Origin of the sequence: Modestobacter caceresii (assembly GCF_000761485.1) — a bacterium.
Lineage (GTDB): Bacteria > Actinomycetota > Actinomycetes > Mycobacteriales > Geodermatophilaceae > Modestobacter > Modestobacter caceresii.
In genome coordinates, this window is the sequence record NZ_JPMX01000014.1 from 1 (window position 1) to 57,671 (window position 57,671).

Genomic DNA, 57,671 nt, shown 5'->3' on the forward strand with positions numbered 1-57,671 from the left:
GGTCGGCCTGGGCCTGCTCCAGCTGGACGACGTCGTCCCGCTGCCCCGGGTCGAGGGCATCCCGCTGCCGACGCTGCTGCTGGCCGGGGGGCTGCTCGCCGGGTTGCTGCTGGCGCTGCTGGCCCGGCCACTGGTGCACGTCGGCGCCCGGAGACGGGCCGGACAGGTGCGGCGGCGGTTGCTGGACCGGGTCGGTGAGGTGGCCGACGCGGAGGTGGCCGAGCCGCTCACCGAGGCCCGCGAGGACCACACCCGGTTCTGTGCGGCGGTGACCCGCGCTGGCAGCTAGTCGAGGGCGGCGGCGGGGGCCCGGTGCGCGGGCTCCCCGACCGGGGTGGCCGGCCGGCGCGCGTGCAGGGCCAGGCCGCCCACCGCCAGCAGGGCCAGCACGATGACGGCCACGCCGTACACCTGTGCCGTCCGCTCCAGGCCGACGTGCCCGGCCGCCACCCCCGCGGCGATCGCCGGCACGCTGAAGGCCAGGTAGCTGGCGGTGAAGACCGCCGACAGCAGGGCGGCCCGCTGCCCGGGGGCGACGCCCTGGGTGACGGTCGCCATCGCACCCAGGAAGGCGGTGCCGAAACCGAAGCCGGAGACCACCGCGGCGACGAAGAACAGCGTGAGCGACCCGGTGGTCAGCGCGGTCACGGTGCCGGCCACCCCGACGGCGAAGACCAGGGCGCCGACGACCATCGACCGGGCCGGCGCGACCGTGCGCATCGACAGCGAGCCGACCAGGCCGGTGCCGTTGAGCGCGAGGATGACCAGGCTGCCGACGACGTGGTCCTGCACGTCGAAGACGCCGGCCACCAGCGACGGGCCGAGCGAGGCGTAGAGCCCGCCCAACGCCCAGGTGGCGACCAGGCAGGGCAGGACGACGACGAACGCCCGGCGCTGCGAGGCGGGCACCTGGACGCTGGGCCGCAGCGACCGCGCCGCACCGGGCAGCCGGGGGGAGGACTCCGGCAGGAACACCCACACCCCGGCGGCCGCGGCCACGCACAGCACGGTGAGGACACCGAAGACCCAGCTGGTCGGTGCGGGCAGGAACTCGACCGCCAGCCCGGCGCTCACCGCGCCGACGGAGAGCCCCACCGCGGGGGACGCCGAGTTGACCAGGGCCCCCAGCGGCCGGTCCGGGCGCTGCAGGTCCAGCAGCGCCGCACCGAACGCGCCGGTCAGCGCCCCGGTGGCCAGCCCCTGGACGATGCGGGCCAGCAGCAGCCACTCCACCCCGTCGGCGGTCAGGAACAGCACCATCGAGACGGCCTCGAGCAGCAGCGCGACGGCGAGCACCGGGCGGCGACCCACGTGGTCCGACAGCGCCCCGACCACCAGCAGCGACAGCAGCAGGGCGAAGGCGTAGACGCCGAAGACGACGGTGATCAGGCCGGAGCCGAACCCGAACTCCTCCGCGTAGACCCGGTACAGCGGCGAGGGCACCCCGGAGGCGGCGAGCATCAGGGTCAGCAGCACCGCCACCGTCCAGAAGGCGGCAGGCCGGCTGAGCTCACGACGGGGCACGAACCGATGCAAGCCGCAACGAGCCCGCACTGTTCCCGCTGGCGGCTCCGCCCGGAGGCTCGTCCCGAGCTCCCGAGCTCCCGAGCTCGCGAGGGATGAGAGGGGCGGGGTCCTTCAGCAGCCGGGGTAGCGGCGGGAGGTGAAGACCTGACCGGACGGCGTCACCCGGGTCTGGGTGGAGCCGATCATCACCAGACACCGCATGTCGACGGACTCGGGGTCGAACTCGCCGAGGGTGGTCACGGTGACCGACTCCTCCGCGCCGCCGACGTCCCGGCCGATGACGACCACGGTCTCCGGCTTCTTGACCTCCAGCAGCGCCTGGTGCGCCTCGCCCAGCTGGTGTGGCCGGGCCTTGGAGCGCGGGTTGTAGAGCGCGATCACCAGGTCGGCGGCGGCCGCGTGCCGCAGCCGGTCCAGCACGACGTCCCAGGGCTTGAGGACGTCGGACAGCGAGATGACCGCGAAGTCGTGCCCGAGCGGTGCACCCACCCGCGAGGCCACCGCCTGCGCCGCGGTGAGCCCGGGCAGCACCCGCACCTGCACGTCGGGGAAGTCCTCGGCCGCCACCTCGAGCACCGCCGCGGCCATCGCGAACACGCCGGGGTCGCCGCTGGAGACGACGGCCACGCGCCGTCCGGACCGGGCCAGCTCCAGGGCGTGCGCGGCGCGCTCGGCCTCCACCCGGTTGTCGCTGGGGTGCCGGGTCTGCCGCGGGTTGGCCGGCACCCGGTCCAGGTAGGGGCCGTAGCCGACCAGGTCGTCGGCGCGGGCCAGCGCCTCGGCGGCCTCCGGCGTCGTCCAGCTGCGCTGCCCGGGGCCGAGGCCGACCACCACCACCTCGCCGGTGCGCACCTCGGCCTCACTGGCCTGTTCCGGTCCCGGGACCGGCCCGGTCAGCTCGCTGGGCAGCAGTGCGAGGGAGAAGTAGGGGACGGTGTCGGGGTCCACGTCCGCCAGCGGCATGGTGCGCTGCTGGGCGGTCGTCGCCCGCTCCACGTAGAAGGCGCGGTCGAGCACCCCGGCGGCCTCGAAGGCGTCGCGGACGTTGCGGAACGTGCGGCCGAGCTTCATCACCGCGGCCGAGTCGGTGGTCGACAGCCACTCGGCGAGCTCGTCGGACGGCAGCGTGCCGGGCAGCACGGTGAGCACCTCGTCCCGCTCCACCAGCGGCCGGCCGAGCACCGCGGCCGCGCCGCTGACGCTGGTGACCCCGGGGACCACCTCGGTCGGGTACCGGTGCGCCAGCCGCTTGTGCATGTGCATGTACGAGCCGTAGAAGAACGGGTCGCCCTCGGCGAGGACGACGACGTCCCGGCCGGCGTCCAGGTGCGCGGCCAGCCGGGCGGCGGCGGCCTCGTAGAACTCGTCGATCGCGCCCTGGTAGCCGCCGGGGTGCGCGGTGGTCTCGGTGGTGACCGGATAGACCAGCAGCTCCTCGACCTGCCCCTCGCGCAGGTACGGCGCGGCCAGGGCCCGGGCAACCGAGCGGCCGTGCTGGGCGGCGTGGAAGGCGACGACGTCCGCGGCGCCGATCAGCCGGGCGGCCTTCACCGTCACCAGCTCCGGGTCGCCCGGCCCCAACCCGACCCCGTACAGCCGCCCGGTCACCGGTGTCCCCCGTCCACCAAAATGGCCATTGTGGTGGTCATCCGGCGCGTCTCGCGGCCCGTCATTCGGCGGTGCTCGCGATCGCGTTGACGGCGGCGGCGGTGATGGCGCTGCCACCGCGCCGGCCGCGGACGGCGAGGAACTCCAGGTCCGAGGCGGCCAGCGCCTCCTTGGACTCGACCGCACCGATGAAGCCCACCGGGATGCCGATGACCGCAGCCGGGCGCGGGGCCCCGTCGCGGACCATCTCCAGCAGGTGGAACAGCGCGGTGGGGGCGTTGCCGATCGCGACGACGGCGCCGTCCAGCCGGTCCCCCCACAGGTGCATCGCCGCCGCGGTGCGGGTGGTGCCCATCTCCCGCGCCAGGTCGGGGGTGCGCGGGTCGTTGAGGGTGCAGACGACCTCGTTGAACGCCGGCAGCCGCTTCCGGGTCACGCCGGAGGCGACCATCTGGGCGTCGCACAGCACCGGGGCGCCGGACTCCAGCGCCTTGCGGCCGGCCAGGACGACGTCGGGGGAGAAGGCCACGTCGGCCACCAGGTCGACCTGCCCGCAGGCGTGGATCATCCGGACGGCGACCTGGGCGACGTCCTCGGGCAGGCCCGACAGGTCGGCCTCGGCGCGGATGGTGGCGAAGGACTGCCGGTAGATCTCGGCGCCGTCGTGCTCGTAGGAGTACATCAGTCCTCATCGATCCAGAGTTCGTAGCCGGACGGCGTCGCGACGACGTCGACGACCCCACCCTGCGGTCGGCCGCAGCGGCGCTCGCAGCCGGCCCAGTGCTGTCGGGCGCCGCCGGCGGGCAGCGTCCGGGTGGAGACGGCGGTGAGCGCGTCGGCGCGGACGTCGGCCAGCGACTTGGCGCAGCCCGGGCGGCCGGCGCAGGTGGTCACCTGCAGCCAGGGGCTCGCCTCGTCGAACACCATGCCGGTGCGGAACAGGTCGACAGCGGCGTCGTCCACGGCGTCCTCGGCCAGGTCGGGCACGACGACGCTGCGCCACGGCGTCAGCTGCACCTCGTCGGCGAGCCGGGCGAGGAGGTCGGCCTGGTCGGCGGTCAGCCGGCCCAGCGGGACGACGCCGATCAGCGCCGTCCGGCCGTCGACCTGCGTCGCGGCCCCGACCGGCCCCACCACCGCCGCCCCCGGCACCTCTACCCGACCACCAAGATGGCCATTCTGGTGGTCGGGGAGGGCCAGGCGGGTGGCGACGCGGGTGGGGCCGTCGGCGAGCTCGGTCAGGCGCCAGGCGGTCGAGCCCTGGGCCGAGCGCTCGGCGAGGAAGGCTCGGGTGGCGTCGAGGGCGAGCGGCACCGCGTCGGCCGGGGAGCAGCGCAGGCCGGAGTCGACGCCGCCGAGGAGCAGGGCCACGGTGGCGGCGGAGAGGGCCAGCAGGCCGACGTCCCCACCGAGACCGGCGACGTCGCCCCGGCCGTCGTCCAGGGTCAGCAGGAAGCGGCCGGGCAGCTCGGCCAGCACGGGGTCGGCGCAGAGACCGGCGTCGAAGGCGCCGACCCACGGCCGGACGTCGACGTGCCCGCCCTCGGTCCGCCCGGACAGCGTGCTGGCCAGGACGTTGCGCACCCGCTCGTGCGTGGCGCTGGGCAGCAGCCCGGCCGTGGCCAGCCGCTCGCCCAGCTCGACCTCCGCGCCGGACGGCAGGCCGCGAAGCTGCAGGTTGCCCCGGCTGGTCAGCTCCAGGTGCCCGTCGCCGAGCTCCCGGGCCGCGGCCGCCAGCGCCTGCAGTTGCGCCGCGCTGATCGCCCCGCCCGGCACCCGGACCCGGGCCAGCCCGCCGTCCGCTGCGGCGTGGGTCTGCAGGGCGCCGGGGCAGGCGTCGACGCGGTCGCGCGGAGGGGAGACGGAGGCACCGGACGAAGACATGGCGCTCGCGAGGCTACTTCCCGACGGCCCCGGTGCACCGGGGCCGTCGGGCCGGTCCTGCCGGATCAGGTCAGCGACGTCCGGTCGGAGGACATCCAGACCCGCCGCCGGTCGGCCCGGGTGCGCACCTTCGCCATCGCGTCGACCCGCCGCTGCTGCTCGGCGGTGGCGCGGTGCTCGACCACGGCCAGCTCGGCCTGTCGCATGTCCCGCTCGGCCGCCTCCTCCGCCGGGGTCTGCGGCAGCTGCGGGTCGAGGTCCTCGGGCGAGACCTCCGGGCCGGTGTCCTCCCGGTAGGGACTGTCGGCCGGCAGGTTCCCACTGATCCGGCCGTAGGCGCCGAGCGTCAGCAGCACGAGGCCGGCGCAGATGGAGAAGATGACGTTGGCCATCGAGAACGCCAGCAGGTTCAGGTCGCCCTCCAGTACCGCCAGGTTCGCCAGCGCGGAGATCAGGAACAGCGCGCCGATCACCAGCATCACGTTCGACACCGGGCGGGGGCCGAGGAACGCGGTGACCACCAGCACGAGCGCGGTGACCACCGAGATCGTGGAGAGCAGGCCGTTGGAGGACAGGCCGGCCACCTCGCCACCGTCGGTGGAGAAGTAGGCCAGCCCGTCGGCGAAGCCGAGCAGGCCGAAGGTGAGCAGGACCAGGGCCACGACCACCGCGCCGACGCGCTGCACGGTGTAGACCACCGACCCACCACCCTCGTCGGTCTGGTTCGCGTCGTCCGACCCGTTCGGCCGACGGTCTCGCAGGTTCTCGCGCACGCCCATGGTTTGCCTCCGTCGTGTGGATGACCAGACGTCGGTGCTTCGTCGTCCGCTGCCCGGGTGGATGCGCCGCGTGCACGACACGCCGGGAAGAGCCGTGGGGACGGCGCTGTTACGGGCCGGTGGAAGGAGCGTCATGACCCAGCCGTACGAGATCGACCTGCACTCGGAGTACCTGCGCGCGGACCTGTTCCTGGCGATGGGCCAGCCCACGGAGGCCGCCCGCGTCCTGGAGGCGGTGCTCGCCGCCGAGCCGGACAACCAGGCGGCGCTGGAGCTGCTGGCCCGGAGCTACTTCGGCTCGGCCCAGCTCAGCCGCGCCGAGGAGACGCTGAGCCGGCTGGTGGAGCGGGCCCCGGCCAACGGCTGGGCCCGCCGCGCGCTCGCCCGCACCCTGGAGCGGCAGAGCCGGGGCGCGGACGCCGCCGTCCACCACCGGGTGGCCGACGCACTCGGCGCCGCCTGACGGCCCCGTCCCGAGGCTCGCCCCCAGCTCGCGCGGGGTGAGCCTCGGGAGGGGCTCCTCCGTCAGGCCGGCGTCAGGTCGGTCGAGTGCAGCACCGCTCCGGCGACGTCGCGCAGCTGGACCGTCATGACCCCGCTGTGCCCGTCGATCCGGACGTGGCCGAGGAACTGGAGGCCGGCGCTCGGCGGCTGGTTCGGGCTGTCCGCCGCGCGGGACCAGACCACCTGGGGGCCGAAGGTGCCGTCGAGGTCGTTCGGTCCGAACGTGCCGGCGTGCAGCGGGCCGCTGACGAACTCCCAGAACGGGTCGAAGTCGGAGAACGAGGCCTTCTCCGGGTCGTAGAAGTGGGCCGCGGTGTAGTGGACGTCGGCGGTCAGCCACACCACGTTGCGGACCCTGCGGCGCTTCAGCTCCGACAGCAACCACGCCACCTCGAGCTCCCGTCCGGCGGGCGAGCCGGGAGCGTGGTTGGCGATGGCCTCCTGCGCGACCTCGCCGTCGGGCACCACCACGCCCAGCGGCATGTCGGAGGCCACCACCTTCCACAGCGCGCAGGAGGCAGCCAGCTGGTCGGCGAGCCGGGTGAGCTGGTCGGTACCGAAGATCCGGGTCTCCGGCCCCTCCGTCGCCAGGTTGGCGGTGTTGGGCCCGCGGAACGAACGCAGGTCGAGCGCGAAGACGTCGACCAGCGGGCCGTAGGGGAGGACCCGGTCGATCCGGCTGCCGGAGAGCGGCATGTACTCGCCGAACGCCTGGCGGGCGCGGGCGGCGAGGGTGTCGACGTCCTTGACCGTGTACCTGGCGTCGCTGCCCGTCGTCCCCAGGACCTCGCCGGGGTACCAGTTGTTGGTCACCTCGTGGTCGTCCCACTGGACGAACTGCGGGACCTGGGCGGCGAACCGGCGCACGTTGTCGTCGATCAGGTTGTAGCGGTACTGACCGCGGTACTCGTCCAGGGTCTCGGCGACCTTGCTCTTCGCCGGGGTGACCACGTTGCGCCACACCGTGCCGTCGGGGAGCTCGACCCGCTCCTCCAGCGGCCCGTCGGCGTACACGCTGTCGCCGGAGTGGATGAAGAAGTCCGGGTCCAGGAGGCGGACGGACTCGAAACCGGTCATGCCCCCGAGGTCGGGGTTGATCCCCCAGCCCTGCCCCGCGACGTCGCCGGACCACGAGAAGCTGACGTCCCGGCGGTCGGCCGGGGCGGTGCGCAGCGTGCCCAGCAGGGGCTCGCAGGCGCGGCCGTGCTCCCCGACGAACCGGACGCGGTAGAACAGCTCGGTGCCGGCCGGCAGGCCACTGAGCGCCACCTTGCCGGTGAAGTCGGTGTCCGGGCCGACGTCGACCCGCCAGCGGCCGCGCCGGCCGCGGAAGTCCTCGGTCCCGGCGACCTCGACCAGCATCCGAGCCGGCCGGTCGGTCTTCGACCAGATGATCCCGGACGTCGCGGTGACGTCGCCGCTCTGCACGCCCCACGACGTGGCGGGACGGTCGAACCGCTGAGCCGGCGCGGCGAACGCCCGCGGTGCCGGACCGAGCAGTGCGCCGGCGCCGGCAGCTCCGCCGACGGCGGCGGCCTGCATCAGCTGCCGTCGGGAGAGCGGTCGTGCCGGTGGCGAAGCGGGCGAGGTGTGTGGCTGATCGGACATCGGTGGCCCCCCTGGGTTCCGCGCTGGTGGTGGAACCCTGGGCCGTCGAGGAGGCGGCCGGACCACGGGTCGGCGACCGGCGGGCGAGGACCGCGTGAACCGGCCGTGGACGGCCACGCGCTGTCCATGGAGGCTCCCGGCCTCGTCGTCCGGCGGGTGCTCGAGTTGCAGACCACCCGCCGGAGCGACGGGTCAGCGGTCCTCGACCGAGGGCGGCGGGTTCGGGGTGGTGCCGTCGACGCCCGTGGTGGCAGCGGTGCTGCCGCCCGTCGGGGAGGGCGTGATGCCCCGCTCGGCGACCGGCAGGAGCGCCCCGTGGGCCAGCCGCTCGCGGTAGCCGAACAGCTCCCGCTTCACCACCCGGCTCAGGATGTAGAGCCCGATGATGTTCGGCAGCGACATCAGGAAGATCATGCTGTCGGAGAAGCCGATCACCGCGTCGAGGGTCGAGGAGGCCCCGATGACGACGAAGATGCAGAAGATCAGCTTCCAGGTCCGGTCCACGAACATCGACTCGCCGAACAGGTAGGTCGACGCCTTCAGCCCGTAGTAGCTCCAGGCGAGCATCGTCGAGTAGGCGAACAGGATCACCGCGACCGCCAGCACGACCGGGAACCAGCCCGCGACCGTCTCGAAGGCGGCCGACGTGGTCTCCACACCCGGGGCGCTGGTCTCGTCCGCCCAGGTGCCGGTGATCACGATGGCCAGCGCGGTCATCGTGCAGATGACGACGGTGTCGACGAAGGGCTCGAGGACCGCGACGTGCCCCTCGGTCGCCGGCTCGTTCGTCTTCACCGCGGAGTGGGCGATCGCGGCCGACCCCAGCCCGGCCTCGTTGCTGAACGCCGCCCGCCGGAAGCCCTGGATGAGCACGCCGACGACGCCGCCGAACCCGGCCTCGGGGCTGAACGCCGTCCGGAGGATCTCCCACAGGGCGCTGGGGATCTGGGTGAAGTTCGAGAACAGGACGGCGAGGCAGGCCAGCACGTAGAAGACGGCCATGAACGGGACGAGCTTGTCGGTGACCCGGGCGATGCTCCGGATCCCGCCGATGATCACCGCCCCGACCAGGAGCGCGAGCACCAGGCCGAAGACGGCGCCGGCGGCCCCGAACCCGAGCCAGCCGTCCGCGCCGCCCGTCACCGACTGGGCCTGGGCGAAGGCCTGGTTGGCCTGGAACATGTTCCCGCCACCGACGGCGCCGCCCAGGGTGAAGATGCAGAACAGGACCGCGAGGACCTTGCCCAGCGTGCCCTTGCCCTTCTCCTTCAGCCCCTGGCTCAGGTAGTACATGGGGCCACCGGAGACCCGGCCGTCGTCGTAGACCCTGCGGTACTTGACGCCGAGGGTGCACTCCACGCCCTTGGTGCACATGCCGACGAGGCCGGCGATGATCATCCAGAAGGTCGCCCCCGGCCCGCCGAGGGAGATGGCCACCGCGACCCCGGCGATGTTGCCCAAGCCCACCGTCCCGGAGACGGCGGTCGCCAGCGCCTGGAAGTGGGTCACCTCACCGGCGTCCTCGGGGTCGTCGTACTTGCCCTTGATCAGCTGGATCGCATGGCCGAAGGCCCGGAACTGGAAGCCCTTCAGGTAGATGGTGAAGAAGATCCCGGCGACGACCAGCCAGACGACGATCAGCGGCAGCTCGACGCCCTCGTCGATGAAGTCCAGCGGGACGGCGGCGAAGACGACGCCGGTGATGAACTCCGAGATCGGCGCGAAGACGTTGTCGACCTGCTCGTCGAACGTGGCGGCCAGCACCTCACGGGCAGGGACGTCGGAGAGGGCGAGCTGGGTCATCACGGCACCACCAGGACGGGGACGGGGGAGAGCTGGATGAGGCTGCTCGGGGTGGACCCGAACAGCAGCGTGCGGACCCGGCTCTGCCCGATCCGACCGACGGTGATCCACGCTGCGTCGTGCTCACGGGCCAGGGAGACCAGCGTCTCGGCGGGGTGCCCGTGCCGGACGACGCCGTCGATCTGCAGGTCACCGGCGGCGGACAGCCGCGCGAGCGCCGGGTCGAGCACCCGCTCGCGGGCCGACCTCGCCTCGCGTTCCTTGTCGATCGTGCGGCGCTCGTTCTCCTCCGCCGTGGAGAACGAGTAGGGCGACCAGGGGACGACGCAGGCCAGCACCAGGCGCAGGTCGTGTCTGCGCGCCGCGTCGGCAGCGGCGTCGGCCGCTCGCCCGCTCGCCTCGCTCCCGTCGAGCCCAACGATGATCGATGCGGACATCGGGTGACCCCCAGCCGTCGCGGACGTTGCGGGAAAGTTAGTGCCAAGCAGCGGCCCACCGCCAGACGAGCCCGGACCTCGTCGTCCGAGCTGTGGTGTCCTGGTGACCGTGCGGCCGGCGTCCTCGACCGGCCGGCCGCACCGAATGCCCGCCCCGACTCGAGCACCGCTCGGCCAGGAGACCTCCCCATGAACCGCCGCACCGTCCGCCGCACGCTGCTCGCCCTCCCGCTGTCGCTCGCCCTGTCCCTGCCGCTCGCCGCCTGCGCGAGCGGCGAGCCAGCCGGGTCGGCCGGGTCAGCGGTCGAGGAGGTGGCGGCCGAGGTCTCCACCGACCTCGGCGTGCGCCCCGAGGTGCCGGCGTCGGACGCGCCGGCGCCCACCGAGCTCGTCGTCGAGGACGTCGTCGTCGGGGACGGCGCCGAGGCCACCGAGGGCGCCGCCGCGCAGGTCAAGTACGTCGGCGGCTTCTACGAGTCCGGCGAGGAGTTCGACGCCTCCTGGGACCGGGGCGAGGACGAGACCCTGCCGGTCACCCTGGGGGCCGGCCAGGTCATCCCCGGCTTCGAGCAGGGCATCGAGGGCATGCAGGTCGGTGGCCGCCGGGTCGTCACCATCCCCAGCGAGCTCGGCTACGGCGACCAGGCCAGAGGGCCGATCCCCGCCGGGTCGACCCTGGTCTTCGTCCTCGACCTCGTCTCGGTGGACTGACCCGGGCCCCGGTGGTCGCCGATCGCGACCACCGTCCCGGCCCGGGGCGGTGGTGGGCCCGCGGGCTGCTCGCCGGCTACCTGGCCCTCGGCGCCCTCGTGACGTTGTGGCCCACCCGGTGGGCGGGTTCTCCGGCCCGATCGCCCGGGCCGTGCTGCAGGCCACCGGCCTCTCCTGGTCGGTGGTCTTCCCGCTGGTCGAGCGGGGCAGCAACGTGCTGCTGTTCGTCCCGCTGGCGCTGCTGTTGTGCTGGTCGCTGCCCCGATGGCCCCGGTGGGCGGTCTGGCTGACGTGCGTGGCCGGTTCGGTGGGCATCGAGCTCGTCCAGGCGCTGTTCCTGCCGGCGCGCTACCCGTCCCTGGTGGACATCGGCACCAACAGCACCGGCGCCGCGATCGGCGTCGGGCTGCACTGGCTGCTCACCCGCCGCCGCTGAGCCCCGGCCGTCAGGACGTCGGCTGGTGCCCGGGTGCGACCGCGGCCAGCATCGCCTCGAGGACCTCCCGGCGCAGGAACGCCAGCCGCGCGCGCTTGGTCGGCAGCTCCACCTCGGGACCGAGCTCGAAGCCCGTCCGGCGCAGCCGCTCCAGGGCGCCCTCGTTCGCCGCGTCGGGCTCGACGACGACGCGCCGCACGGTCGGGTCCGCGAGCGCGACCGCCCCGAGGGCGGCGGCGAGCCGGAGGGTGAACCCCGGCTCCGGGGTCGTGGCGGGGGCCAGCAGCACGTGGATGCCGAGGTCGCCGGGCTCCACGTCGTACACCTCGCCCACCGGGTCGGCGGCCGGCTGGTAGGTCTGCAGCAGCCCCACCGGACGGCCCGCCACGGACACCAGCCAGGCGTGGTGGGTGTCCAGCGAGTCCACGTAGGCGTAGATGTCGCGCACCTGCTCCTCGGTGTGGTCGGTCATCCCCCAGAACCGGGCGCGCTCCTCCCGCACCCACGAGTGCACCAGCGGGGCGTCGCGGTCGGGGTCGAGCCGGCGCACCTCGAGGGTGCGGCCGTCCCCGAAGGGGTGGGTGCCCTCGGCGAGGCGGGCATCGGTCACGGGATTTCCTCAGGTCGGGCGGATGGGACGGGGATCAGGGAGCCACGGGCCCAGAGCGGGGTCTGGTCCTCGGCGTGCGGGCCGGGCACACCGTCGGCGCCCAGCGGGACCACCCAGCGGCTGGCGTCGCGGTCGGCGAGGTCCCAGACGTAGCGGGCCACCGGTCCGCGCAGGCACAGGTCGGTGAGCCCGGGCAGGCTCGCGGTCGCCAGGACGCAGTTGGTGTCGCCGTGCAGCGGCAGCCCGTCGGCGGGCCGGACGACGGTCTCCTCCCAGCCGGTGCCGTCGAGGGAGTGCACGGTCCGCAGCCGGTGCGTCGACCCCCAGGCCGGCGCAGGTGTGGTCGCGGCGTCGGCGAGGGCGTCGTGGACCAGCGCGTCGACGTCGACGCCGTGCCGGGGGAGGACGTCGAGCAGCCGCTCCAGCGCCGTCCCGACCCGCTCCACGGGGGACAGCCACGGCGCCAGCACCTCCGGGACGCCGGCCGGGTGGTGCAGCGGTGCCAACAGCGGGAGGTCCAGGACGCGCCGCACCAGGGCGCTCCGCCAGGCGGCGAAGGCCCCGGCGCCGCGGCTGTCGGCGGCCATCCGGCGGTCCCAGGACAACAGCTCCGCGTGCAGCCGGGCGGCGGGGGTGCCGGTCGCGGGTGCTGCGCTCCGGCGGAGGACGTCGAGCAGCCCGGTGGCGGGGGAGGCCGTGTCGACCAGCAGCTCGGCGAGGTCCCCGGCCCGCAGGCCGGTGCGGTCGCCGACGAGGGCCCGCAGCCGGGCGGCGCGGTTCGGTGGGGCGAAGACCGTGCCGTACGGGACGACGTCCGGGCGCGCGTCGTTGGCGGTCACCGCGACGCCGTCCCAGGGCGCGCCGTCGGTGACCCGCAGCCCGGCGGGGGGAGGGCAGGAGCCGCGCCAGGCGTGCGCGTGGTCCCAGGCCGGGACCGGGTGCCAGCGGTTGCCGGCCGCCCGGTCGGGCACGCGGCCGGCGACCAGCTGGCGCACGTCGCCGGTGGTGTCGGCGACCAGCACGCTGTTCACCGGCTCGACCCAGGAGGCGAGGGCGGCCTCGACGTCCCGGGCCGTGCGCGCCTGCAGCAGCCGCGGCAGCGCCTCGAACCCGAGCGCGGTGTCCACCCGGCTGGGCGCGCGCAGGCTCAGCGCCTCGGGCTCCGCACCGCCGGACCAGGACGGCACGACGACCGGTCCGCGGGCGGTCTCCACGGTCTCCACGGTCACCGGCTCGCCGTCGCGGACGGCCAGCCGGACCGTCGCGGTGTCGGCCGGCTCCCAGCCGTCCGGCCCGAGGGCCAGCAGCCGGTCACCGTCGCGGCGCAGCCGTTCCCGGTAGAGGTCCTGGTGGACGGCCATCGCGTTCGTCACCGCCCAGGCCGCCGAGCCGGTGTGGCCGAAGTGGGCGACGCCGGGGACGCCGGGGAAGGCGAGCCCGACCACGTCGAGGGCCCCGGGCCCGTCCACCACCAGGTGCACCTGCTGGTAGACGCCGGGGCGCTCCAGCACCCGGTGCGGGTCGCCGGCGACCAGGGGGAGTCCGGACGCCGTCCGGGACCCGGTCACCGCGACCGCGTTGCTGCCGTCGGGTGGGCCCAGCCCGAGCGCGGTGGCGAGGTCGGGCCCGAGCCGCGACCCGAAGGACCGCAGCAGGTGCCCACGCCAGACCGTCGTCCCCAGGGACCCGAACAGGACGTGGTGGACCAGGAAGACCCCCAGCGGGGTCCACGGCTGCCAGCCGCCGTGCCCGCCCCGGGGCAGGCCGAGCGCCTGCAGCTCCGGTGACCGCGCGGCGCCCTCGGCCAGGCCGTCGCGCACGCCCGCCACGTAGGCGGCGACCCACCGCCGGGTCGCCGGGTCCAGCGCGTCGTGGCAGCGGCGGGCGGTGTCGTCCAGTCGGGCGCGGGCGGCGAAGGTGTCCCAGGACAGCCCGGCCGCGCCGACGTGCGCGGCCAGCGTCGCCTCGCTGCGCCAGCGCTCGACCTCCAGCTGCCACGCGCGGTCGACGGCGGTGACCCGGCCCTGCGCCCAGGCGAGGTCGTCGATCGACCCGGCCCGCACCGTCGGCACGCCCCACGGGTCACGGGTCACCCCGGCCGGGGCGGTCACCGGGGCGGGGCCGGTGCGTGCCGAGCCGGTGCGTGCGGGGCGACCGGGTTGGCCAGCGTGCCGGCGTACTGCAGGGAGGACGCCTGGTCGGCCAGGTCGACCATCTGGAGCGTGTTCCGCAGCTGCAGCCGGTTCAGGCAGGAGTGCTGGAACTCCGGGGTGAAGAGGTCGAAGCGCCGGTGCAGGTCGGGGTGGGCGTCCCGGTGCGCCAGCAGGCAGTCGGCGACGCAGCGCCAGACCTCGTCGGCGGGTAGCAGCCCGTCGGCGTCCAGCACGCCGGCGAGGTAGCGCAGGAACCCGTCGAAGACGTCGGTGAAGACCGACAGCAGGCGCACGTCGTCGTCGTACGCGACCCGCACCCGCTCGACGCCGGATGGCAGCGGCCGGTCACCGAAGACGGCGACCTCCTCCCCGACGTCCTTCATCAGGACCCGGGTCGGCACCGAGTCGCGCAGCACGAGGATGACGTTCTCCCCGTGCGGCATGAAGGCGAGGTCCTGGGCGAGCAGGCAGTGCACGACGGGGCGGAGGTAGGCGTCGAGGTAGCGCCGCAGCCAGGTGCGCGGGTCCAGCCCCGAGTCGGCGACGAGACCGCCCACCAGCGAGCGGCCCTCGGTGTCCCGGTGCAGCAGCGCGGCCATGGTCATCGCCCGCTCGTCCGGCGCCAGCCGCGGCACCGGGCTCTCCCGCCACAGCGCCGCGACCATCCGCTGGTACGGCGAGCGCAGCCCGCGGGCGGCCATCCGGTGGTAGGCGTCGCCGGTGTAGCCGACCGACGCGAGCTCGCGCAGCACCCCGAACCCGCTGGCCACCAGCTCGGGGTCACCGGTGACGACCTCGGCGACCCAGTCGTTGATCGCCGGGGTCGCCCGCATGTAGGCCGGTGAGAGCCCGCGCAGGAAGCCCATGTTCTGGATCGCCAGCGCCGTCTTGACGTAGTGCCGGTCGGGGCGGTCGAGGTCGAAGAACGTCCGGATCGACTGCTGGGCCTGGTAGCGGTCCTCGCTGTGCCCCACCGGCACGAGGTCGCGCCGGCCGACGTCGGCGGCGAAGGTGACCGCCAGCCGGTGGTCCCACTGCCAGGGGTGCATCGGCAGGTAGCTGAAGTCGTCCGGGTCCAGCCCCAGCGACCGCAGCCGGTCGGCGAACCGCGCGAGCAGCTCCTCGCCGAGCTGCCCGGCGTAGAGCTGCTGCTCGTCGACGCCCTCCCCGCAGACGAGGTGGGTGTGCTCCCGGCGCGCCGCCAGCCAGACCAGCCGGATCGGGGCTCCGGCCTCGGGGGCGTAGGCGGCGGCGTCGGCCAGCCCGAAGCCGATGCGCCCGTTGTTGGCCACGAACGCCGGGTGCCCCTCGGTCATCGACCGCTCGACGGTCTGCAGGTCGGCGCGGGCCAGCTCCCGGGCGTCGGTGCGGCGGTGGTGCAGCTTCCACGCCGCACCGGCGAGGGTCGCGCTGACCTCCTCCAGGTAGGTGCCCAGCAGCTGGTCGGGGATGCCGAGGTCGTGCTGCAGCTCGTCGACCAGCGCCAGCGCGTCCAGCGGTGCGTCGACGCCATCTACGGTGCGGGACACCGACGCCGGGTCCACGTCCCAGTGCTCCAGCGGCAGCACCCGCGCGGCGAACCGGTACCGGACGTCCGCGGCGGTGCGCAGCGACCACCAGGTCCGGCCCAGGCCGTCGGCCGGCCCGCCGTCCGCCTCGGGGGTGACGAGTCGCTCGTGGCCGAACTCCGACAGCGCCTTGGTGACGACGTGCCGGTGCGCCCGGGCCATCGCCACCGGCTCGAGGTGCTCGGCGCCGAGCGGGACGGCGTCCGCCGACAGCTCGTCCCGCTCGGTCGTGGACGCGGTCATGCCAGCACCCGGCCCAGCTCGCTCGCCGCGAAGGACGCCGGGGTGCAGGTGCTCAGTGCCGCGGTCTTGTGCCCCAGGTCGACCAGGCCGTGCTCGACGAAGCCCGCCGCCCGGTTCTTCGCCCGGATCGCCGCGTTGCGCGCGTCCGGCTCGACGACCACCCGGCGCGCGCCCGGGCGGTCCAGGGCGAAGCGCACGACCGCCGCCATCACGGCCGAGGTCAGCCCGCGGACGGGTGGGGCCCCCTCGGCCGGCGGTGCGACGAGGACGTGCATCCCGACGTCGCCGGGCTCGGCCGCCCAGACGCCGACCAGCTCCCGGTGGCGGGGGTCGTAGGTCTCGGCGAGGAACGCCGGGGTCCCGTCGACCCGGCCCAGCCACGCGTCGTGGTGCGGGTCGGCGGTGATCGCGGCGTAGGCGGTCCGCACCGCTGCCGGCTCGGCGCCCTGCATGAGCCAGTAGACCGAGCGCGGGTGGGTGACCCAGGAGTGCAGCAGGTCCAGGTCGCGGTCGACGTCCAGCGGTTCCAGGGTCAGCACCCCGACGGTCGTGCGGACCGACCAGGGGGGCGCGGCGGGGGCGGCGCTCATCGCAGGGCCCCGGTCGCCGTCAGCCCCGCCTCGTCGGGCAGCGCGTCGGCGTCCTCGGCGTCCTCGAGCTCGACCCCGAACTCCTGGTAGGCGATGTGCTGCTCGACCGGGTAGACCTCCCGGCCGCACATCGCGTTGAGGATCACCGAGTTCCGGTAGGGGCCCATGCCGAGGTCGGGCGCGGTGAGGCTGTGGGTGTGCTCCTCGGCGTTCTGCACGAAGACCTCCCGGCCGGTGGTGTCCACCGCGTAGTCCAGCGCCACGTCGTACCGGCCGTGCGCGTCCCACCGGATCCGGTCGCGGATCGGGTCCAGGAACGCCGGCACCCGGGACCGGTAGCCGGTGGCGAGGACGAGCCCCCGCGTCGACCGGCTGACCGTGCGCCCCTGCTCGGCGTGGTGCAGCCGCAGCTCGTAGCGCCGCTGCTCGGCGTCCCAGTGGGCGCCGACCACCTCGACGCCGGTGTGCAGCGACGAGGGCACCGCGCCGCGTCGTCCGGTGCGGTAGAGGGTGTCGTAGATGGCGTCCACGAGGGTGCCGCTGATGCCCTTGTAGAGGTGGCGCTGCTCGCGGGCGAGGGCGTCGCGGCGCCCCATCGGCAGGGCGTGGTGGTACCGGGCGTACTCCGGCGAGGTCATCTCCAGGGTCAGCTTCGTGTACTCCATGGGGAAGAACCGGGGGGAGCGGGTGAGCCAGTCGACGCGGTACCCGAGCCGGTCGGCGTCGGTGAGCAGGTCGAGGTACACCTCCGCGGCGCTCTGCCCGCTGCCCACGACCGTCACGTGCCCGAGGGTCTGCAGCTCCTCCTTGTGCTCCAGGTAGGCCGAGGAGTGCCAGGCCGGGCCGGGGAGCTCCCGCACCGGCTCGGGGACCCACGGCGCCGTCCCGACGCCGAGGACCAGCCGCCGGCCCAGGTGCACCTCCGGCTCACCCGAGCGGACGTCGCGGGCGTGCACCCGGTAGACCCCGGCGGCGGCGTCGTGCTCGACCCGCTCGACGCGCCGGCCCCATCGCAGCCCGGGCACCCGCTCGGCGACCCAGCGGCAGTAGGCGTCGTACTCCGCGCGCAGCGGGTGGAAGTCCTCGCGGATGTAGAAGGGGTAGAGCCGGCCGGTCGCCTTGAGGTGCGCCAGGAAGGAGTACGGCGACGTCGGGTCGGCCATGGTCACCAGGTCGGCGAGGAACGGGACCTGGAGGGTGGTGCCCTCGATCATCATCCCGGGGTGCCAGGAGAACTCCTCGTGCTCGTCGAGGAAGACGCCGGACAGGTCGGGCACCGGGGCGGTGAGCGCGGCCAGGCCGAGGTTGAACGGCCCGATGCCGACGGCGACGAAGTCGTGCACGGGGTCGGTGCTCATGCCGGGGCCTGCCCGCCGGCCAGCACCAGCGCCGCCGCGGGGGTCACCGCGGACTCCGCGACCAGGTCCTCGCCGGCCGCCCGGACCAGGTCGACCACCGCGCGGACGTCCGCCCGGGTGGTCGCCGGGTTCAGCAGGGTCAGCTTCAGCCACGGGCGCCCGTCGACGACGGTGCGGGCGACGACCGCCTCCCCCTCGTCGAACAACCGCTCGCGGATGCCGGCGACGAGCAGGTCGGCGGCGGCCGGGTCGAGCGGGCCGTCGGGGCCGATGGGCCGGTGCCGGAACAGGACGGTGCTCAGCGACGGTGCGCTGTGCACCTCGATGTCCGGGGCGGCGCAGAGGTCCTCGTGGACCTGCACGGCGAGGTCCAGGCAGGTGTCGAAGGCCTCGCCGATCGCGTCGGCCCCCATGGCGCGCAGCGTCACCCACAGCTTGAGCGCGTCGAAGCGCCGGGTGGTCTGCAGGCTCCGGTCGACCTGGTTCGGCGCGCGCTCACCGCGCGGGTTGAGGTACGCCGCGTGGTGGGTGACGTGCCGCAGCGTCGCGCCGTCGCGGACCAGCACCGCCGAGGACGCCACCGGCTGGAAGAAGGTCTTGTGGAAGTCCACGGTCACCGAGTCGGCGCGTTCGATGCCGTCGAGCAGGTGCCGGCGGCGGCGGGACGCCAGCAGCCCGCCGCCGTACGCGGCGTCGACGTGCAGCCACGCGCCGACCTCCGTGCAGACGTCGGCCACCGCGGGGAGCGGGTCGATCCGGCCGAGGTCGGTGGTGCCGGCGGTGACGGACACCGCCATGACGACGTCGCCGGCGTCCCGGACCCGGGCGGCGACCTGACGCAGCGCGGCGGGGTCCATCCGGTGCCGCTCGTCGGTCGGCACCGTGAGCACCGCGTCGGTGCCGAGCCCGAGCAGGCGTGCGGCCTTGCCGACGCTGAAGTGGGCCTGGTCGGTGGCCAGCACCCGCAGCCGCGCACCCGGGGGCAGCACGCCGCCCGGCAGCGCGGCGAGCGCCTCGTCCCGGGCCAGCAGCAGCGCGTGCAGGTTGGACTGGGTGCCGCCGCTGGTGAACACGCCGTCCGCAGCGGGGCCCAGGCCGGCACGGCCGGCGGCCCAGGCGACGAGCCGGCGCTCCATCAGGGTGGCCGTCGTCGACTGGTCGTAGGTGTCGACCGAGGTGTTGACCGCGGAGGCGAGCAGGTCCGCCGCCAGGGCCGGGATCGCGACCGGGCAGTTGAGGTGGGCCACGTAGCCGGGCTCGTGGAACCACACCGCGTGCTCGAGGTAGATCCGGGAGGTCTCCTTGAGGGCGGAGAACGTGTCGCCGAGCGGGGCCTCGAGGTCGACCCCGGCCACGAGCTCCTCGAGGTCCTGCTGCGGCACGCCCGAGCGGGGGCGGCGGACCACCCGCACGCGGTCGGTGAGCGCGCCGAGCGCCGCGGTGACGACCGCGGCGTAGTGGTCGACCGTCTCGCCCGAGAACAGGTGTGCGGTCGGCGTGTGCTCCGTCACGAACGAGCCCTTCCGTAGGTTAGCCTCCCCTAAACACGGCGGACGGTACACGGGGCTCGGACCCGGTGCGCGGGGGTCCTGCCGGGGGTGACGGCGAGAGGGACGAGCGATGCAGCACGGCTGGGAGGGCGTGGTCCTCAAGGCGCTGCGCGGTAAGGACTTCGTCCTCACCGTGCGCGGGAGCGAGCAGGTCGGCGAGCAGTACCAGCGGGTCCGGGTCTCCGACGGCGGGCTGCTCGCCGCCTGCCCGCCGCATCCGGCGATGTGGGTCCGGCTGTGGTTCGAACACGAGGGGCGCGCCCACCAGCGGGCGTACACGCTCGTCGATCCGGACCCGGCGGCGGGCACCTTCGACCTCGAGTTCGCCCTGCACGACGGTCCGGCCGCGCACTGGTCCGTCGCGGTGCAGCCCGGCGGCACCATCGAGGCGACGGTGCAGGGCACACGCGAGGCCGAGCCACCCCCGGCGACCCGGGTGGTGCACCTCGTCGGTGACCCGGCGTCCCTGCCGGCGGTGAACTCGCTGCTCGACGCCCACCCGACGACGCCCGCGCGGGTCTGGCTGGAGGCCGGGCACCCGGCCGACCGCGACCTCCCCGTGCGCGCCCGGGCCGGGCACGAGGTGGTGTGGGTCGACCGCGACGGCGCCGCCCCCGGGCAGGCGCTGCAGGCCGCCGTGACGGGCGCCTGGGCGGGGGACGCGGCAGCCGACCCGGCGCAGGACTGGTTCTGGGTGGCCTGCGAGGCCGCCGCCGCCCGGGCGCTGACCAAGCACCTGCGCCGTGACCTCGGCGTGGCCAAAGACCGCGTGTCCTCCCTCGCCTACTGGCGCGCGACGTGACCGCGCCGTCCGCACCCGCCGTCGCCGAGACGTCCCCGGTGGCGGTGGGCCGGCCGCCGTGGGCCCTGCTCACCACCCTCTGGGTCACCCAGTACGTCGGCATCGGCTTCCTCACCGTCGGGCTGGTCGCGATCCTGCGGGCCGACGGCGTCTCCCTCGCCGACCTCTCGCTCGTCTCGCTGCTGGGCCTCGCCTGGCCGCTCAAGCTGCTCTGGGCGCCGCTGCTGGACCGGTACGGGTCCCGGCGGCTCGGGCACCACCGCTCCTGGCTGCTCGCCCTGCAGAGCGCGATGGTCCTGGCGCTGCTGGCGCTGCTGCCCTTCGACGACCCGGGCGCCTCGCTCGGCCCGCTCGTGGTCGTCTGCGCCGTCTACGTGCTGCTGTCGGCGACCCAGGACGTGGCCGCCGACGCCCTCGCCGTCCGGCTGCTGCGTCCGGAGGACCGCGGCCTCGGCAACGGGGTCCAGGTGGGTGCCAGCTACGTCGGCACCGTGCTCGGCGGTGGACTCTGCGTCCTGGTGTACGACCGCGCCGGGTGGACCGCGGCCGTGCTGCTGCTCGCCGCCCTCACCCTGGTCGCGCTCGTGGTCGTGCTCCGGTTCCGTGAGCCGGAGCGCGACCCCCGGGTGCCCGGGAGCGCGGCGTGGGGTGCGTTGATCGGGGTGTTCCGCCGTCCCGGCGTGCCGGTCTGGGCGCTGGGCGTCGTGCCGCTCGTCTACGGCGGCGCGGCCGGGGTGTACGCCCTGCCCAGCGCGGCGCTGGTGGACGCCGGGTGGTCCCTCACCCGCATCGGCGTGGTCACCGGCGTCGTCGTCAGCGTGCCCGCGGCGCTGGCCGGCCCGCTCGCGGGGTGGCTGGTCCGCCGCTGGGGCCGGGCCGCGGTGCTCGTCGGCGGTGGCGTCGCCCTGGCGCTGTCGACGGCCGGGCTGGTCCCGCTGCTCCTCGGGTCGGCGCCGCTCACCGGCACGGTGGTGGCGCTCAGCGGCTTCCTCGTCGCGTACACCGCGCTGAACGTGGTGGTCTACACGGTGAGCATGGACCTCTCCCGCCCGGCCACGGCGGGCACCGACTTCACCACGCTCACCACGGTCCCGCTGCTCGCCTCCTTCCTCACCGCCTCCGCCGCGCTCGCCACGGCGGCGCTCGTCGGGTACGTCGCCTCGGCGGCCCTGTGGTGCGGCGTCACCCTGGTCGGGGTGGTGCTCGGCGTGCGGTGGTTGCGAGCCGCGCCGCTCCGGTGACCACGGTCCCGGCCGACCGGACGGCGGTGGACCCGCCCCGGCGGCTGCCGCTGCTCGCGGTCGAGGCGGCGACCCTGCTCTCCGGCACGGCCAACGGGGTCACCGCCGTCGTCCTGCCGTGGCTCGTCCTGGAGCGCGGCGGCGGCGCGGCGGGCGCCGGCCTCGTCGCCGCGGGGACGGCGCTGCCGCTGGTGCTCACCGCGGTGCTCGCCGGCGTCGTCGTCGACCGGGTCGGCCGGCGGCGGGTGTCGGTGGTCTCCGACGTGGTCTCCGCGGCCGCGGTCGCCGCGATCCCGCTGCTGGAGCTGGCGACGGGCGGGCTGGGGCTGGGTGCGGTGGTCGCGCTGGCCGCCCTCGGGGCCCTGCTCGACCCGGCCGGCGTGACCGCGCGCGAGGCGATGCTCCCCGAGGCCGCCGCGGCCGCCCGACTCCCGCTCTCCCGGGTCAACGGCGTCCACGAGGCGGTGTGGGGGTCGGCGTTCTTCATCGGGCCGGCGGTCGGCGGCGTGCTGATCGGGCTGGTCGGCGCGGTCCCGGCGCTGTGGGCCACGGCGGTCGCCTTCGCGCTGTCGGTCCTCGTCGTGGCCTTCGTCCGGGTCCCCGGCGGCGGGCAGCCGGAGCCCCGCACGGAGTCCTCCGGCAGCGCGGTCCGGCGCGTCCTCACCGACACCGCCGAGGGGATCGGCGTGCTCCGCCGCGACCGCCTCGTGCGGTGCGCCGCCCTGGTCGCCGTCCTGGTCTCGGCGACCTACCTGCCGATCTCGGCGGTGCTGCTGCCGGTGCTGTTCGAGGAGCAGGGCGCCCCCGGCCGGCTCGGCCTGCTGCTCCTGGTGATGAGCGGCGGCTGGGTGCTCGGGAGCCTGCTGCAGGGTGCGCTGGGCCACCGGCTGCCCCGCAGCGTCGTGCTCCGGGTCGCCACCGTGGGGGCGTCGGTCGCGCTCGTGCCGTTCGTGGCCCTGCCGCCCTACCCGGTCCTGCTCGGCTGCGGCGCGCTCGCCGGGCTGCTGTTCGGCCCGATCAACCCGCTGGTCAACCTGGCCTTCCAGCGCCGGGTGCCCACGCACCTGCGCGGGCGGGTGCTCGGGATCGTCGCCTCCGGCGCGTACGCCGCGGGGCCGGCCGGCTACCTGGCGGCCGGCGTGCTCGTCGACACCACCGGGCTGCGCGCGGCCTTCGCCGTCTTCGTCGGCGCCGTCGTCTTCGCCGGCCTCTCCGTGCTGGTGATGCGCCCGCTCCGGGAGCTCGACGACCTGTCGGACGGGGAGGGGCCTCCGCCGGGTCTGCCGGCCGCGGCCGGGCCGGTGCTGCCCGAGCCCCGGGCATCGGCAGCCCGGTAGCGTCTCCGGCACATCACGGCAGTGCGCGAGGAAGCCGGTGCGAACCCGGCGCGGTCCCGCCACTGTGAGCCCCGGCGTCGTCGAGATGCGGGGGCGAGCCAGACACTCCGGCTGCCGTGCTCGACGACCCGGGGCGCGGACCCCGAGGGAGGCACCGACGTGAGCTCACGCACCTTCACCCTGCTCTCCACCTCCGACACCGACCTGCTGGCGGCCCGAGCCAGCGACTCGTCGTGGCGGCTGGGCAACCCCTACCGCGCCGGCGACCTCGCCGAGTTCGCCGCCGGCACCGATCTCGTCGTGGTCCGCATCCTGGGGTCCCGCCGGAAGTACGAGGACATGGTCGCGCCCCTGTTGGGCCTGGGCGTCCCGGTGGTCGTGCTGGGTGGTGAGCAGCTGCCCGACGCCGAGCTGATGGAACTCTCGACCGTCCCGATGGGCGTGGCCACCGAGGCGCACGCCTACCTGGCCCAGGGCGGCCCGGACAACATGGTGCAGCTGCACCGCTTCCTGGCCGACACGGTGCTGCTGGACGGCGAGGGCTTCGACGCCCCGGCCGTCGCCCCGGACTGGGGCCTGCTGGACCGCCCGACCAGCTCGACCGGCCCGCGGATCGCCGTCCTCTACTACCGGGCGCACCACCTGGCCGGGAACACCGCGTTCGTGCACACGCTGTGCGAGGCGATCGAGACCGCCGGCGGCGTGCCGGTGCCGGTCTACACCGCGTCCCTGCGGTCGGTGGACCCGGAGATGCTCGACGTGCTGCGCACGGTCGACGCGATGGTCGTCACGGTCCTGGCGGCCGGCGGCTCGAAGCCCGCCACCGCCTCCGCCGGTGGGGACGACGGCGCCTGGGACGTCGGCGAGCTGGCCCGCCTCGACGTGCCGGTGATCCAGGGCCTGGTGCTCGGCACCCCGCGGGCGACCTGGGCGGCCAACGACGACGGGCTCTCCCCGCTGGACGTCGGCAACCAGGTCGCCATCCCGGAGTTCGACGGCCGGATCATCAGCGTGCCGTTCTCCTTCAAGGAGGCCGACGAGGAGGGCCTGACCTCCTACGTGCCCGACCCCGAGCGGGCCGCCCGGGTGGCCGGCACCGCCGTCGCGCACGCCCGGCTGCGGCACACCGCCCCGGCCGACCGCAAGATCGTGGTGATGCTGTCGGCGTACCCGACCAAGCACGCCCGGATCGGCAACGCGGTCGGCCTGGACACCCCCGCCTCGGTGGTCCGGCTGCTGGCCGCGATGGCCGGGCAGGGCTACGACATCGGCCCGTTCGACGGCGAGGGCGCCCTGCCCGGCGTCGCCGACCTGGACGGCGACCGGCTGGTGCACGCCCTCATCGAGGCCGGCGGCCAGGACCCGGACTGGCTGACCGCGGAGCAGCTGTCCGGCAACCCGGTGCGCATCCCGGCCGCAGAGTACCGCCGGTTCTTCGACACCCTCCCCGCCGAGCTGACCGACCGGATGGTGGAGCACTGGGGGCCGCCGCCCGGTGAGCTCTTCGTGGACCCGACCGACGACTGCATCGTCTTCGCCGCGCTGCGCGCCGGCAACGTCGTGGTGATGGTCCAGCCGCCGCGCGGCTTCGGGGAGAACCCGATCGCGATCTACCACGACCCCGACCTGCCGCCGTCGCACCACTACCTGGCCGCCTACCACTGGCTGCGCTCGTCCTTCGGCGCGCACGCGGTCGTGCACGTGGGCAAGCACGGCAACCTGGAGTGGATGCCCGGCAAGACCGTCGGGCTGTCGGCGTCCTGCGCGCCGGACGCAGCGCTGGGCGACCTGCCGATGGTCTACCCGTTCCTGGTCAACGACCCGGGCGAGGGCTCGCAGGCCAAGCGGCGCGCGCACGCGGTGCTGGTCGACCACATGGTGCCGCCGATGGCCCGCGCCGAGACCTACGGCGACATCGCCCGGCTGGAGCAACTGCTCGACGAGCACGCCAACATCGCCGCGATGGACCCGCCCAAGCTGCCCGCCGTCCGGCAGCAGATCTGGACGCTGATCCAGGCCGCCAAGCTCGACCACGACCTCGGCCTGGACGACCGGCCGCACGACGCCGAGTTCGACGAGATGATCCTGCACGTCGACGGCTGGCTGTGTGCCATCAAGGACAGCCAGATCCGCGACGGGCTGCACGTCTTCGGCTCCCCGCCGGAGGGCGACGCCCGCGTGGGCCTGGTGCTGGCGATCCTGCGGGCCCGGCAGATCTGGGGCGGCTCGGTCGCCATGCCCGGCCTGCGCGAGGCACTCGGCCTGGTGGAGGACGGCTCGGCCGGGCTGCACGAGACCGATGAGGTCGAGGCCCGGGCGCTCGCCCTGGTCACCGCGATGGAGGCGGCCGGCTGGACCGCCGACGCCGTCGAGCCCACCGTCGCCGAGGTGCTGGGCGGGCCGCACGCCGAGGTCAGCCGGGTGCTCGACTTCGCGGTCGCCGAGGTCGTGCCGCGGCTGGCGAAGACCACCGACGAGATCGACATGGCCCTGCACGCCCTGGACGGCGGCTACGTGCCGGCCGGCCCGTCGGGCTCGCCGCTGCGCGGCCTGGTCAACGTGCTGCCGACCGGTCGCAACTTCTACTCCGTCGACCCGCGCGCGGTGCCCTCCCGGCTCGCCTGGGAGACCGGGCAGGGCCTGGCCGAGTCGCTGGTCGAGCGCTACGTCACCGAGACCGGGGCGCACCCGCGTTCGGTGGGGCTCTCCGTGTGGGGCACCTCGGCGATGCGCACCTCCGGCGACGACGTCGCGCAGGTGCTGGCGCTGCTCGGCGTCCGGCCGGTCTGGGACGAGGCCTCGCGCCGGGTGACGAAGCTGGAGCCGATCCCGCTCGGTGAGCTGGGCCGGCCGCGGATCGACGTCACGGTGCGCATCTCCGGGTTCTTCCGGGACGCCTTCCCGCACGTGGTGACGATGCTCGACGACGCGGTCACCCTGGCCGCGGGGCTGGACGAGACGCCGGAGCAGAACTTCGTCCGCGCCCACGTGGACGCCGACGTCGCCGAGCACGGGGACCGCCGGCGCGCCACCACCCGGGTCTTCGGCTCCAAGCCCGGTGCCTACGGGGCCGGGCTGCTGTCGCTGATCGACAGCCGGGACTGGCGCACCGACGCGGACCTGGCCGAGGTCTACGCGGTGTGGGGCGGCTACGCCTACGGCCGGGACCTCGACGGTGTGCAGGCCCGCCCGGACATGGAGACCGCCTACCGGCGGATCGCGGTGGCGGCGAAGAACATCGACACCCGCGAGCACGACATCGCCGACTCCGACGACTACTTCCAGTACCACGGCGGGATGGTCGCCACGGTGCGCGCGCTGACCGGCAGCTCACCGAAGGCCTACATCGGCGACTCGACCCGCCCCGAGCACGTGCGCACCCGTTCGCTGGTCGAGGAGACCTCGCGGGTGTTCCGGGCCCGGGTGGTGAACCCCAAGTGGCTGGCCGCCATGCGCCGGCACGGCTACAAGGGCGCGTTCGAGATGGCCGCCACGGTCGACTACCTGTTCGGCTACGACGCCACCACCGGTGTGGTCGCGGACTGGATGTACGAGAAGCTGGCGCAGAGCTACGTCCTCGACCCGGAGAACCGGGCGTTCATGGAGCAGTCGAACCCCTGGGCGCTGCACGGGATCGCCGAGCGGCTGCTGGAGGCGGTCGACCGGAAGATGTGGGCCGACCCCGACCCGGCGCTGCTGGCCGAGCTGCAGCAGGCCTACCTGGACACCGAGGGCGACCTCGAGGGCGGCGACACCCCGGCCCAGCAACCGGTCTGAGCGCCGGTCCCTGGGTCCCCACACGATCAGGTCACCTGGTCGTGTGGGGACCTACCCGGTGGTCTGCGGCGGGGTAGGTCCCCACAGCGCGAGGTAGGACGCCGGGCAGCGCAGCGATGACTCTGTCGGCGTCCGGCGGTCTACTGCTGCATGGCGACGACTCTGCTGGCGATCGGCACGCGCAAGGGGCTCTGGCTCGCGACGAGTGAGGACCGGCGCAGCTGGTCGCTCTCCGCACCACACTTCCTGATGACCGAGGTGCCGAGCATCGGCATCGACACCCGCGACGGGCGCACCCGGCTGATGGTCGGGGTGCGGTCGGAGCACTTCGGTCCGACGGTCCTGCACTCCGACGACCTGGGCGCGAGCTGGGACGAGCCGGCCGGTGGGGCGATCCGGTTCCCGGCCGACACCGGGGCCGCCGTCGAGCGGATCTGGCAGCTGCGCCCGGACTCCGCCGACCGGCCCGGGGTCGTCTGGGCCGGCTGCGAGCCGATCTCGGTCTGGCGCTCGGACGACGGCGGGGAGTCCTTCGAGCTGTGCCGCGGGCTGTGGGACCACCCGCATCGCAGCGAGTGGGGCGCGGGCTACGGCGGTGCGGCGGCGCACTCCGTCGTCCCCGGGCCCGAGGGCACGGTGCACGTGGCGATGAGCACCGGCGGCGTCTACCGGACGCGGGACGGCGGGGGCTCCTGGCAGCCGCGCAACTCCGGCATCTCGGCGTACTTCATGCCCGGTCCGGCACCGGAGTTCGGGCAGTGCGTGCACAAGATCGCTCGGGACGCCGCGGACCCACGGAGGCTGTACGCGCAGAACCACCACGGCGTGTACCGGTCCGACGACGACGGCGACTCGTGGACGTCGATCGCCGACGGGCTGCCCTCCGACTTCGGCTTCGCGATGCTCGCCGACCCGCGCCGGGGCGGGCGGATCTGGGTGGTCCCGCTGGTCGCCGACGGTGAGCGGATCCCGCCGGACGGCGAGCTGGCCGTGCACCGCAGCGACGACGCCGGCTCCACCTGGCGCCGGCTCGACACCGGGCTGCCCACGCACGAGTACAACGCGGTGCTGCGGGACGCCGCCTGCGTGGACGCCGGTGACCCGGTGGGCGTCTACGTCGGCACCCGCGGCGGCGAGGTGTACGCCAGCGCCGACGAGGGGGAGTCGTTCAGCACGGTCACCTCCCACCTGCCCGACGTGCTGTGCGTGCGGGCGGCGGTGCTGCCGTGACCGTCCGGGTGCTGCTGCCGAGGCTGCTGGCCGACTGCACCGGCGGCCGGACGTCGATGTCGCTGGACCTGCCCGAGCCGGCGACGGTCCGCGCCCTGCTCGACGCGCTGGCCACCGAGCACCCGGTGTTCGACCGGCGGGTGCGCGACGAGACCGGGGCGCTGCGCCGGCACGTCAACGTCTACGTCGACGGCGAGGAGGTCCGGCGGCTCTCCGGTCTGGTCACCCCGGTGCCGGCCGGCGCGGAGGTGATGGTCGTGCAGTCCGTGGCTGGTGGCTGACCGCGACGACGCGCCGCGATCCGGCTGGCCAGCAGGTTACGAGTTGATGACGGCGGTCACACCTCTTCCATGAGCATCCTCGGCAGGTTGATGGGCACGGCAGGGAACACCGCGTCACGGAGCGCGCGTGGTGGACGTTCGGCCACCCGGGGCACCGCCGGTCGGCGCCGGACCGGGACGGCCGGAGGTGGGATGGGGCGTGGCCGGGCCGCCTCGCCCGCCGCCTCCGGCGGCCTGAGCCGGGTCCTCGGCTCACTCACCCGTCGCCGGTGACCGCGCTCAGCTGAGCAGGCCGGCGGCGGCGAGCAGGGTGACCGCCGCCGTCACCTCACCCATGGCGCCCATGACGTCGCCGTTCACGCCACCCAGCCGGGCGCGGGCCCGGGAGAACAGCGCCTCGGACGACGCCAGCCCGACCGCGACGGCGGCGACCAGCCCGAGTGCGGCGGCGACTCCCTCGGCGCCGGCGAGCAGCGCGCCGACGGCCGCTGCCGTGGCGGTGCTCAGGGCGGCACCGGCCAGCCAGCCCCGGGACACCGTGCCGGCGACCGCCTGGCCCAACGACGAGCCCGCCGCGATCGGCACACCGGGCAGGCCGGTGCGGGCCATCGCCACCCGGGCGGTGACCGTCGCGATCGGGAGTGCGAGCCAGCCGCCGTCCAGGGTGAGCAGGTGGGCCAGGCCGGCGACCTGCAGCAACAGGGTCAGCACCAACGTGACCACGCCGAAGGGGCCGACGTCCCCGGCGCGCATCACCGCCAGCGCCTTCTCCCGGCCGCGCAGCGGGCCCAGCCCGTCGGCGGTGTCGGCCAGCCCGTCCAGGTGCAGCCCGCGGGTGAGCCCGGCCAGGACGGCGACGCCGAGCACCGCGCCGACCAGTGGGCTGGCCGCACGACCGGCGGCCCAGGCGATTGCGGCCGCCACGCCCCCCAGCACCAGGCCGACCAGCGGCGCCCAGGGCAGCACCCCGCGGGCCGAGGCGGCGGCCGGCACCCGCAGGCTGGTCAGCAGCGCGAAGGACTCCGCCGGCCCGGTCCAGGGGCGGCGGGTCGCGGGCTGGTCCGGTGAGTTCATCGCAACCGCTGGGGAAGCCCGGCGACCACGAACCACACCTCGTCGGCGGTCGAGGCGAGCCGCTGGTTGACCGTGCCCAGCGTGTCCCGGAAGAGCCGACCGGCCCGGGTCTCCGGCACCACGCCGAGCCCCACCTCGTCGCTGACCGCCACCACGTGCGCCGGCGTCATCACCCAGTTGTCGACCAGCGCATCGCAGCGCTGGTCCAGCCGGTCGCGGGCCGCGGCGGCGTCCGCGGGGGAGCCCGCAGCGTGCGCCCCGGTCGCGTCGACGGCGTCCCAGATGCCGGTCTCGTCCATCAGCGCGGCCACCCAGGTGGTGACGCTGTCGACCAGCACCGCACCCTGGCGCAGCAGCTCCGACGGCGCGGTCGTCTCCACCGTCGTCCACCCGGCCGGGCGGCGGGCGCGGTGGGCGGCGACCCGCGCCGACCACTCGGCGTCGGTCTCGTCGACGACGGAGGTTGCGAGGTACGTGACCTCGTCCCAGCCGGCCAGCAGCTGCTCGGCGTGCGCGGACTTGCCCGACCGGGAGCCGCCGAGCACGAGCACCCTGGTCACGTCAGCACCAGCGTCGTGACCGTGCCGTTGTGCGGGGTGACCCCCGGCAGCTGGTCGGGCCCGAGCCCGGCGACCACCGCCTGGGCGGCCCGGATCGTGTCCCCGTGGGTGACCAGGGCCACGACCGCGGCCGGCGGCTCGGCGCGCAGTCGATCGAGGTAGCCGGCGACCCGGGAGTGCAGCTGGGCGAGGCTCTCCCCGCCCTCGGCCGACCAGTGCGGGTCGGTCCAGTCGACGACGTCCCACAGCTCACGGGAGGGCCGCCCCTCGAGCACGCCGTAGCCCTGCTCGCGCAGCGCCGGGGTGGTGCTGAGGGGCAGCCCGGTGGCCGCGGCGCAGTGCTCGGCGGTCTGCACGGCGCGGTGCAGGTCGCTGGAGACGAGGGCGCCGGGGCCACCGCCGTCGCGGGTGAGCGCGGCGAGATCGGCGGCGGCCTGCGCCGCCTGCTGGTGGCCGAGCTCGGTCAGCGGCACGTGCGCGGTCTGGCCCTGCATCAGCCCGGCGGCGTTCCACTCGCTCTGGCCGTGCCGGACGAGGAGCAGGGTCAGGGGAGCGGCCATGGTGGTTGGGAGCGTAGGCGCCGGGTCGCGGAGGGCGGCGGGAGACCTGCCGCCCCGGACTCGTACCGTCGCAGCCGTGACGATCCCGCTGCGCCCCGGCGCCGGCCGGGCCCCCCGGCCCGCCGCGCGCCCGACCGGCCCCGACCCGCTCGCCCCGCTGCTGGAGCTGCCCGGCGTCGCCGCGGCGGCCGAGGGCGCACGTGCCGCGGTGGACCGCCTGCTCGGCCACAAGGTGCTCCGCCGCGAGTCGGCCGGGGTCAGCGCGGAGTCGGCGCTGCGCGGTGCCCGGGCGTCGGCCGCGCTGGAGGGCGTGGACCGGCCGCTGGCGGACCTGCGCGCCGGCGAGGTGACCGACCCGGTCGTCCAGGGTGCGCTGCGGGTCTCGGTGGGCCTCGGCTCGATGGTGGAGACCTGGGAGCGGGCACCCGGTCAGGTGCTCGCCCGGCTGCACGTCCTGGCCGCCACGGACCTCGCCGAGCCGGCCGACCTGGGTCGGCCGAGCGGCGCGGCCGGTCCGCGGTTGGGTGGGCTCTTCTCCCTGATCACCGGTGCGACCACGGTCCCGGCCGTGGTGGTGGCCGGGGTGGTGCACGGCGAGCTGGCCGCGCTGGCGCCCTTCGGGGTGCAGGACGGCGTGGTCGCCCGCGCCGCTGCCCGGCTGGTCATCATCAGCCGGGGCCTGGACCGCAAGGCGGTCTCTGTGCCGGAGGTCGGGTTCGCCGAGCTGGGCCGGGACGCCTACGAGGCTGCGCTGGCGGGCTACCGGTCCGGCGGCCCGGCCGGGGTGGCCGGCTGGCTCGTGCACTGCTGCCGCGCCACCGAGCACGGCGCCACCGAGGGCCTGGCGATCTGCGAGAGCCTGCTCCGCGGCTGAGCACGACAGCGCCGTCCTGCGGCTCCGCTGCGGCACGACCAGACTGGGCGGATGCGCTTCCTCGAGGTCGATGGTCTGGGACAGGTCAGCCGGGTCGGACTCGGCACCTGGCAGTTCGGCTCCCGGGAATGGGGCTACGGCGACGACTACGCCGTCGGCGCGGCGCGTGACATCGTCCGGCGGGCCCGCGAACTGGGCGTCACGCTGTTCGACACCGCCGAGGTGTACGGCTTCGGCCGCAGCGAGAAGATCCTGGCCGAGGCGCTCGGTGCGGACCGGGCCGAGGTGGTCGTCGCCAGCAAGGTCCTCCCGGTGGCGCCGTTCCCGGCGGTCGTCCGCAACCGCGCGGCCGGGAGCGCCCGCCGGCTGCAGCTCGACCGGATCCCGCTCTACCAGGTGCACCAGGCCAACCCGCTGGTGCCGGACTCGGTGATCATGCCGGGCATGCGTGCCCTCCTCGACGAGGGCGTGATCGGTGCCGTCGGGGTCTCCAACTACTCGCTGGAGCGCTGGCAGGCGGCCGACCGCGCGCTGGGCAGCCCGGTGGTGAGCAACCAGGTCCAGTTCTCCCTGGCGCACGCCGGGCCCCTGACCGACCTGGTGCCCTTCGCCGAGCGCGAGGACCGGGTGGTCATCGCCTACAGCCCGCTCGCCCAGGGCCTGCTGGGCGGCCGCTACTCCGCCGACCACCGGCCCGGGGGCGTCCGGGCGATGAACCCGCTGTTCGGCACCGAGAACCTGAGCCGGGCCGAGCCGCTCCTCCAGCTGCTCAGGGACGTGGCCGCTGCGCACCAGGCGAAGCCGGCCCAGGTGGCGCTGGCCTGGCTCCTCGGCCTGCCGCAGGTCGTCGTGATCCCGGGGGCGTCCAGCGTCGAGCAGCTGGAGTCCAACGTGGCGGCCGCCGAGCTGGAGCTGACGCCGGCGGAGCAGCAGGCACTGACCACCGCCGCGCAGGACTTCCAGCCGGTCTCCACCGCCCGCACGGTCGTGGACCAGGTGCGCGAGAAGGTCGCCGAGGTGCGCAGCCGCGTCGGCGGCTGAGTCGAGGCCGGCCCCTGCGGTCAGGCCCCGCGGCGCCGACGGCGACCGGCCGGGGGCAGCACGACCGGTGCGGTGAGCGCGAGGCCGGCGGCCGGGAGCGCCCGCAGCGTGCGCCGCCGGGCGAACCAGGCCAGCCCGGCCACGGCGGCCCCGACGCCGACCGCGGCACTGGTGACGACCGGCGTCCGGGCGCCGGAGAACCGCGAACGCAGGGTGACCGGGCGGGTGAACTCGAGCACCGGCCAGCCCCGTTCGACGGCGGCCTTGCGCAGCCCGCGGTCGGGGTTGACGGCGGTGGGGTGGCCGACCGCCTCGAGCATCGGCAGGTCGGTGATCGAGTCGCTGTAGGCCCAGCAGTCGGCCAGGTCCCAGCCCTTCTCGGCGGCCACCTCGCGCATCGCGGCGGCCTTGTTCTCGCCGTAGGCGTAGTAGTCGATCTCGCCGGTGTACTTCCCGTCGACGGTGACCATCCGGGTGGCGACGACGCGGTCGACCCCGAGCATCTCGCCGATCGGCTCCACCATCTCCGCACCGCTGCTGGAGACGATGACGATCTCCCGGCCGGCCGCCTGGTGTTCCTCGATCAGGTCGGCGGCCTCCGCGTAGACGAGCGGGTCGACGATGCCGTGCAGCGTCTCCCGCACGATCTCGTGCACGACGGCGACGTCCCAGCCCGTGGTCATCGCGGTGATCTGTCGCCGCATCCGCTCCATCTGGTCGGCGTCGGCGCCGGCCAGGGAGAAGACGAACTGCGCGTAGGCGCCCTTGAGGACGGCTCGCCGGTTGATCAGCCCACCCTGGAAGAACGGTCGTCCGAAGGCCAACGTGCTGGACTTCGCGATGACCGTCTTGTCCAGGTCGAAGAACGCCGCAGCGCGGGTCACATCGCACACGGTAAGGGGATCGGCAGTCCAGGGGGTCGGGCACACCGCCGTCCACACCCGGAGGGGTTGTCCACAGATGCCGTCCGGGACTGGGCCGGCGCCGACCGGCCCGCTGCGCTGGGCGGGTGTCCGCTGCCTCGCGAGCCCCCGGCTCCGCGCCCGTCGCCCCCGCCCACCCGCTGGTCCTGAGCACCGACTCCGGCCTGCTCGACGACCTGCTCCGGCTGCTCGCCGCCGCCGGTGCCACCGCTGAGCTGACCACGGGAGGGGGTGCGCTCCGCCGCGCCCACCGGCACGCGCCGCTGGTGCTCCTCGGCGCCGAGGTGCTGGGCAGTGCGCCGGTGCGGGCGCTGCCGCGGCGCCCCGGGGTGCTGGTGATCGCCGCCGGTGAACCCGCGGCCGAGGTGTGGCCGGCGGCCGTCGAGCTCGGCGCCGAACGGGTGGTGGTGCTGCCCCGCGAGGAGGCGTGGCTGGTGGAGCGGGTGGCCGCGGCGGTGCAGGCCCCCGCCCGGCCGGGCTGGCTGACCGTGGTCGGCGGAGCCTGCGGCGGTGCCGGCGCGAGCACCCTGGCGACGGCGCTCGCGGTGGCCGCGGGCAGCGCGGCCGACGGCGGCGTGCTGCTGGTGGACGGCGACGGCTGGGCCGCCGGCCTGGACCTGCTGCTCGGGGCGGAACGGGAGCCCGGGCTGCGCTGGCCGGAGCTGGCCGGGGTGAGTGGACGGGTGGCCGGTCCGGCGCTCGCCGCCGCCCTGCCCGAGGTCGCCGGGGTCGCGGTGCTCTCCGCCTCCCGGGAGCACCCCCAGGAGCTGCCGGCCGAGGCCCTGCTCGCCGTCTGCGCGGGTGCCCGGGCCAGCGGGTGCGGCGTCGTGCTCGACCTCCCCGTCCGCAGCCCCGCGGCCGAGGTGCTCCTGGCCGAGGCCGACCTCAGCGTCCTGCTCGTACCGGCGCGGCTGCGGGCCGGAGCCGCCGCCCGCGCCCTGCTGGAGGGGGACCAGCGGCCCTGGTCGGGGGCGCTCGTGGTCAGCCGGCCGGTCCCCGGGGGCCTGAGCCGCGCCGAGGTGGCCGACGTGGTCGGCCGGCCGGTCTTCGCCGAGCTCGCCGCCGACCGGTCGGCGGCACCGCGCAGCGAACGGGGCGAACCGCCGTCCGTGGCCGCCCGGTCCCCGCTCGGCGGGCTCAGCCGGCTGCTCCTCGCCGAGCTGGCCGGGCGGGCGGCGTGATCGTGGAGTCGGCGCCTCCACTGGTGGAGCGGGTCCGCGCCAGGCTGGCCACCGGTGTGGGCGCCCCCAGCCCGGCGGTCGTGGCGGCCCTGGTCCGCGAGGAGTCCGGCGGCCTGCTGGGCGACCGCGGGGTGCTCGACGCGGTCCGGGCCGCCACCGACGAGCTGGCCGGGGCCGGCGTGCTGGAGCCGCTGCTGCGCACGCCCGGCGTCACCGACGTGCTGGTGAACGGGCCGGACGAGGTGTGGATCGACCGGGGCGAGGGACTGGAGCCGGTCGACGTCCGGTTCCCCGACGAGGCGGCCGTCCGCCGGCTGGCGGTGCGGCTGGCCGCCGCTGCCGGCCGCCGGCTCGACGACGCGGCGTCGTGGGTCGACGCCGGCCTGCCCGACGGCACCCGGCTGCACGCGGTCCTGCCGCCGGTGTCCGGGGCGGGCACCTGCCTGTCCCTGCGGGTGCTGCGCCGGGCGGCGCTCTCCTTCGCCGACCTCTCCGACCGGGGCGCCCTGCCCGGCGCCAGCGCCGAGCTGCTGGCGGCCGCCGTCCGGGCGCGGCTGGCGTTCCTGGTCACCGGCGGCACGGGCACCGGGAAGACGACGGTCCTCTCCGCACTCCTCGGGCTGGTCGCTCCCGGGGAACGGCTGGTGCTCTGCGAGGACGCACCCGAGCTGACCCCACGGCACCCGCACGTCGTCCGGCTGCTCACCCGGCCGGCCAACGTCGAGGCCGCCGGCGCGGTCACGCTGCGGGACCTGGTGCGGCAGGCCCTGCGGATGCGCCCGGACCGGCTGGTCGTCGGCGAGGTCCGCGGCGCCGAGGTGGTCGACCTGCTCGCCGCCCTGAACACCGGGCACGACGGCGGCTGCGGCACGGTGCACGTCAACCGGGCCGCGGACCTGCCGGCCCGGCTCGAGGCCCTCGGCGGTGCGGCCGGCCTGGGTCGGGCCGCGGTGCACAGCCAGGCGGCGGCCGCGCTCGTGCTCGTCGTGCACCTGCGGCGGGGCCCGGCGGGGCGGGGCGTGGCCGAGCTGGGGGTGGTCCGGCGACGGGGAGAGCTGATCGAGGTGGCCGCGGGCTGGCGGGCCGACGGCGGCCCCACCCCGGCGCGCGGGGAGCTCGCCGACCTGCTCGGCGTCCGGGTGCCCGGATGAGCCCGGCCCTGCTGGTCCTCGGGGTCGCGCTGCTGGCCTGGCCCTCGGGCGCCGCCGGCCGGCCGCGACGGCTCACCGAGCCGGGGTGGGGTGGGGCGCGTCCGGACCTCCGCGCTCTGGCCGGTGGCCCGGCTGGGCCGTGGGTGTTCGCGCTGGTGAGCGGGGGAGCCGGGGCGTTGCTGTCCACCCCGGTCGTGGCCGCGCTCGCGGCCGTCTGCGGTGTCGTCGCCGGCCGGGCCCTGCAGGCGCGCGGCCGGACCGCCGCCGGAGAGCGGCGTACCCGGGCCCTGGTGGAGGCGCTCGGCGTGCTGGCCGCGGAGGTGCGAGCCGGGCGACCGCTCCCGGAGGCGGCCACCACCGCGGTCGACGGCTGCCCGGACGCCGGCATGGCGCGGGCGCTCGAGCCGGTCCTGCGACTGGGCGACCCGCCGACGGGGCCGGCGAGGGACGAGTCGGCCCGGGCGCTCGTGCGGATCGCGGCCGCGGTGCGGTTGAGCACCCGCACCGGCTGCTCGCTGGCCGGGGTGGTCACCGCCGTCGAGGACGACCTGCGGGCCCGGCTGCGGGCCGGGGAGGAGTTGCGCTCCGCGGTCGCCGGGCCGCGGGCCAGCGCCACCGTGCTCGCCGGTCTCCCGTTGCTCGGCCTGCTGATGGGCAGCGGGGTGGGTGCCGATCCCTGGCGGGTGCTCACCACCACCGGCGCGGGGACGGCGCTGCTGGTGCTCGGCGTGGCCCTGGAACTGGCCGGGCTGACCTGGTCGGCGCGGCTGGTCCGGCGGGCGGTGGCGCAGTGAACGGTGTCTGGGCCGTCCTGGTCCTGGCCGGCGCGGTGCTGCTGTGGGTGCCGCCCGGGGCCGGCCGCCGGGACCGGGTGCGGTCACTGCTCGCCGTCCCCGGGGACGGCGGTCGTCCGTGGCGGTCGACGAGCGGCCCACCCGGGGCGGCGCGACGCCGTGTGGAGGCGGGTCTGGGTGGGCTGGCGGCCTTCCTGGTGCTCGGTGCCGGGCTGCCGGCCGCGCTGGTCGGACTGGGCCTGGTCGCAGGGCTGGACCGGCTGCTCCGGCGGTCCGGTGCGCCACCGGCCGTCGCCGACTCCCTCGCCCGGGACCTGCCGGTGGCCTGCGACCTGCTCGCCGTCTGCCTCGCGGCCGGCACCCCGGTCGGGTCGGCCGTCGCGGCCGTCGGGGAGGCCGTGCCCGGCCCGCTCGGCGACCGGCTGGTCGAGGTGGGCGCGCTGTACCGGCTGGGCGCGGCCCCGCGCCGGGTCTGGACCGGAGCGCCACCGCCGGTCGACGCGCTGGCGCGCACGGTGGTGCGGGCCGGGGAGTCGGGGTCGGCGGTCGTCCCGGCCCTGCAGCGGCTCGCCGCCGACCTGCGCAGCGCCGGCCGCAGCCAGACCGAGGCCGCGGTGCAGCGGGCGGGGGTGTGGGTGCTGGCGCCGCTGGGGCTGTGCTTCCTGCCCGCCTTCCTGTGCCTGGGCGTCGTCCCGATGGTGCTGGGCATCGGCGGCGACGTCTTCGGCTGAGTCACGGTCACCACCGTCGTGCCGGGCGGCGTCCACAATCACGGGCGTCCTCCACAACCCGGCCGCAGCGACCGGGGACTGCCCTCGCCGGCGCCAGGCTCGGGTCGACGGACCGGCAGGCGGTCCGGCGGAGGAGGACACATGGAGATCCAGCCGGAGAACGAGGAACGGACCACCGGACGCCGGCGCTCGGCGCTGGCCCAGCGTTGGTCGGAGTCCTGCGTAGCCGGCGAGGAGGGCATGAGCACCGCCGAGTACGCCGTCGGCACGGTGGCCGCCTGCGCCTTCGCCGCCGTGCTCTACCAGGTGGTCACCGGCGGATCGGTGGTCGCGGCGCTGGGCGAGCTCGTGCAGACCGCGCTCGCCACGCTCGCCTGAGTCGACGTGTCGACACCCGACCGCACCGGCCGGTCCGGCGGCTCCCGGGAGGCCGGGATGGTGACCGCGGAGACCGCCGTGGTGCTGCCCGTGCTCCTGTTGGTGCTGGCCGGGGCGGTGGCGGCGGTCGTCGTGGTCGGTGCCCAGCTGCGCTGCGTGGACGCCGCCCGGGAAGGGGCCCGGGCGGCGGCGCGCGGCGAGCCGGCGGCCGTGGTGCACGAGCTGGCGGCGCAGGCCGCGCCCGATGGGGCGACCACGGACCTGGCCGTGGGGGAGACGGTGCGGGTCACCGTCGCGGCCACGGTCGCCCCGCTGGGGCCGCTGCCCTGGCGGGTGGAGGTCACGGCGACGGCGACGGGCGTCCGCGAACCGGCGGCAGGCGGTTCGCCATGACCGGGCCCGAGCCGGCCGACGACGGGGAGCGCGGCTCGGCCACCGTGTGGATGGTCGCGCTGGCCGGGCTGCTGGCACTGGTCGGCGTCGCCACGGTGCTCGTCGGAACCGCGGTCGTGGGGCGGCACCGCGCCACCTCGGCGGCCGACCTCGCCGCCCTGGCCGCCGCTGGCCGGGCCGTGCTGGGCGACCCGGCCGCCTGCGCGGTCGCCGAGGAGATCGCCGCGGCGAACGAGGCCGTCGTGGACTCGTGCGCCGTCACCGCCGGCGCGGTCGTCGAGCTGCGGGTGCACGTCCCGGTCCGGCTGGGTCCGCTCGGCGTCGTGGACGCCCCGGCCCGGGCGCGCGCCGGCCCGGCACCGCCAGGGACCGGGTCAGCAGACCCAGGGACCCGGTCAGAAGACGAGGTCGTCGGGGTCGGAGCCGGTCGCACCGGCGTCGGCGGCGGAGCCGGTCGCACCGACGTCGGCGGCGGGGTCGGTCACGGCCGGGGCGCTGGTGCCGAACAGGCCCGATCGCGGCGCCGGGCGGCGGGTCACCTCCGCCTCCTCGGCCGTCAGCTCCGGTGCGCCGGCCAGCTCGTCCAGCACCACGTCGAGCACCCGGACCGCGCCGGCCTTGTCCAGCGGGTCGTTGCCGTTGCCGCACTTGGGCGACTGCACGCACGAGGGGCAGCCGGACTCGCACTCGCAGCTGGCCACCGTGGCCCGGGTCGCCTGCAGCCAGTCCCGCAGCACCGCGTACCCGCGCTCGGCGAAACCGGCCCCGCCCGGGTGGCCGTCGTAGACCACGATCGTGGCCGCGCCGGTGTCCGGGTGCAGGGCGGTGGAGACCCCGCCGAGGTCCCAGCGGTCGCAGGTCGCCAGCAGCGGCAGCAACCCGATCGCGGCGTGCTCGGCCGCGTGCAGCGAGCCGGGCAGTGCCGCGTCGTCGACGTCGGCGCGGGCGATCGCCCGCTCGTCCAGCGTCAGCCACACCGCCCGGGTGCGCAGCTGGCGGGGCGGCAGGTCCAGCGGGAACTCGGCGAGCACCTCGCCGGTGCCCAGCCGCCGCCGCTGGTACGCCACGACCTGGTTGGTCACGTCCACGACGCCGGTGTGCGCGGTGACCGTGCCCAGCCGGCGGGTGCGGTCGGTGGCGACGATCGACAGGTCCACGGTGTCCCGGGCCACCGTCGTCCACTCCGGGCTCTCCGGGTGCACCACCGCGCAGGCGTCCTCCACGTCGAGTTCGTCGACCACGTAGGTCTCGCCGCGGTGCACGTAGAGCGCGCCGGTGTGCACGGTCGCGTGCGAGGCGTCGCCGTCGACCGTGCCCAGCAGCCGGCCGGTCGAGCCCTCGATGATCGACACCGGCGCGGCACCGCTGCCGCGGATGTCCACGTCCGGCCGGCCACGCCCGGCCCAGTACCAGCCGGTGGGGCGGGTGCGCAGCAGCCCCTCGGCGACCAGCTCCGCCACCTGCGCCTCGGCCACCTCGCCGCCGAAGTCCGCCAGGTCGGCGTGGGTGAGCGGCAGTTCTGCGGCGGCACAGCACAGCTGCGGGCCCAGCACGTAGGGGTTGGCCGGGTCGGTGACGGTCGCCTCGACGGGCCGGCCGAACACCGCCCGCGGGTGGTGGGCCAGGTAGTGGTCCAGCGGGTCGTCCCGGGCGACGAACACGACGAGCGACTCGCGCTGGGCCCGCCCCGCCCGCCCGGCCTGCTGCCACATCGAGGCCAGCGTGCCCGGGTAGCCGGCGAGCACGACGGCGTCGAGCCCGGCGATGTCGATCCCCAGCTCCAGGGCGTTCGTGGTCGCCACCCCCAGCAGCACCCCGGTCGACAGCGCCCGCTCCAGCTCCCGCCGCTCCTCGGGCAGGTATCCACCGCGGTAGGAGTCGACCCGGGAGACCAGGTCCGACCGGCCGCGGGAGCGCAGGATCGCCCGCGCCTGCTCGGCGACGGACTCCGCGCCGCGGCGGGACCGCACGAACGCCAGCGTGCGGGCGTTCTGCTCGACCAGGTCGGCCAGCAGCCCGGCTGCGTCAGCGGCCGCCGACCGGCGCAGCGGCGCACCGTGCTCGCCGGTCCGCTCCGTCAGCGGCGGCTCCCACAGCGCGAAGGTCGCACCCGGACGCGGCGAGCCGTCCTCGGTGACAGCCGTGACCGGGGCACCGACCAGCCGGCCGGCGGCCAGCGCCGGGTCGGCCACGGTCGCCGACGCCAGTACGAACACCGGGTCGGCGCCGTAGCGGCGGCAGATCCGCCGCAGCCGGCGCAGCACGTGCCCGACGTGCGAGCCGAACACGCCCCGGTAGGCGTGGCACTCGTCCACGACCACGTAGGCGACCCGGCGCAGCGTGCTCGACCACTTCTGGTGGGCAGGGAGCACTCCCCGGTGCAGCATGTCGGGGTTGGTCACGATCCAGCGCGAGTGCCGCCGCACCCACTCGCGCTCCTCCATCGGGGTGTCGCCGTCGTAGGCCGCCGGCCGCACCGAGGAGTCGGCCAGCTCGGCGACGGAGGCCAGCTGGTCCCGGGCCAGGGCCTTGGTGGGGGCGAGGTAGAGCACGCAGGCGCGCGGGTCGTCGGCGAGCTCGGTCAGCGCGGGCAGCTGGTAGGCCAGGGACTTGCCCGACGCCGTCCCGGTGGCGACGACGACGTGGCTGCCGGCTCGCGCCAGTTCGGCCGCCTCGACCTGGTGGCTGAAGGGCGCCGGCACGCCGCGCTCGGTCAGCCGGTCGCGCAGCGGCGTCCCGACCCACTCCGGCCACTCCGCCAGCCGGCTGGGGCGGGCCGGGAGCCGGTGGACGTGGGTCACGGGGTCGTCGTCGGCATCGGTGCCGGACAGCAGGGCCTCGAGCAGCTCGGTACCCGGCAGCGCGCCACCGGCCGGGTCGGGCACCGACTCCGGCGGCGCGTCCGCGGGTGGCCGGACGGAGCGCAGGGACGTCACCACCCCACTGTCACACCGGTGCGCAACCCACTGCCCGGGCCACCTGGCCGGATGACGTCCCATGTGAACTGGATCACATCGGGGTCTGGCGGCGGGCCTGCCTCCTGCGGCACAGTGCGTCCCACGCCGGGCCCTCCCGCGCGAGAGCTCGGGGGCGGCTGGCCGGTGCGCGCCCCACCTCGCCACGGAGGAACCATGCCCGACGCCGACCTGTCCGGAGGAGACCTCGCCCTGGTGGCGATCGCGCTCCTCATCTCCCTCGCCGCCCTCGGCTTCGCCGCCTGGCTGGTCCGCGCGGTCCTGGCCGCCGACCAGGGCACGGCGTCGATGCAGGAGATCGCGAAGGCGATCCAGGAGGGCGCCGGGGCCTACCTGAGACGGCAGTACCGCACGCTCGCCGTCTTCGCCGCCATCGTCTTCGGGTTGCTGCTCCTGCTCCCGGTGGCCGACGGCGGCCTGGGCACCCGGCTGGGCCGCGCGGCCTTCTTCCTCGTCGGGGCCGCGTTCTCCGCCGCGGTCGGCTTCATCGGGATGACCCTGGCCACCCGCGGCAACGTCCGGGTGGCGGCCGCGGCGGCCGCCGGTGGGCACCGGCCCGCCTTCCGCATCGCGTTCCGCACCGGCGGCGTCTGCGGGATGATCACCGTGGGCCTGGGGCTCTTCGGGGCCTCGCTGGCGCTGCTGCTGTTCCGGGACACCGCGCCGATCGTGCTGGAGGGCTTCGGCTTCGGCGGCGCGCTGCTGGCGATGTTCATGCGGGTCGGCGGCGGCATCTTCACCAAGGCCGCCGACGTCGGCGCGGACCTGGTCGGCAAGGTCGAGGCCGGCATCCCGGAGGACGACCCGCGCAACGCCGCGACGATCGCGGACAACGTCGGGGACAACGTCGGCGACTGCGCGGGCATGGCCGCCGACCTCTTCGAGTCCTATGCGGTGACGCTGGTGGCCGCGCTGATCCTCGGCCAGGTGTTCTTCGGGCCGGTGGGCATGGTCTTCCCGCTGGTGGTGGCCGCGATCGGGGTGATCGCCTCCGTGGTCGGCATCCTGGCCAGCAACCCGGGCAGCAACGACCGGAACTGGATGTCCCCGATCAACCGCGGCTTCTTCGTCTCCGCCGCCGTCTCCCTGGTGCTGGTCGCCGCCGCGTCCTTCACCGTCCTGCCCACGATCTCCGACGGGCTGGACATCGCGGTCAGCCCGCAGGTGCTCGGCTTCCTGTCCGTCCTCATCGGCATCGTGCTGGCCGCGGCGATCCAGCAGCTCACCGGCTACTTCACCGAGACCTCTCGCCGGCCCGTCCGCGACGTCGGCCGCAGCTCGCTCACCGGCCCGGCGACGGTGATCCTCTCCGGCATCTCCCTGGGCCTGGAGTCGGCCGTCTACGCCGCGTTGCTCATCGGCACCGCCGTCTACGGCGCCTTCCTCATCGGCGGCGCCGCGGCGCTGTACGCGGTCGCGCTGGCCGGCTGCGGGCTGCTCACCACCGCCGGGGTCATCGTCTCGATGGACACCTTCGGCCCGGTGAGCGACAACGCGCAGGGCATCGCGGAGATGTCCGGGGACATCGACGAGGAGGGCGCCCAGGTCCTCACCGACCTCGACGCCGTCGGCAACACCACCAAGGCGATCACCAAGGGCATCGCGATCGCCACCGCCGTGCTGGCGGCCACCGCGCTGTTCGGCTCCTACAACGCCAGCCTCATCGACGCGCTGGACGACGCCGGGACCGAGCTCGGCGACGCGCTCACCCTGGTCTCACCGAACAACGTCGTCGGCGCCGTGGTCGGCGCGGCCGTCGTGTTCCTCTTCTCCGGGCTGGCGATCAGCGCGGTGTCGCGGGCCGCCGGCCGGGTGGTGTTCGAGGTGCGCGAACAGTTCCGCACCCACCCCGGGATCATGGACTACAGCGAGCGCCCCGACTACAGCCGCGTGGTCGACATCTGCACCCGGGACTCGCTGCGCGAACTGGCCACCCCCGGTCTGCTCGCCGTCCTGGCCCCGGTGGCGGTCGGCTTCGGTCTCGGCTTCGGCCCGCTGGCCGCCTACCTGGTCGGCGCGATCGCGACCGGCACGCTCATGGCGGTGTTCCTGTCCAACTCCGGCGGCGCCTGGGACAACGCCAAGAAGATGGTCGAGGACGGCGCCCACGGCGGGAAGGGCAGCCAGGCCCACGCGGCGACCATCATCGGCGACACCGTCGGCGACCCGTTCAAGGACACCGCCGGCCCGGCCATCAACCCGCTGATCAAGGTGATGAACCTGGTCGCGCTGCTGATCGCCCCGGCCGTCGTCGGGCTGTCCGTCGGCGAGGACGCCAACACCGTGTTGCGGCTGGCGATCGCCATCGGGGCGACCCTGGTGATCGCGGCGGCCGTGGTGGTCAGCAAGCGGCGGTCCAGCGTCGTGGGCGGCGAGACCGACGCGACGGCCGGGACGCTGACCACCAGCGCCCCCTGAGGGCCATGGCCTGCGCCCGGATGCTGGGACGACGGTGGCCCGGCACCTCGGTCAGCTGGCATGTCCGGTGAACACCGCGGTGCCCGAGCCGCTGTCGGTGAGTTCGACGTCCGCGCCGGTCCCTTGGTCCGAGGACGTTGGCCGTCCGGTCCGAGAAGGGCGCCCACGAGGACGGCTTCTCCACGAGTAGCGCCCATCGGGGTCATGCCGATGATGGAGGTGTCGCATCGCTGACCTACCCCGGTGAAGAGCCAGCTGGCCCGATCGACGGGCTCAGCCCCAGTCCAACACCAGTTCAGCCGCTGTGCCGGTGTTCTGCCGGGCATCGTAGGTCTGTTCGTACTGGGTGCTCGAGTCCTCGTTTCGGTCCTTGAGCATGAAGCCGTTGTTGCCCTGGGCGTATTGGGCGCTGACGTGGTCGAAGACACCCCACACCTGCCAGCCGGCACCGCTCAGGATGCTGCCGCCGATGGGGAATCCGACACCGGCGGGCTGGTTCGCCCAGTTGATCGTCGTCTCCGACCACGTCGCTGCGACCGGGTCACCCCGAAGGACGTCGATCACCCGTTCGACGTTCGGCTGGCGGTTGTAGACCCGGAGGGTGGCTGCGGTGAGCTCACACCCGGCCGGTACCGCCGGCAGGTCGAACCGGATCCACGTGCGCACGTTGCGCGAGAGGACTGATCGGACGCGCAGCAGCGAGTCGCTGTCGTAGTTGCTGGTTGGGGAGTTCTGGTCGGTGTAGGAGTCGCCGACGGCGATCCGGGTGGTCGACCCCGGAGTCGTGCAGAAACTCGCGGCGGCGCTGATCGAGTTGCCGCTGTCGTCGGTGGTCGCCGTGAAGGCGCCCGCGACCGGGTTCTGCGCCAGCAGCACCGTCAGGCCCGCCGCGACCAGCGCCGCGAGCGTCCGGGAGGCCCACCGTACGCGGCGGCGAGCCGGGCTCACGAGTTCGCCTCGCTAGCACTCGTCGGCCTCGTTCGCGTAGCTGGTGTGCCCATGCGGGAGCCCGCACGCACGCTCACGCCGGTGCCCCGGCCAGCTCGCCCTGCGCAGACCCGCCGGCCTTCTTGCTGCGCTTCACCTCGTACATGAGCTGGTCGGCGCAGCCGAGCAGCGCGTCGAGATCCCGCTCGCCGTCATCGGCGTGTGCGACCCCGATGCTCACGCCGATCCGGGCCATTCCCGCCTCCAGGAGGAACGGCCGGTCCAGGTCGGCCTCGATCCGCCGGCCGAGACCGGCGAGGTCCTCGTCCGAGGCGCCGGGCACGACGACGACGAACTCGTCACCACCCATCCGGCCGAGCACGCTGCCCGAGCGCAGGCCGCCCTCCAGTCGCCTCGCCACCTGCTCCAAGAGCTCATCGCCGGCGGCGTGGCCGAGGGTGTCGTTGACACCCTTGAAGCCGTCCAGATCGCAGAACAGCACGCCGAGGCGGCCGGGCAGCTGCTCGGCGCGCAGCACCAGACCTCGGCGGTTGAGCAGGCCGGTCAACTGGTCGCGGGTGGCCTGCTCCTCGAAGGTCTGCTTCAGCTGTTCCAACTGCTGGACGAGCATGGCGTTGGCCAACGCGACCCGCGCCTGGGCCACCAGCAGGTCGAGTGCATCCAGGCGACGGGTCACCTCTTCGGCAGAGCCGACGACCACGGCGGTGAACGTGTAGGGAGTTCCGCCGGGGACCGTCAGCTGACGGGTCAGGACGGCGGACCGGTCTTCCGCATCCGGCGTGGTGGCGGTGGCAGGCGTCCCCCCACCGGGCCCGTCCCCGGCCACGGAGGGCACCGACTGCGCATCGCCCGCGGCCGCGAGCAGCGGCTGGGCGTGCCGGCCCGCTCCGGGGTCGATGACCGTGGCACCGATCGCGCCGAGCCGCTGAGCGCCGGTCACCAGCTGCACGAGCACCGCATCCCCATCCAGCGGGAAGATGTCCGCGGTGATGGCGGAGAGGTCGCCCAGCAGCCGGGCGCGGTCGTCGGCCGCCGTACGCGCCTCGGCAAGTCGACCGACCTGGGCGACGAGGTGCTCGGCCAGCATGGCCACGGGGATGGTGGCGAGCAGCAAGGTCGGCATGGCGATGACCAGGACGCCGAATGCCTCGTCCGGGACCTGACCGGGAAGAGTCATGACGAGCGCGCCAAGGAGCACCGACGACGCCGTCCACAGTCCCGCCAGCCCCGTCAGGCCGAACCACAGGGCCGCTTCCAGAAACGGGAGCATCAGCAGGACGAGCGCGAAGGACTGCGGCGGGAGGCCGGCCAGGCCCACCACCCCGAGCACCACCACGGCGTCGGCCACCGTGCCCGCCAGCGCCAGCTTCGACCGCCGGCCCGCTGCCGCCGTGGCGGCGCGGGCGGTGAGCAGAGCGACCAGCAGGAGGATCGCGGCGGCACCGCCGGCCAGGGGGAAGGCGAGGTCGCGACCGAGGGGCCCACCCGCCGCCGGACGATGGCCCGCGCCACCGACCAGCAGCAGGGCTACCGCGATGAGCCGGATCTGGCCAATGGCCCGCTCGGCGACCGAGCGCCCACCCTGGCGGCTGTCGTCATGGTCGGGTCGGCCGGCAGCACTGGTGAACGGGTGACGGGTCATGAGAGGCCTTTCAGCAGCTGGAGAGTGCGGGCGGCAGCAACACCGCTCTGTCCGGCGAGCCGTTCGTGGACGAGGTCGTGCAGGTCCTCCGACAGCAGGCGGCTGCTGTCTGTACGTCGGTCGCTGGGATGCGCGCCAGCACGGTCCAACAGGACCTCGGCGGGGTTCACCCGTTGGGCGGCCGCCCACGGGTCGAAGGCGGGGTCGAAGGCCCGGGGGGCCAGTGCCAGCAGGACCAGGAGGGTGATCCCGGCGGCGGCGAGCGGAAGCGCCCGGCCCTCGTGCAACCACAGGGACGGTCGTCCGATCCACGGCACCGCGAGGACCGCAGCTCCGCGGACGTCCGCCACCGCGACCGGGGCGCTGTCGACATCGACGTTGGCGTCGCCGCGGGTCCGGAAGGTCCCGTCGGGCAGCTCTTCGACGATCCGGTGCAGGATCCGGTCGCTCTCGGATCGGCCGTAGAGGACGACCGTGTCGGGGCCCAGGTCCGCGGATGACACCGGTCGGATCATGACCACGTCGCCGGGGCTCACCAGGGGGGTCATCGAGCCGGAGGTCACCAGCGTCGGCGCCCAGCCGAGGAAGGCCCAGGGCAGGGCGATCCACAGAGCCAGACTGGCCACCATGGAGATGGCCAGCATGCTCACGGTGCCGGCCGCGTAGAGGGCCGGCCGGAGCCAGGCCCTGGTGGGGGACCCGAGGGCGCCGGTCAGCTGGTGCGCGTTTCCCACGTGAACCCGAACGTCGAGGTCTGGCCCTCGGCCGCCTGGTCATCCTGCACGGAGACGCGGAAGCGGAAGGTCCGCGTCTCCGGGTTGGCGACCGGGTCCCAGGTGTTCAGGCCGGCGCCATAGCTGCTGTGCGCCGTCGCGAAGCCCGCAAGGGTTCCGGTGTACAGGGTGGCGGTGGAGGAGAAGTTGGTGCAGCTCCGGAATGCGTCCGTGGTGTCGGCACCGATGTCGACGGTCAGGTTCAGGTAGGGCGCCAACCCCCCGGTCGGCGCCGATGTCGCATACAGCAGCACCGCGCCCGGGTCAACTGTGCCGGTGTAGGTGACGTCGATGCAGCGGTCCACGGGAGTGGCCCCGGGGACGAGGCCGGTGACGTTCGCGAACATCGCGGTGCCGGCGTCGTTGTCGGTCAGGTCGATGGCCCCAGCGCTGACCTGGTTGGGAGAGTTCTCGGTCTGGGCGTTGAAGGCGGCCCGGGACGACGTGACGACGAGCAGAGCGACCAGGATGAACGACAGTGCGAGTGCACACAGCTGCAGCGCCAGGCCGTTCAGTGAACGCCTGACACCCAGTCGGGTCAGGATCCCGGCCGGGCGGGCCGCTGGCGAGTTCATGCCCAGATCGTCGGAGTGCGACCGCGGAACCTTGAGCGTCTGCAGCTTGATACCCACAAGGGGTGATCCGCCGACCGCGCCGGTGCCGCGCGGGGACCAGGGCGACGGCGGCCGCTGGCTGTGGATACCAGCTGCGGGTGTGGACGACGGCACCCGTACCGGCCACCGGTCTCCCTAGCGTTCCCGGCGTCGGTCCTTCCCCGGGGCCGCTGTCGCGCCGGGAGGCCACGTGTCCCATCTGATCTCCGTCCAGCTCGACGCGCTGGCCGCCTTGCTGGCGGAGCTGACCGCACTGGGTGCTGAGCTCGGAGAGGACGGCGAGCTGACCGCAGCGACCGGGCGGTCGCTGGGCACCGCGTTGGACGGCCCGGTGGGGGTGTCGGCCGCCGCGGCCGGCGCGGGCTGGGCGGGCGCGTTGACCGCCCTGACTGCCCGGACGCTTGCGGTCGCGGCGACCCTGGAAGCGGCGCTGGGGGCCTACCGGAGAGCGGATGCCGGGATCGCCGGCCGGATCGACCCGGGCTGGGCCGGCCGGGTGCCGGTGCCGCGGTGACGACGATGGTCGAACTCGCGGACTGGGACGTCCCACAGCTGCGGGGAGCCGTGGTCACCCTTGGCGTGGTGGCCGAGCGACTGGTGCCGTGGCGGCACCGGCTGGACGCACTGGGCCGGCAGCTCGGTGCGGCGGAGTGCTGGTCGGGTCCGGCCGGGACGGTGGCCGCTGCGGCGCTCGTCGAGCTGTCCACGGTCGCCTCGGTCGTCGGTGGGGCGCTGGCGGCCTCGCTGGCCGACCTGGCCGGGCTGAGCGCCGCCGCGGACGAGGCGCAGGAGCTCGCCGCCGAGGCCCTGGCGGTCGCGACCGCCGGTGGGGTCGGTCTGGACGGCGCCGGCCGGGCGGTCGGGGTCCCCGCGCCGCCCTCCCCGGCGATGGCGCCGGACCAGTTGGCCGACGTCGAGTCCGCCCGGACCGCCGCGGTGCTCGCCGAGGCCAGGGCCGAGGAGGCCGGTGTCGCGGCAGCCCGGGCGCAGGCGTGTGCCGGGGCCGCCCTCGAGCCGCTGGCGCAGCTCGGTGCAGTCGCCGTCCCGGTGCCGGACCGCTTCGCCGACCTGGTCGGCCGGTTGCTGCCGGTGCGGACGCCGCAGGTGCCGGCCACGGCCGGCCCCCAGGACGCGGCGGCCTGGTGGGCGGGCCTGACGGCAGCTGGGCAGCTGCTGGCGATCGACGGGCAGCCAGGAGTCGTCGGCGCCCTGGACGGGCTGCCGGCCTGGGCGCGCGACCAGGCGAACCGGGCCAACCTGGTGGCGGCGCTGGCCCACCTCCCGCCGGGGACGGCCGGCCACGACACGGCCGACGCGGTGCGGCGCGCTCTCGCCGCGGTGGCGGCCGGTGGCGCCGAGGCCCAGCTCCTGCAGTTCGACCCGGCGATCGGCCTGGTGGCCCTGTCCGTCGGCGACCTGGACACCGCTGCGGCCGTGGGCGTGCTCGTCCCGGGCATCAACACCACGCCCGTCGACGACCTGGCCGAGCTGGTGGGGGACGCCAGGGACGTCGCGGCGGCCGCGGCGACGGCCGCCCCGGGCCTGGCCGTGGCCACGGTCGCCTGGCTGGGTTACCAGACCCCCAGGACGCGCTCAGCCTGGACGCCCGGAGCGGCCGGCTGGGGCGGCCGAGCGCTCGACCGGGCCCTCGACGGGCTCGCTGCCGCCCGTACTGCGCCGGACGGCGTGAGCCCCCCGGCCGGTGGCCGGGCAGCCGCTGTGCCGGCGCCCCCACGGACGACGGTGCTGGCGCACAGCTACGGCACGGTGGTCGCGGGGAAGGCGGCGCGTGCACCGGGCCGGCTGGCCGCCGATGCACTCGTCCTGCTCGGCAGCCCCGGGTTGGCCGGCCAGGTCGAGGAACTGGAGGCGTCGGAGGTGTACGGCGCCTGGTCGCCGGCTGACCCGGTCTCCTGGCTGGAGTGGTTCGGTGACACCCCGGCCGACCCCTCGTTCGGCGACGTCCCCCTGCCCACCGACCCGACCCAGGGGCACACCGAGTACTACGACCGCGACCGCCCGACGCTGGCCGCGATCGGCGAGGTCGTCGCCGGCACCCGGGAGCCGCGATGACCTGCCGATCGGCGCCGGGAACAGTGACCGCCGTCATCCGTTGGAGGTGGGACGGCGGGCGCGTTCCGGTTCACCGATCGGCCTCCCGGTCGCGCGGTGGCCTACCGTGGCGTCGCCGAGCGGGTACAGCCCGCTCTGCCCCGTGCGCGACCGGGTCCTCCCCGGCGCCTGCACCAGCACCCCCCGACAGGAGCACCGTGCCGCCCACCAAGACCACGAAGTCAGCCCCCAGCACCGGCGACCGCGCGCCGCGCAAGCGTGCCGCCGCGGCCGGAGGCAAGCCGCTGGTCATCGTGGAGTCGCCGACCAAGGCGAACAAGATCGCGGGCTACCTCGGCAGCGACTACGTCGTCGAGGCCAGCGTCGGGCACATCCGCGACCTGCCGCGCAACGCCGCCGACGTGCCGGCTGCGCACAAGGGCGAGTCCTGGGCCCGGCTGGGCGTCGACGTCGACAACGGCTTCGCCCCGCTCTACGTGGTCAGCCCCGACCGCAGGCAGCAGGTGACCCGGCTGAAGCAGCTGGTCAAGGAAGCGAGCGAGATCTACCTCGCCACCGATGAGGACCGCGAGGGCGAGGCCATCGCCTGGCACCTGATCGACACGCTCAAGCCCACCGTGCCCGTCCGCCGGATGGTGTTCCACGAGATCACCCGCGAGGCGATCGCCCGCGCCGTGGCGAATCCGCGCGAGCTGGACACCGCGCTGGTCGACGCCCAGGAGACCCGCCGCATCCTCGACCGGCTCTACGGCTACGAGGTCTCCCCGGTGCTGTGGAAGAAGGTGCTGCCGAAGCTGTCGGCCGGCCGCGTGCAGTCGGTCGCCACCCGGATCGTGGTGGAGCGCGAGCGGGCCCGGATGCGGTTCACCGCCGCGGACTACTGGAGCCTCGACGGCCTGTTCGAGGTCGCCCAGCAGCGCGCCGGCGCCGACGCCGGTGAGCCGACGACCCTGCGGGCGCGGCTGGTGACCGTGGACGACAGCCGGGTGGCCACCGGCAAGGACTTCGACGCAGACACCGGCTCGGTGACCAGCAACGTCGTCCACCTCGACGAGGCCGGCGCCCGCGGCCTGGCAGCCCGGCTGGAAGGTCGCGCGGTCACGGTCAGCCGGGTCGACGAACGGGACTACACCCGCAAGCCCTACGCCCCCTTCATCACCTCGAGCCTGCAGATGGAGGCCGGCCGCAAGTTCGGCTGGTCGTCGGCCCAGGTGATGCGGGTGGCCCAGCGGCTGTACGAGAACGGCCACATCACCTACATGCGGACCGACTCGACCAACCTGTCCAGCGAGGCGATCAGCGCCGCCCGCCGGCAGGCCGCCGAGCTGTACGGCGACGCCTACGTGCCGGCCGAGCCGCGCCGCTATGCGACGAAGGACAAGGGCGCCCAGGAGGCGCACGAGGCCATCCGTCCCGCCGGTGACTCCTTCCGCACGCCCGGCCAGCTGGCCGCGCAGCTGGCCCGCGACGAGTTCCGGCTCTACGAGCTCATCTGGCAGCGCACCGTCGCCTCCCAGATGGCCAACGCCGTGGGCAAGACGCTGAGCATCCGGCTCGCCGGCAGCTCCAGCACCGGTGAGGCCGTCGAGTTCACCGCCTCGGGCCGCACGATCACCTTCCCGGGGTTCCTGCGGGCCTACGTCGAGGGCAAGGACGAGGGGTCCGGCAACGACGACGAGGCCGACGACAGCGAGCGCCGGCTGCCCCGGGTCGAGCGCGGTCAGCAGCTGGACACCCGCGAGCTGGACCCCAAGGGGCACACCACCAGCCCGCCGGCCCGCTACACCGAGCCGAGCCTCACCGCCCGCCTGCAGGAGCTGCGGATCGGCCGGCCGTCGACCTACGCGTCGATCATGCAGACCATCCAGGACCGCGGGTACGTGTGGAAGAAGGGCTCGGCGCTGGTGCCGACCTTCATCGCCTTCGCGGTGGTCAACCTGCTCGAGCAGCACTTCGGCCAGCTCGTCGACTACGACTTCACCGCCCTGCTGGAGGAGGAGCTCGACGAGATCGCCGCCGGTCAGCTCGGCCGGGTCGACTGGCTCACCGAGTTCTACTTCGGGGGCGAGGGCCAGCACGCCGGCGGCATCGGCGCCTCCGGTGGGCTGAAGTCCGTCATCGGTCAGCGGCTGGAGGAGATCGACGCCCGCGGCGTCAACTCCATCCCGCTGCGGGCGGTGGCGCCCAACGGCGACCCGGTCGTCGTGCGGGTCGGCCGGTACGGCCCCTACCTGCAGGCCGGCGGTGAGGACGGCGCCCGGGTGAGCATCCCCGAGGAGATCGCGCCCGACGAGCTGACCAGCGAGAAGGTCCTCGAGCTGCTCAACGCCCCCTCCTCGGACCGGGAGCTGGGCACCGACCCGGAGTCCGGCTTCCCGGTGGCGGTGAAGGCCGGCCGGTACGGCCCCTACGTCACCACGCTGGTGCCCGAGGGCAGCAAGGAGACCCCGCGGACGGCCAGCCTGTTCAAGACCATGACGCCGGAGACGGTCACCCTGGAGCAGGCACTGCAGCTGCTCACCCTGCCGCGCTCGATCGGCAAGGACGCCGAGGGCGAGGAGATCCAGGCGCTCAACGGCCGCTACGGGCCCTACATCAAGAAGGGCACCGACTCGCGTTCGCTGGAGAGCGAGGAGGCGCTCTTCACCATCACCCTCGACGAGGCGCTGGCGATCTTCGCCCAGCCCAAGCAGCGGGGCCGGGCCGCGGCCAAGGCGCCGCTCAAGGAGCTGGGCGCGGACCCGGTCAGCCAGGGCCAGGTCACGGTGCGCGAGGGCCGCTTCGGCCCCTACGTCACCGACGGCGAGCACAACGCCAGCCTGCGCAAGGGCGACGAGGTCGAGACGATCACCCTGGAGCGGGCGGCCGAGCTGCTCGCCGACCGCCGTGAGCGGGCACCGGTGAAGAAGAAGGCGGCCAAGAAGACCGCCGCGAAGAAGGCGCCGGCGAAGAAGGCGGCCGCCAAGAAGGCCACGGCGAAGAAGACGACGGCGAAGTCGACGACGGCGAAGTCGGCGGCGGCCGGGAAGACGGCGGAGACCGCAGCCGACGTCGCGGTCAAGGTGCCGGCCGGCAGCTGAGCTCGGACGGAGGGCGCGGGTGGACGGCTGGGAGCAGCGGCGGACGTCGTTCGGCGCGGTCGCGGCCGACTACGCCGCCCTCCGGCCGACCTACCCGGCCGACGTGGTCGGGTTCCTGCTCGGCGACGCCCCGCGCCGGGTGCTCGACCTCGGTGCGGGCACCGGCCTGCTCACCGACCGCCTGGTTGCCGCCGGGCACGAGGTGGTCGCCGTCGACCTGTCCGGGGAGATGCTGGCGCAGCTGCGGGAGCGTCTGCCCCAGGTGCGTGCGGCCACCGGGGGAGCGGAGTCGATCCCACTGCCCGACTCCGACGTGGACGCCGTCGTCGCCGGGCAGGCCGCGCACTGGTTCGACGTCGTCCCCGCGGCCGCCGAGCTGCGCCGGGTGCTCCGGCGGGGCGGGGTGGTCGGCCTGGTCTGGAACACCCGGGACGAGCGGGTGCCGTGGGTGCGCGCCCTCGGTGAGCTGCTCGCCGACGAGGCCCGGGACCACGAGGCCGACCAGACGGTGGTGCACCGGTTCGCTGCCGAGCTGCCCGCCGAGGTGGCGGTGGCCGACTCCGCCGTCGCGCAGCGGGTGACCCCCGAGCAGGTCGTCGCCGGCATCGGCACCCGCAGCTACGTGGCGATGATGTCCGACGACCGGCGGGCGGAGTTCCTCGGTCAGGTGCGTGAGCTGCTGGCCACCCATCCCGACACCCGGGGGTCCGCGCAGCTCGAGCTGCCGTACACCACCCGGGCGTACCGGCTCACCCCGCGCTGAGCCCACGAGTCGGTCGGCGCCCGACGACGAACACCCGGCGGAAGGGGAGCACCGTCGTCCCGTCGGGGCGTGGGGGGTGTGCCCGACGCAGGGCGGCGGCGTACTCGGCGGTGAACTCGGCGGCGTCGGCTGGGGCGAGGCGCGCCAGCACCGGGCGGAGGACGGTGCCGGACACCCAGTGCAGGACCGGGTCCTCCCCGGTCAGCACGTGCAGGTAGGTGGTCTCCCAGGCATCGACGGCCAGTCCCGCCGCGGTGAGCACCTCCAGGTAGCCCGCCGGGTCCAGCACCGCACGCGGGTCCAGTGCGACCTCCGCACCGGGGGAGAGCCGACCTGCCCACCGCGGACCGGTGATCAGCTCGGCCAGCAGTGCGTGGGTGGGTGCCCGCTGGTTGCCGGGCACCTGCACCGCGAGCCATCCGCCGGGGGCCAGTGCGTCCGCCCAGCCCGGGAGCAGGTCGGCGTGCCCGGGCACCCAGTGCAGTGCGGCGTTGCTGACCAGCACGTCGACCGGCCCGTCCGGCCGCCAGTCGCGCAGGTCACGCTGGAGGAACGTCAGCCTGCCGGGCACGGCGTGGTCCGCGGCGGCCGCGAGCATCGCCGGTGAGCTGTCCACGCCGACGACCCGGGCGCCGGGCCAGCGCCGGGCCAGCGTGGCGGTGGCCGAGCCGTCGCCGCAACCGAGGTCCACGACCACCTTCGGGGCCTCCGCGCCGATCCGGGCCAGCAGCTCCGCGAAGGGGCGGGCTCGCTCGCCGGCGAAGCGCAGGTAGGTGCCCGGGTCCCAGCTGCCGCGGTCGTCCACGGCCGCAGGCTAGCGCCGGAGGCACCTGGCCCGGAGGAGTGGAAATCGCCCGGACTCGTCGGTCCCGACCGGTACGGTGACCGAGCCGAGGCCACGACACGGCCACGTCCCGCGGCGCTCCGGTGCCGCCACACCCCGGGGGTCTTCGATCAGCTCCGACCCGACGGACCGCCCGTCCCCGGGTGGCTCGTCCGCTGCGACGCCGGCGGACGACGGGAGCCGCCCGCCGCCCGGCGCCGCGCCAGGCTCGCGTGGTGTCGAGGACGACGGTGCCGGGACGGCACCGGCCGCAGTGCCCCCGGACGGGCTCCCGGCGGCCGGCGCACCCACCCCGGACAGCGCCGGCGTACCGCTGCTCTCGCCGCCGGACGACGCCCCGGGTGACGACCGGTCCGGCGCGGACGACGAGGAGCACCCCGGCGCCGGAGCGGTCGGTCAGGTCGCGAAGATGCGCGCGGTGCTGCGGGTGCGCGACTTCCGCAAGCTGTGGCTGTCCATGTCGCTGTCCAGCTTCGGCGACTGGCTCGGGCTGCTGGCGATCACCGCGACCGCCACCACGCTGGTCGACGGTTACATGGCCAGCAACCTGGCCCTCAGCGGCGTGCTGCTCTTCCGGCTGCTGCCGGCGCTCGTGCTCGGGCCGCTGGCCGGGGTCTTCGCCGACCGGTTCGACCGACGCAAGACGATGGTGCTCACCGACGTCTTCCGGTTCGGCCTCTTCGCCTCCATCCCGCTGGTCGACAACCTGATCTGGCTGTTCATCGCGCAGTTCCTCATCGAGGTGGTCAGCCTCTTCTGGACCCCGGCCAAGGACGCCGCCGTCCCGAACATGCTCCGCAAGGACCAGTTGGAGCCGGCGAACCAGCTGTCCCTGATCACCACCTACGGGATCACCCCGGTGCTCGCCGGTGGCGTCTACGCGATGCTCAACACCTCCGGTGGCCGGCTGAGCCAGCTGCTCCCCGGGCTCGACCAGATCGCCCTCGCGCTCTACCTGAACGCGCTGACCTTCCTGGTCGCGGCCTTCGTGATCTGGAACCTGCCCTCGATCAGCGGTCGCCGGGCCGCCCGGCCCGAGGCGCCGCAGGAGAGCTTCCTCGGCTCGCTGAAGGCGGGCTTCTCCTTCGCCGGCCACACCCGTCTGGTCCGCGGGCTGATCCTCGGGATCACCGGGGCCTTCGCCGCTGCCGGCGCGATCATCGCGACCGGGCAGTTCTACGTGACCGCCCTCGGTGGGGGGCAGGCGGCCTACGGGCTGCTCTTCGGGGCGGTCTTCGTCGGCCTCGGCCTGGGCATCGGCCTGGGCCCCAGCATCGCCCACGACCTCGCCCGGGAGCGGATCTTCGGGGTGGCCATCGTGGGCGCCGGGATCGCCGTGCTGCTCATGTCCTGGATCGCCACGTTGTGGGTGGCGCTGCTGCTGGTCGTGCTGATGGGCTTCTTCGCCGGCATCGCCTACCTGGCCGGCTTCACCCTGCTCGGCACGGAGGTAGACGACGCGATCCGAGGCCGCACGTTCGCGATCGTCCAGTCCCTCGTCCGCGCCTCGCTGATCCTCTCCCTCGCGACGGTGCCGATCGGCGTGGGCGTGATCGGTCAGAACCAGGTCGACGTCGGCGTCCTGACGCTGGCGGTCACCGGGGAGCGGGTCATGCTCTTCGTGGCCGGCCTGCTGGCCGTCGGCGTCGGCGTGGTCGCCTACCGGCAGATGGACGACGGCCGTCCGGTGCCGCTGCTGGCCGACGTCGTCACCGCTCTGCGCCGGGACACCACCGCGCGGCGTCGGCTGGCCGGGGGCGGGGTGTTCATCGCCTTCGAGGGCGGCGAGGGGGCGGGCAAGTCGACGCAGGTGCGCCGCCTGCAGGAGTGGCTGACCGGGGAGGGCCTGGTCGCCCGGACCACCCGCGAACCGGGCGGGACGGCGCTGGGCGGGAAGGTCCGGGCGCTCCTGCTGGACCCGGCCAGTGCCGGGCTGTCGCCGCGGGCCGAGGCCCTGATGTACGCCGCCGACCGCGCGCAGCACGTGCACGACGTCCTCCGCCCGGCGCTGGACGCAGGTGAGGTGGTGATCACCGACCGGTTCGTGGACAGCTCGCTGGCCTACCAGGGCGCCGGCCGCACGATCCCGATGGACGACGTCCGCTCGATCTCCCGCTGGGCCACCCAGGGGCTGCGGCCGGACCTCACCCTGCTCCTGGACCTGCCACCGGAGGTCGGCCTGGCCCGGGCCCGGGGGCGGGCCGCAGCAGACCGGCTGGAGTCGGAGTCGTTGGACTTCCACCAGCGGGTCCGCCGCACGTTCCTCGCCCTGGCCGAGGCCGAGCCCGACCGCTACCTGGTGCTCGACGCCCGTCGGCCACCGGAGGAGATCGCCGCCGCCATCCGCACCCGGGTGAGCGTGCTGCTGGAGGGCCTGCCGCTGCAGCAGCTCACGGCCGACGTCTCGGTGCCGCACAGCCGCCGCGGCGGCGACCACGTCGTCCAGACGGGGTCGACGCCCGACCTGCACCCCTGAAGGCCCCGTCCGACGCACGGGGCGGGGCTCGGGGCGGGGCCGGGACCGACTGAGGGAGGATGACGACGTGACGGTCGCTGGGGTGTGGGCCGACGTGGTGGGCCAGCCGGCGGTGGTGGCCGAGCTGCAGGCCGCGGTGGCCCAGCCGGGGGCGATGACCCACGCCTGGCTCTTCACCGGGCCGCCCGGCTCCGGGCGCTCGGTCGCCGCCCGCGCCTTCGCCGCTGCCCTGCAGTGCCCGGCCGGGGGTGACGGCACCTGCCACGCCTGCCGGACCGTGCTGGCCGGCAGCCATGCCGACGTGCACCGCGTCGTGCCCGAGGGGCTGTCCATCGGGGTCGCCGAGGTGCGGCAGATCGTCCGGACCGCGGGCCGGGCGCCGTCCCAGGGCCGCTGGCAGATCGTCGTGGTCGAGGACGCCGACCGGATGACCGAGCAGGCCTCCAACACCGTGCTGAAGATGCTGGAGGAGCCGCCGCCGCGGACGGTCTTCCTGCTCTGCGCGCCCTCGCTGCACCCTGACGACGTGCCGGTCACCATCCGCTCCCGCTGCCGGGTGGTGGCGCTGCGCACCCCGCGGATCGACGCGGTCACCGAGGTGCTGGTCCGCCGGGACGGCATCGACCCGGCCCTGGCCGCCTGGTCCGCGGCGGCCGCCGGCGGGCACGTCGGGCGGGCCCGGCACCTGGCCCAGGACGAGTCGGCCCGGCTGGCGCGCAAGGCGGTGCTGGACATCCCGCTGTCGCTGGTCTCGCTCGCGGCCTGCCTGCACGCCGCCGACGACCTGGTCGGCACGGCCAAGGACGAGTCGGACAAGACCGTCGCCGAGGTCGACGCGGTCGAGACCGACGCCGTCAAGGCCAGCCTGGGTGTGGGCGCGCGCGGGCCGGGGGTGGCTGCCGCCAGTCGCGGGGCCGGTCAGCTCAAGGAGCTGGAGACGCGGCAGAAGCGGCGGGCCACCCGGATCGGCCGGGACTCCCTGGACCGGGCGCTGGTCGACCTGGCGGCGCTGTACCGGGACGCACTGGTGATCAGCTCGATGGCGGGGACGGCGGGGGAGCTGACGCTGCCGCTGGCCCACCCGGACCGCCGGGCCGAGGCGGTGGAGCTGGCCCGCCGGATCGGCGCCGAGGGGGCGCTGCGCCGGATCGACGCGGTGCTGGCCGCGCGCACCGCCCTGGAGCAGAACGTGAAGCCGCAGATCGCCGTGGAGGCGCTCACCGTCGCCCTCCGCCTGCCCGCCTGAACCGCCCCGCCACCCCGGCGGGGGTGTCGCAGGAGGGGGGGTGGCGGTGCCGTAAGCTCACTCGCGCAGTCCGCCGCCTTAGCTCAGTCGGTAGAGCGTCTCACTCGTAATGAGAAGGTCGT

48 protein-coding genes, 1 tRNA gene, 2 pseudogenes and 1 riboswitch (1 of these 52 running past the window's edge) are annotated in these 57,671 nt (G+C 75.1%); of the genes and pseudogenes, 27 read left to right on the forward strand and 24 right to left on the reverse strand.

What is annotated here, in order from left to right; all coding sequences use genetic code 11:
• Positions 1–289, forward strand: a pseudogene (locus tag IN07_RS25625) (GTP-binding protein HSR1); the annotation flags it as partial.
• Here the strand turns inward: IN07_RS25625 and IN07_RS04685 are convergent.
• The 5 genes from IN07_RS04685 to IN07_RS04705 form a co-directional block, all read right to left on the reverse strand.
• Positions 286–1,524 carry an MFS transporter gene (locus IN07_RS04685; RefSeq protein ID WP_052090833.1) on the reverse strand — a complete coding sequence of 413 codons (1,239 nt, stop codon included), beginning with the start codon at positions 1,522–1,524 and terminating at the stop codon, positions 286–288. The pseudogene IN07_RS25625 and the gene IN07_RS04685 sit on opposite strands and share 4 nt — an antisense overlap.
• 114 nt (positions 1,525–1,638) lie before the next feature.
• Positions 1,639–3,135 (reverse strand): precorrin-2 C(20)-methyltransferase, encoded by a 1,497-nt coding sequence (locus IN07_RS04690; RefSeq protein ID WP_036333986.1) that lies wholly within the window; start codon positions 3,133–3,135, stop codon positions 1,639–1,641.
• 61 nt (positions 3,136–3,196) lie between these two features.
• The gene (locus IN07_RS04695; protein ID WP_036333987.1) at positions 3,197–3,817 is read right to left on the reverse strand and encodes a precorrin-8X methylmutase; all 621 of its coding nucleotides are present in this window, start codon (positions 3,815–3,817) and stop codon (positions 3,197–3,199) included.
• On the reverse strand, positions 3,817–5,019 hold the full coding sequence (cobG, locus tag IN07_RS04700; RefSeq protein WP_036333988.1) for a precorrin-3B synthase: 1,203 nt from the start codon (positions 5,017–5,019) through the stop codon (positions 3,817–3,819). The genes IN07_RS04695 and cobG overlap by 1 nt, the downstream gene beginning before the upstream one ends.
• A 65-nt stretch (positions 5,020–5,084) precedes the next feature.
• On the reverse strand, positions 5,085–5,798 hold the full coding sequence (locus IN07_RS04705; protein WP_036333989.1) for a DUF4383 domain-containing protein: 714 nt from the start codon (positions 5,796–5,798) through the stop codon (positions 5,085–5,087).
• Positions 5,799–5,931: 133 nt separating this feature from the next.
• Here IN07_RS04705 and IN07_RS04710 point away from each other — a divergent pair, with 133 nt between their 5' ends.
• Positions 5,932–6,261: a tetratricopeptide repeat protein gene (locus IN07_RS04710; RefSeq protein ID WP_063124214.1), complete on the forward strand. Its 330-nt coding sequence runs from the start codon at positions 5,932–5,934 to the stop codon at positions 6,259–6,261.
• A 62-nt stretch (positions 6,262–6,323) separates the two neighbouring features.
• On the opposite strand, the gene IN07_RS04715 is transcribed toward IN07_RS04710, so the two are convergent.
• From IN07_RS04715 to IN07_RS04725, 3 genes are all read right to left on the reverse strand, one after another.
• On the reverse strand, positions 6,324–7,844 hold the full coding sequence (locus IN07_RS04715) for an alkaline phosphatase D family protein (RefSeq protein WP_036333990.1): 1,521 nt from the start codon (positions 7,842–7,844) through the stop codon (positions 6,324–6,326).
• Positions 7,845–8,102: 258 nt separating this feature from the next.
• Positions 8,103–9,713, reverse strand: a complete 1,611-nt coding sequence (locus tag IN07_RS04720; RefSeq protein ID WP_081975195.1) for an alanine/glycine:cation symporter family protein — start codon at positions 9,711–9,713, stop codon at positions 8,103–8,105.
• Positions 9,713–10,150 carry a universal stress protein gene (locus IN07_RS04725; RefSeq protein WP_036333991.1) on the reverse strand — a complete coding sequence of 146 codons (438 nt, stop codon included), beginning with the start codon at positions 10,148–10,150 and terminating at the stop codon, positions 9,713–9,715. Before IN07_RS04725 ends, IN07_RS04720 begins: the two co-directional genes overlap by 1 nt.
• Positions 10,151–10,339: 189 nt before the next feature.
• Here IN07_RS04725 and IN07_RS04730 point away from each other — a divergent pair, with 189 nt between their 5' ends.
• A complete protein-coding gene (locus IN07_RS04730) occupies positions 10,340–10,861 on the forward strand; it encodes an FKBP-type peptidyl-prolyl cis-trans isomerase (RefSeq protein ID WP_081975196.1) in 522 nt (173 codons plus the stop codon).
• Between the two features lie 106 nt (positions 10,862–10,967).
• Positions 10,968–11,297: a VanZ family protein gene (locus IN07_RS25630; RefSeq protein WP_052090814.1), complete on the forward strand. Its 330-nt coding sequence runs from the start codon at positions 10,968–10,970 to the stop codon at positions 11,295–11,297.
• A gap of 10 nt (positions 11,298–11,307) precedes the next feature.
• On the opposite strand, the gene IN07_RS04740 is transcribed toward IN07_RS25630, so the two are convergent.
• From IN07_RS04740 to IN07_RS04765, 6 genes are read right to left on the reverse strand one after another with little or no spacing between them, the layout of a single operon-like run.
• Positions 11,308–11,907 (reverse strand): GNAT family N-acetyltransferase, encoded by a 600-nt coding sequence (locus IN07_RS04740; RefSeq protein WP_052090816.1) that lies wholly within the window; start codon positions 11,905–11,907, stop codon positions 11,308–11,310.
• On the reverse strand, positions 11,904–14,018 hold the full coding sequence (locus IN07_RS04745) for a penicillin acylase family protein (protein ID WP_197058357.1): 2,115 nt from the start codon (positions 14,016–14,018) through the stop codon (positions 11,904–11,906). The genes IN07_RS04740 and IN07_RS04745 overlap by 4 nt, the downstream gene beginning before the upstream one ends.
• Entirely contained in the window at positions 14,015–15,871 is a 1,857-nt protein-coding gene (locus tag IN07_RS04750) for an IucA/IucC family protein (protein WP_052090818.1), read from the reverse strand. The genes IN07_RS04745 and IN07_RS04750 overlap by 4 nt, the downstream gene beginning before the upstream one ends.
• Positions 15,868–16,461 (reverse strand): GNAT family N-acetyltransferase, encoded by a 594-nt coding sequence (locus tag IN07_RS25085; RefSeq protein ID WP_052090819.1) that lies wholly within the window; start codon positions 16,459–16,461, stop codon positions 15,868–15,870. The genes IN07_RS04750 and IN07_RS25085 overlap by 4 nt, the downstream gene beginning before the upstream one ends.
• Complete coding sequence (locus tag IN07_RS04760) at positions 16,458–17,819, reverse strand: lysine N(6)-hydroxylase/L-ornithine N(5)-oxygenase family protein (protein WP_036333992.1); 1,362 nt, start codon at positions 17,817–17,819, stop codon at positions 16,458–16,460. The genes IN07_RS25085 and IN07_RS04760 overlap by 4 nt, the downstream gene beginning before the upstream one ends.
• Positions 17,816–19,330, reverse strand: a complete 1,515-nt coding sequence (locus IN07_RS04765) for a pyridoxal phosphate-dependent decarboxylase family protein (protein WP_064972363.1) — start codon at positions 19,328–19,330, stop codon at positions 17,816–17,818. The genes IN07_RS04760 and IN07_RS04765 overlap by 4 nt, the downstream gene beginning before the upstream one ends.
• Positions 19,331–19,439: 109 nt before the next feature.
• Between IN07_RS04765 and IN07_RS04770 the strand changes: the two genes are divergently transcribed.
• The 6 genes from IN07_RS04770 to IN07_RS04795 all read left to right on the forward strand — a co-directional run bounded on the left by IN07_RS04770 (position 19,440) and on the right by IN07_RS04795 (position 28,037).
• Positions 19,440–20,171 carry a siderophore-interacting protein gene (locus IN07_RS04770; protein ID WP_036333993.1) on the forward strand — a complete coding sequence of 244 codons (732 nt, stop codon included), beginning with the start codon at positions 19,440–19,442 and terminating at the stop codon, positions 20,169–20,171.
• The gene (locus tag IN07_RS04775) at positions 20,168–21,412 is read left to right on the forward strand and encodes an MFS transporter (RefSeq protein ID WP_036333994.1); all 1,245 of its coding nucleotides are present in this window, start codon (positions 20,168–20,170) and stop codon (positions 21,410–21,412) included. Before IN07_RS04770 ends, IN07_RS04775 begins: the two co-directional genes overlap by 4 nt.
• Entirely contained in the window at positions 21,409–22,749 is a 1,341-nt protein-coding gene (locus IN07_RS04780; protein ID WP_231557994.1) for an MFS transporter, read from the forward strand. Before IN07_RS04775 ends, IN07_RS04780 begins: the two co-directional genes overlap by 4 nt.
• Positions 22,750–22,776: 27 nt before the next feature.
• Positions 22,777–22,857, forward strand: a riboswitch (cobalamin riboswitch).
• 51 nt (positions 22,858–22,908) lie between these two features.
• Entirely contained in the window at positions 22,909–26,526 is a 3,618-nt protein-coding gene (cobN, locus tag IN07_RS04785) for a cobaltochelatase subunit CobN (RefSeq protein WP_036333995.1), read from the forward strand.
• Between the two features lie 150 nt (positions 26,527–26,676).
• The gene (locus IN07_RS04790; protein ID WP_036333996.1) at positions 26,677–27,756 is read left to right on the forward strand and encodes a WD40/YVTN/BNR-like repeat-containing protein; all 1,080 of its coding nucleotides are present in this window, start codon (positions 26,677–26,679) and stop codon (positions 27,754–27,756) included.
• Complete coding sequence (locus tag IN07_RS04795) at positions 27,753–28,037, forward strand: MoaD/ThiS family protein (RefSeq protein WP_036334024.1); 285 nt, start codon at positions 27,753–27,755, stop codon at positions 28,035–28,037. Before IN07_RS04790 ends, IN07_RS04795 begins: the two co-directional genes overlap by 4 nt.
• A 279-nt stretch (positions 28,038–28,316) precedes the next feature.
• On the opposite strand, the gene IN07_RS04800 is transcribed toward IN07_RS04795, so the two are convergent.
• From IN07_RS04800 to IN07_RS04810, 3 genes are read right to left on the reverse strand one after another with little or no spacing between them, the layout of a single operon-like run.
• The gene (locus IN07_RS04800) at positions 28,317–29,111 is read right to left on the reverse strand and encodes an adenosylcobinamide-GDP ribazoletransferase (RefSeq protein WP_036333997.1); all 795 of its coding nucleotides are present in this window, start codon (positions 29,109–29,111) and stop codon (positions 28,317–28,319) included.
• Positions 29,108–29,671 (reverse strand): bifunctional adenosylcobinamide kinase/adenosylcobinamide-phosphate guanylyltransferase, encoded by a 564-nt coding sequence (gene cobU / locus IN07_RS04805; RefSeq protein WP_036333998.1) that lies wholly within the window; start codon positions 29,669–29,671, stop codon positions 29,108–29,110. The genes IN07_RS04800 and cobU overlap by 4 nt, the downstream gene beginning before the upstream one ends.
• Positions 29,668–30,231 (reverse strand): histidine phosphatase family protein, encoded by a 564-nt coding sequence (locus IN07_RS04810; RefSeq protein ID WP_036333999.1) that lies wholly within the window; start codon positions 30,229–30,231, stop codon positions 29,668–29,670. Before IN07_RS04810 ends, cobU begins: the two co-directional genes overlap by 4 nt.
• A 76-nt stretch (positions 30,232–30,307) precedes the next feature.
• On the opposite strand from IN07_RS04810, the gene IN07_RS04815 reads away from it, so the two are divergent.
• Both IN07_RS04815 and IN07_RS04820 read left to right on the forward strand, forming a co-directional pair.
• Positions 30,308–31,105, forward strand: coding sequence for a Fic family protein (locus IN07_RS04815; protein ID WP_197058358.1), 798 nt, complete (start codon positions 30,308–30,310; stop codon positions 31,103–31,105).
• A 51-nt stretch (positions 31,106–31,156) separates the two neighbouring features.
• Entirely contained in the window at positions 31,157–32,146 is a 990-nt protein-coding gene (locus IN07_RS04820; protein ID WP_036334000.1) for an aldo/keto reductase, read from the forward strand.
• 20 nt (positions 32,147–32,166) lie between these two features.
• Here IN07_RS04820 and IN07_RS04825 read toward each other — a convergent pair whose 3' ends face one another.
• Positions 32,167–33,030, reverse strand: coding sequence for an HAD family hydrolase (locus IN07_RS04825; protein ID WP_036334001.1), 864 nt, complete (start codon positions 33,028–33,030; stop codon positions 32,167–32,169).
• A gap of 125 nt (positions 33,031–33,155) precedes the next feature.
• Between IN07_RS04825 and ssd the strand changes: the two genes are divergently transcribed.
• The 7 genes and pseudogenes from ssd to IN07_RS26920 form a co-directional block, all read left to right on the forward strand.
• Positions 33,156–34,250: a septum site-determining protein Ssd gene (gene ssd, locus IN07_RS04830; protein WP_036334002.1), complete on the forward strand. Its 1,095-nt coding sequence runs from the start codon at positions 33,156–33,158 to the stop codon at positions 34,248–34,250.
• Positions 34,247–35,401 (forward strand): TadA family conjugal transfer-associated ATPase, encoded by a 1,155-nt coding sequence (locus IN07_RS04835; protein WP_231557995.1) that lies wholly within the window; start codon positions 34,247–34,249, stop codon positions 35,399–35,401. Before ssd ends, IN07_RS04835 begins: the two co-directional genes overlap by 4 nt.
• Positions 35,398–36,195: a type II secretion system F family protein gene (locus IN07_RS04840; RefSeq protein ID WP_036334003.1), complete on the forward strand. Its 798-nt coding sequence runs from the start codon at positions 35,398–35,400 to the stop codon at positions 36,193–36,195. Before IN07_RS04835 ends, IN07_RS04840 begins: the two co-directional genes overlap by 4 nt.
• On the forward strand, positions 36,192–36,926 hold the full coding sequence (locus IN07_RS04845) for a type II secretion system F family protein (protein WP_036334004.1): 735 nt from the start codon (positions 36,192–36,194) through the stop codon (positions 36,924–36,926). The genes IN07_RS04840 and IN07_RS04845 overlap by 4 nt, the downstream gene beginning before the upstream one ends.
• Before the next feature lie 141 nt (positions 36,927–37,067).
• Complete coding sequence (locus tag IN07_RS04850) at positions 37,068–37,304, forward strand: DUF4244 domain-containing protein (protein WP_081975199.1); 237 nt, start codon at positions 37,068–37,070, stop codon at positions 37,302–37,304.
• Between the two features lie 6 nt (positions 37,305–37,310).
• A complete protein-coding gene (locus IN07_RS04855; protein WP_036334005.1) occupies positions 37,311–37,697 on the forward strand; it encodes a TadE family type IV pilus minor pilin in 387 nt (128 codons plus the stop codon).
• Positions 37,694–38,041, forward strand: a pseudogene (locus tag IN07_RS26920) (Rv3654c family TadE-like protein); the annotation flags it as partial. The gene IN07_RS04855 and the pseudogene IN07_RS26920, both read left to right, overlap by 4 nt.
• A gap of 51 nt (positions 38,042–38,092) precedes the next feature.
• Here IN07_RS26920 and IN07_RS04860 read toward each other — a convergent pair.
• Positions 38,093–40,633, reverse strand: a complete 2,541-nt coding sequence (locus IN07_RS04860; protein WP_036334028.1) for a DEAD/DEAH box helicase — start codon at positions 40,631–40,633, stop codon at positions 38,093–38,095.
• A gap of 195 nt (positions 40,634–40,828) precedes the next feature.
• On the opposite strand from IN07_RS04860, the gene IN07_RS04865 reads away from it, so the two are divergent.
• Complete coding sequence (locus IN07_RS04865; RefSeq protein WP_036334006.1) at positions 40,829–43,090, forward strand: sodium-translocating pyrophosphatase; 2,262 nt, start codon at positions 40,829–40,831, stop codon at positions 43,088–43,090.
• A gap of 273 nt (positions 43,091–43,363) precedes the next feature.
• On the opposite strand, the gene IN07_RS04870 is transcribed toward IN07_RS04865, so the two are convergent.
• The 4 genes from IN07_RS04870 to IN07_RS04885 all read right to left on the reverse strand — a co-directional run bounded on the left by IN07_RS04870 (position 43,364) and on the right by IN07_RS04885 (position 47,085).
• Positions 43,364–44,038 carry a DNRLRE domain-containing protein gene (locus tag IN07_RS04870; protein ID WP_036334007.1) on the reverse strand — a complete coding sequence of 225 codons (675 nt, stop codon included), beginning with the start codon at positions 44,036–44,038 and terminating at the stop codon, positions 43,364–43,366.
• Between the two features lie 73 nt (positions 44,039–44,111).
• Positions 44,112–45,680, reverse strand: coding sequence for a GGDEF domain-containing protein (locus tag IN07_RS25640; protein ID WP_052090823.1), 1,569 nt, complete (start codon positions 45,678–45,680; stop codon positions 44,112–44,114).
• A complete protein-coding gene (locus tag IN07_RS23810; protein ID WP_052090825.1) occupies positions 45,677–46,414 on the reverse strand; it encodes a S24/S26 family peptidase in 738 nt (245 codons plus the stop codon). The genes IN07_RS25640 and IN07_RS23810 overlap by 4 nt, the downstream gene beginning before the upstream one ends.
• On the reverse strand, positions 46,393–47,085 hold the full coding sequence (locus IN07_RS04885; RefSeq protein ID WP_052090827.1) for a hypothetical protein: 693 nt from the start codon (positions 47,083–47,085) through the stop codon (positions 46,393–46,395). Before IN07_RS04885 ends, IN07_RS23810 begins: the two co-directional genes overlap by 22 nt.
• Before the next feature lie 172 nt (positions 47,086–47,257).
• Between IN07_RS04885 and IN07_RS04890 the strand changes: the two genes are divergently transcribed.
• The 4 genes from IN07_RS04890 to IN07_RS04905 all read left to right on the forward strand — a co-directional run bounded on the left by IN07_RS04890 (position 47,258) and on the right by IN07_RS04905 (position 52,983).
• A complete protein-coding gene (locus tag IN07_RS04890; protein WP_036334008.1) occupies positions 47,258–47,581 on the forward strand; it encodes a hypothetical protein in 324 nt (107 codons plus the stop codon).
• 5 nt (positions 47,582–47,586) lie between these two features.
• A complete protein-coding gene (locus IN07_RS04895) occupies positions 47,587–49,140 on the forward strand; it encodes an alpha/beta hydrolase (protein ID WP_036334009.1) in 1,554 nt (517 codons plus the stop codon).
• 197 nt (positions 49,141–49,337) lie between these two features.
• A complete protein-coding gene (gene topA, locus IN07_RS04900) occupies positions 49,338–52,220 on the forward strand; it encodes a type I DNA topoisomerase (protein WP_036334010.1) in 2,883 nt (960 codons plus the stop codon).
• A gap of 19 nt (positions 52,221–52,239) precedes the next feature.
• Positions 52,240–52,983, forward strand: coding sequence for a class I SAM-dependent methyltransferase (locus tag IN07_RS04905; RefSeq protein WP_036334011.1), 744 nt, complete (start codon positions 52,240–52,242; stop codon positions 52,981–52,983).
• Here IN07_RS04905 and IN07_RS04910 read toward each other — a convergent pair.
• The gene (locus tag IN07_RS04910) at positions 52,970–53,788 is read right to left on the reverse strand and encodes a trans-aconitate 2-methyltransferase (protein WP_036334012.1); all 819 of its coding nucleotides are present in this window, start codon (positions 53,786–53,788) and stop codon (positions 52,970–52,972) included. The two genes, IN07_RS04905 and IN07_RS04910, sit on opposite strands and share 14 nt — an antisense overlap.
• 292 nt (positions 53,789–54,080) lie before the next feature.
• Between IN07_RS04910 and tmk the strand changes: the two genes are divergently transcribed.
• The 3 genes from tmk to IN07_RS04925 form a co-directional block, all read left to right on the forward strand.
• Entirely contained in the window at positions 54,081–56,303 is a 2,223-nt protein-coding gene (tmk, locus tag IN07_RS04915; RefSeq protein ID WP_081975201.1) for a dTMP kinase, read from the forward strand.
• Positions 56,304–56,370: 67 nt separating this feature from the next.
• Complete coding sequence (locus IN07_RS04920) at positions 56,371–57,549, forward strand: DNA polymerase III subunit delta' (protein ID WP_052090831.1); 1,179 nt, start codon at positions 56,371–56,373, stop codon at positions 57,547–57,549.
• 72 nt (positions 57,550–57,621) lie between these two features.
• A tRNA-Thr gene (locus IN07_RS04925) sits at positions 57,622–57,671 on the forward strand (it continues 23 nt past the right edge of the window).

Bases quoted from the DNA above. Each gene is read 5' to 3' on its own strand.
- IN07_RS25640 (WP_052090823.1), bottom strand. From the start codon at position 45,680: ATGACCCGTCACCCGTTCACCAGTGCTGCCGGCCGACCCGACCATGAC.
- IN07_RS04895 (WP_036334009.1), top strand. From the start codon at position 47,587: ATGGTCGAACTCGCGGACTGGGACGTCCCACAGCTGCGGGGAGCCGTG.
- IN07_RS04705 (WP_036333989.1), bottom strand. From the start codon at position 5,798: ATGGGCGTGCGCGAGAACCTGCGAGACCGTCGGCCGAACGGGTCGGAC.
- IN07_RS04715 (WP_036333990.1), bottom strand. From the start codon at position 7,844: ATGCAGGCCGCCGCCGTCGGCGGAGCTGCCGGCGCCGGCGCACTGCTC.
- IN07_RS04865 (WP_036334006.1), top strand. From the start codon at position 40,829: ATGCCCGACGCCGACCTGTCCGGAGGAGACCTCGCCCTGGTGGCGATC.
- cobG (WP_036333988.1), bottom strand. From the start codon at position 5,019: ATGTCTTCGTCCGGTGCCTCCGTCTCCCCTCCGCGCGACCGCGTCGAC.
- IN07_RS04730 (WP_081975196.1), top strand. From the start codon at position 10,340: ATGAACCGCCGCACCGTCCGCCGCACGCTGCTCGCCCTCCCGCTGTCG.
- IN07_RS04790 (WP_036333996.1), top strand. From the start codon at position 26,677: ATGGCGACGACTCTGCTGGCGATCGGCACGCGCAAGGGGCTCTGGCTC.
- IN07_RS04820 (WP_036334000.1), top strand. From the start codon at position 31,157: ATGCGCTTCCTCGAGGTCGATGGTCTGGGACAGGTCAGCCGGGTCGGA.
- IN07_RS04760 (WP_036333992.1), bottom strand. From the start codon at position 17,819: ATGAGCACCGACCCCGTGCACGACTTCGTCGCCGTCGGCATCGGGCCG.
- IN07_RS04800 (WP_036333997.1), bottom strand. From the start codon at position 29,111: ATGAACTCACCGGACCAGCCCGCGACCCGCCGCCCCTGGACCGGGCCG.
- IN07_RS04750 (WP_052090818.1), bottom strand. From the start codon at position 15,871: ATGACCGCGTCCACGACCGAGCGGGACGAGCTGTCGGCGGACGCCGTC.
- IN07_RS25085 (WP_052090819.1), bottom strand. From the start codon at position 16,461: ATGAGCGCCGCCCCCGCCGCGCCCCCCTGGTCGGTCCGCACGACCGTC.
- IN07_RS04850 (WP_081975199.1), top strand. From the start codon at position 37,068: ATGGAGATCCAGCCGGAGAACGAGGAACGGACCACCGGACGCCGGCGC.
- IN07_RS04695 (WP_036333987.1), bottom strand. From the start codon at position 3,817: ATGTACTCCTACGAGCACGACGGCGCCGAGATCTACCGGCAGTCCTTC.
- IN07_RS04770 (WP_036333993.1), top strand. From the start codon at position 19,440: ATGCAGCACGGCTGGGAGGGCGTGGTCCTCAAGGCGCTGCGCGGTAAG.
- IN07_RS04810 (WP_036333999.1), bottom strand. From the start codon at position 30,231: ATGGCCGCTCCCCTGACCCTGCTCCTCGTCCGGCACGGCCAGAGCGAG.
- IN07_RS04710 (WP_063124214.1), top strand. From the start codon at position 5,932: ATGACCCAGCCGTACGAGATCGACCTGCACTCGGAGTACCTGCGCGCG.
- IN07_RS04725 (WP_036333991.1), bottom strand. From the start codon at position 10,150: ATGTCCGCATCGATCATCGTTGGGCTCGACGGGAGCGAGGCGAGCGGG.
- IN07_RS04720 (WP_081975195.1), bottom strand. From the start codon at position 9,713: ATGACCCAGCTCGCCCTCTCCGACGTCCCTGCCCGTGAGGTGCTGGCC.
- IN07_RS04840 (WP_036334003.1), top strand. From the start codon at position 35,398: ATGAGCCCGGCCCTGCTGGTCCTCGGGGTCGCGCTGCTGGCCTGGCCC.